Below are 55058 nucleotides of genomic sequence, written 5' to 3'. Positions count from 1 at the left end.
GGTGTGGAGTTCCACCGGGTCGAACACCCCGAACACGAAGCATTCGTCGTCGTGGTGCCGGCGAGTCAGCAAGTGCCGCATATGTACTTCGCCGAAAAGAAAAACGCCACGGTGCTCGCTGCGCCGACTCGTAACGGGAGTCACTCAGAGTGGTTGAGTGAGCCTGAGATTTCGAACCTGTACAGGCTGCGGTTTCAACGGGAAGAAGCCTCGTCCCGTGAAGTAGACGAGGTGTATAGCAAGGTGGCCGCGAAGCGGTCTAGTGACGGCTTTTGGGGTGTCGGTGTTGCGGTGCCGACGTACCCGGCAAGAAAGGACGACGTTACTGAGCGTGACGCGATTATGGCAAGGTTTGCCGCTTATGACGACCCGCTGCGCCTGGAATACAACGGGGCGGTGTCTCCGGCGACTGCCTCGAATTACCGCAGGGGTTTGAAGTGTTGGACGTTTTCGGGAAAGCAGTACGACACGCAAGAATTGCTCGCGTATGTCGAGCTGCACGAAAACGGGGTTGTCACCGTCCTGTCGCGGCTGGACAGGGAGACGTTCTCGACGGGGGACCAGATAGTGCCCACGCATGCGTTTGCGTGCTTGGTGGGTGACCTCTTGGCACTCATTCGCCACTACGGAGGTGTCACCGGCAACACCGACTACACCGTGCGTTGCAACGTCGAGTGGGACCAAGACAAGCCGCTGGTGTTGTGGCAGCCGAAAGATCCGAGGTACTTCTCTGAAGACCCACTGCCGTTAGAGTCCTTTAGCCCGGTGGAGGCGGAGGTAAGTGTTACCGCGAACGCTCCGCTCATTGACACCGCGAGGTCGCTGGTGCGGGACTGCTTGAACCAGGCAGGAGTTGAGCAGCTTCCGGTGTGGAGAAAGCAGTAAAGCTTAAACGCCTGTCCGTGTCAGACTACTAGAACTGCGGGTTCTTCTTCCGCTGGTAGGCGGCAGTGTCCACCGTTTCGAGCACCGAGCCGTCTGCCGTCACGACGCGCAATTCGGTGACCATTTCGCGCAGGTAGACGGACTGCTTATTCGTCCAACCGAGTTCCGTGGCGTAGAAGTCGCCGAGCGAGTCGGAGTAGCCCTCGTTCAGCGAGTTCCAGGCGCTCAAGTCAACGAACTTCTCCGGCTCGATTGTCACCGTCAGCACCCCGTCGCTGTAGGCGACGTCGGTGACGACCTTGGCGCGGACAACGCCTGCTTCGGCACGCTCGTTCAGCCAGTCCCGAATAATGGTGCCGGGGGCGGGGAAAGACATTGTGTGCTCCTTGGCTGTGGTGTTTTGGAGAGGGGACAACACCGAGGGTAGCGACGGGCTCGACGCGGGTACGGAAGTATCGACTACATGTTCTAATCGCTGGCGGTCACCGACAGGGTCGGTCTGTCGAAACCCGCCACGGTGACCCTTCGCTCACCGTGGCGGGTTTCTCTCTGCATTTCTACACGGGGTAGACCGTACGAATTGTCCTACTCAACTGCGCCGGCACACCCTCGTCCCGGAACGACTGGGTAATGCGACGAGCCTCCTCAAAGTCGTTGCAACGAGCCAGGAAGTCTATGGCTTCTGCGGTCCAGACTTCCCAGGTGTCCTGGCAGAACATTGCGTCCAGGAGCTCGCGGGGCGCGTCCTCTTTCGGCGCGTCGCCTGCCTCCAGCTCTTTCGGGTCGAACTGGTCGGCGGCCACGAGGTTGTCCCGTTCGTAGTACGTCAGGTGGCGCGGGTTTGCGTCGGCCTCCAGCGTGATCATGCCGTTGTCCTGGTCGGAGTATTTGACCAGCGTGGTCAGAAACTTCATTGCCTGGAACACGTCGAGGTGAACGTGCTCACCGTCAGCTCCGACAACGCGGACGCTGTCGGCGTGACGGCGGAGGAACCGGTTCATTGTGACCAGCTCGTCCCGGTTGAAGAACACGTCAAGCGAGAGCAACACCTCCTTGTTTGTGCGTGGGGTCGTGGTTTTCTTTTCTTCGGTGCAGCGGTGTGGTGGCGCTGCGTTCGAGTTGTGGTGGGTCATAGAAAGTAGCCTGCCTTACCTCGAAAAGCCGTCCACTAACCCAGGGGCAGGCAGTTAGGTGCAGGTTAGGACGTCTCTTTCAACCGCGGGTCGCTCTCGGACTCAATGCGGTCCCAGCGCACGAGGTACGCCGCGGCCTGTTCACCGCGGGCAAGACGCTCGCCGACCTCCTTGAGAGCTAGCTCTGCCGACCAGTGGGCGGACAGAAGCCGAAAGTCCCCGTCTCGCGCCTCGACTCGGACCGCGGAGTATGGGTACGGGTCGGAAAGAGAGCGCATTTTCTTGGCGTAGAACGTGTCCGGCGCGGCCTCCTGCGGCCACGTCGAGCCAGGCACACCACCGTCACTGTCGTGTCGTTGTTCAGTCATGGACGGGCATTGTGTCGTCGAACGAGGCGAACCGCTACAGCGGGGGTTCGCACCTTGACCCAATTCGGGACTCCGCTGCCACGATTGACGCGCCCCTCCAGGCCAACGCCCCACTTCCAGCCCCTGGCGGCCTCCCGCACCGAGCCCCGCCACGACTCCCGAAACGACTGCCGCCCCCGGAACCCAGCCTTGCGACAGCCGCGTCTCACCACTGGCTCTCGTCCTCTGGCAACCGCTGCTCGAACGCTGCAATCAGCCCACGGTTCTCGTGCTCGTCAAAGGGGACGGCCATGGGCAAGTCGGTTTCGCCCAAAGCGCTGGTCTTGGTCAGTCGTTCCCTGCACCAGTTGAGCCACTCTTCGGCCTCTGGAACGCCTTCGAGCGCGTCGAGGTACTCCTCAATTTCCCGCCGCTCTTTCCAGACCTCAACGCGCCTGAGAAGTACCTTGTGACGCTCACCTTCCCGGTGGTGGACACGGGCGAGCTCCGTTGCCTTGTCGAGTCGGCGCTGCCGGCGCTCAGCCTCAAGTCGATCTCGCTCTTCCACCACTGCGTACCACTGCTCTCTGCGGTGGACGTCAGCAAAGAAGTCTCCGAGCACCGAATTTAGCCGCGTCGGCTTCGCAGGGGTGTCGTTACGCCTGGTGAAACCGACAGTGAGAGACACCAGGCCTGTGCCTTCTTTGACGTAGTACTTCGGCATTTCTTTGCCCTTGTTGTACGACCAGCGCAGCGAGTCCTCGTAGGCTTTGACCTCCTTCTTCGTCGGCGGCCGCTCGACGTTGTTTTCGCGCTCGCTGGCCCACACTTCATATGAGCGGTGGTCGGTGTCGAGCGTGACTTTCTCCAGCACCTTCTTGCCCTTGTAGTCCTCGGTGTCGTGTGCCGTCACGCTCCACCCGCGGGCTTGTGCCTCGGCAACAACGACATGCAGGAGCAACTTCGCACGCTGCTTCGTCTCTGCGCTGTACCACTTAGAGGTTCGCAGAAGCCGGTTGATAGCCGGGTGGAATTTGCGAACCTCAACTTCTCCCCGCAGGACAGGTCCTGGGTCTGGTGACACCCACTCGTCCGTGTCGAGCAACGCAGCGGTCACCGTCACGGGAGAGTCGAAGTGCCACGAGTCGGAGCGCCATTCGAGCATGAACTCTTTGCCGTCTGGGACAAGGTCTTTCCGCGGTCCTTTGACCCACTTTTCGACGGGGTCCCAGTCGGCTCGTGCCACGTCGCGGTTTTCTACGCGCCTGACAACCCACCCACGCTGAGAGGCGACCAAGTCTTCGAGCAAGTCGGTCACCCGCGCGTCCAGTGCTACTTCGCTCGCAGGTGGTGGCTCTGGTGGAGCATAAATCGGCGAGGCGACCACCGCCCCGGGTGCCGTACCGCGTTTTCGTTTCGGTCTCCGGAGCGGTTCTTTCCCTGCCAGCACCCGCTTGCCGCGCTCGGTGGCTGTTGCTTGCCAGGTCTTGCCGTGGCCTTTGACCTTGACGAGCTCATGGCCTTCAAGTGTGCGGGCGGTGGTTTTGTACGTCGAAGGCACCTCAGGGTCGGTGGGACACCCGTCAACGACCCATTGCAGGACGGTGCGTTGGCGCGGGGTGAGTTCTTTCGCGGCTGGCATGGGGTTATTGTCGCCGGTCGGAACGGGTTGCGCAGCGGTTAGCGGGGCGGGTGTCGTTTCGGGGGGACCACCCCTCAAGACTCGTTTTCGGCGTTTGCGTTTCCCTCAAACTCAAAGGCCATGCGAAGAATCATCTGGGTAAACTCGATGGCTTTCAACGCGGTAGATTGCCTCACCGATTTCAGCTCGTGAGTGGCTGCATTGCCCCAGAGTCGAATGCTGTCAGCCCAACTGTCCTTGATGCGCTTAGTGAGAATTCCCTCATTCACCAAAAAATTCACGCACTCTTCGAACTTTGGTGCCCAGCCCCTGTCGTTTTTCTCTGGTAGACCGCAACGAACAGCAGCAGCGAAGACTATCTTGCGGCACATAAGCACCGCGCTGGTGTAGGCGCCAACAGAGTATGTGAGGTTCGCTTCCTCCCACATCTCTGCAACGTCGCCAGGTAGGTTGTCGATAGGTTGCTGTTGTGTCCGCGGCGGGTAGATCTCCTCGCCACCACCCTCCCGAAAAATGCTGATTGAAGCTCCGCAGCAATCTTGGCAGACCATCCAGCGGTACCCGGTTTCAACGAAGTCGCGCCTGTCGGTGGCCCAGGCGATGTTGACCGTTTTTCCTGCTCCGCACACCGGGCAGGTGATAGCACCCGACTGTGCGCTATCGTCAGCAAACTCAAATCGTTGGTGTCCTTGGTTAACGTCCAGTTCAAGCAGGGCAAAATTTCTGTAGCCGAGCATCATCCTCCTTCGAAACGGGAATCGACACGTTAAGCGTAGCGAGCACCCCGACGCGCCTCGTTTTCTTTCGAACACCCCGTCGACTCTGCCAGGCTAAAAAGCGACACTCGACTCGTTTTCCGAGACGGTTCGATACGCTTATTCCAGCAAAAGAGAGGGTGCTGTTGCAAAGTTGGGCGGAGAGCCGAGACGACCCAGTTTCTCATTTCCTGATGGCCGCTGCGTGTGGGCGTTCTCAGGCCGTCTCGAAGACCCGGTTGACGATCACCGCGTCCGGATTGGGGTGCCCATAAGCAAACATCGTGCCCTGGCCTTTCCGTAATGAATGCATCGCTTCCATCCCTTTCAACGTCCGGTAGGCAGACGTCCGATTTTTGAACGTCCCCTTCGGTCCCAGGATTCGTTTCAACCGGCCATGATCTCCCTCGAGAACGTTGTTCAGGTATTTCACCTGCCGGTGCTCCACCGTCTGAGGGCAGATTCCCTCCGCCTTCAGCTCGAATATTGCCTTGGCCAGAGCTGGTGCCTTGTCGGTGTTGATGACCCGCGGGGACCCGGCTGTCGTATTCGATCGCAGGGTCTTGGCCAGGAAACGCTTGGCCGCCGCGACATTGCGCTTCGGAGAGAGATAAAAGTCCAGGGTCTGCCCACCGACGGTAATAGCCCGGTAGAGATAGCACCACGTGCCGCCGACCCGAATATAGGTCTCATCCACCCGCCAGGACCGGGCCTGCCAGTCGGGTACCTGCCGGTACCACCGAGTGTGCTTATCCAGCTCAGGGGCGTATTTCTGCACCCAGCGGTAGATCGTGGTGTGATCGACTGGCACACCCCGCTCGGTCATCATCTCTTCGAGATCGCGGTAGCTCACGCCGTAGCGGCAGTACCACCGCACCGCCCACAGGATGATGTCACGGGGGAAATGCCGACCGGAGAAGATGCCCATGGCCGTGATTATTTCACGTCAATCTTCCTACTGCCCCAACTTTGCAACAGCACCCTCTTGGGGGGCGTTGATCGTCATCTCCGCGAACAACGGCGACCCGTTCGTCCCCTCAGCGGCCGCACGTGGGGTACCCATCGACTCGCCCGTGATCGGGTTGATCCAGTCCACCCAGCCCTCGTACTCATCCGCTGTCAGGGAACGGGCGGCGGTGACCTCGCCGCTGGCATCGAGCACCGTGTATTCGGCCACGGCGTCGTCCGCGCCGAGGTAGTACTTATCGGCGCGGGAGCGGTCGGCCTCGACATAGCGGCGCGCGGCAGCACCAGAGCCGCGGAACAAGATCACCCCGCCCTTCATTCTGGCCTCCTCATGAGTCGTCTCATGAGGGAGGTGCGCACCACGGCCCCGCCGTGGCATACGTGCATCCAGTAGTTAGGCGTCAGCAGGTGGAAAGGGCGAGACGCAGCAGGTCGGAGACTCGTAAGGCGAGTCTGCGACGCGGGTACTTGCAGTGGGGCGCGCGGCTGTCAGACGGACGGAGTGGAGAAACGCGGCTCGTGGTGGTGCCTGGGCGCTAAGGCTTTGACGTTCCCTTGGATGTGGCGAGCAGCGTCCGTGCAACGGTGACGAGGTGTGCCAGGTCTTCGTATGCGGCCCCGTCTCTGGCCTGGACGGACATGCCCTGAATCAGGGCTCCGATAGTGCGAGCGAGTCCTGTGACATCGGTCGTCTCAGGGAGTTCACCGTCAGCGATGGCGTCGGTCATGCGCTGGCGGAGGCCGGTGAGGGCTTGGTCTCGTTCTGCTCGGCAGATTGCTGCGGCGGCCTCGGCGTCCTGCCCCGTGGCGAGCAGCCCGGTTGACACCAGGCATCCAAGGCCGGGCTCGGTCGTGAACTCGCGGGCGGCTCGGTCGAGGTACTCGATGACAGCGTCGGCGAGGGGGATGTCCGGTCGGATGCCGAAGCCGTACTCCTCCTGGTAGAGCCGCACCGCACGTTTGAAGAGGCGTTCCTTGGAGTCGAACGCCCGGTAGAGCTGCGGTGCTGTCAGCCCGGTCGCCTCCTGTAACGCGGTCATGCTCGCACCCTCGTAGCCCCGTTCCCAGAACACCATGAGGGCACGGTGGAGTGCCTGCTCTGGGTCGAACGTCCGTGGGCGTCCTGCCTTGCGCATGGTTTCCATAGTGACTGCTATGATACCCTAAGCCCGATTACGTAACAATCACTACGGAGGAATCATGACCCGATCCACAGCTCTCATCACCGGCGCATACCGAGGCATCGGCGCTGCCACCGCAGCAGCGCTCGCCCGCGACGGCGCCGCGCAGGTCTCCGCGTTCGGCAGGATCGGCACCCCCAAGGACGTCGCCGACATCATCAGTTTCCTCGCCAGCGATCGCGGGCGCTGGGTCACCGGGCAGACGATCGACGCCACCGGCGGCTCCAGCCTCTGAGCCCGCACGAAATGAACATGACCAGAACCGAAACCTCTGTCCACTCCCATCCTGTACGTCCTGGCCTCGCGCTGGCGGGGTTTGTGCTGCTGGTGTTCTGCACCGCCAGCGCCGAATACCTCGTCGCGGGAGTCCTCCCGCAGCTCGCGGCCGATGTCTCGGTCTCCATCGCAGCAGCGGGCCAGACCGTGACCGCCTACGCGCTCGGTGTTGCCATCGGCGGGCCGATCGTGACCGTGCTGACCGCGAAGCTGCCGCGCAAGGGGCTCGCCATCGGGCTCGGGGTGCTGTTCATCGCGGGCACGGTGCTGACCGTTCTCGCGCCATCGTTAGCGTGGATCATCGTCGGCCGCGTGGTCTCCGCGTGCAGCCAGGCCACGCTATTCGCCATCAGTCTCACGACTGCGACCGCCCTGCTCGGAGCGGAGAAACAGGGCCGGGCGATCGCGATCGTCACCTCCGGGCTCACGGTCGCTACCGTGCTGGGCGTGCCCCTCGGGGCATTCCTGGGTGGCGGCACGAACTGGAGGCTCCCGTTCGCGGTGATCGCCGCCGCCGCGATCCTCGGCACCCTGCTGCTCGTATGGACGATGCCTCGCACTCCCGCGCCGACCACCGGCGTGCGCGATGAGATCCGCGCCCTGCTGCGCGGCCCGGTACTCCTGGCCGTGGCGACCACGGTGATCGGTTTCGCCGGAGTCAGCGTGGTCTTCACCTACCTCGTGCCGCTGCTGACCGACGTGACCGGCATCGCAGCAGGAGTGATCCCCGCACTGCTGCTCGCATACGGCATCGGCGGCTTCATCGGGAACCTCATCGCCGGTCGCCTCGCCGACCTCTCGCTCGGCAAGACACTCGTCGGGGTGTTCCTCGCCCTCGTCGTCACACTGGCCGCGTTCCCACTGCTCGCGGGATACCGGGTGCCGATGATCGGACTCGTGCTGATCCTGGGCTTGCTCTCCACCGCGACAATCGCCCCCTTGCAGTCGCTCGTCCTCCGCCACGCGGGAGCCGCGCCAACCCTGTCGCTGGCGGTCAACGTCGGCGCGTACAACCTCGCCATCGCGATCGGCTCCGCCCTCGGCGGCGTCGGTGTCGCCGCAGGGCTCTTGCAATGGGGCGGCTTCGGCGGGGCCGGTTTCGCCATCCTCGGCCTGATCCTCGCGACCGTTGCACTCCGCGCTAAGCCACGACCTGACACGACCCCCACTGATTCCGCGACCGAGGAGACACACGCATGAAGATCGCACCCATCACCAGCTACGGCGGCCCCGAAGTCCTGACCGTCCAGGACGCGCCGATCCCGGAACCCGGCACGGGCGAAGCTCTGGTCGCAGTGATCGCCTCCACGATCAACCCGGTTGACGTGAAGACCCGCACGCCTGGCACACCGCAACAGGCTGGCCGCTTCCCGGCGGTGCTCGGCTGGGAATTGGCGGGCATCGTCATTACCGCGCCCATCGAGTCGGGCTGGTCGCCGGGCGATCGGGTCATTGCCATGCACCCACCCCGGCCGGACGGGTCGGGAAGCTGGCAGCAGTACGTCACGATCCCCGCCCAGTTCCTCGCGCCTGCGCCGGAGTCCGTCGATCTGCCAACGGCGGCGACCTTACCGCTTGCTGCGTTGACCGCCGACCAAGCGCTGCAACGGCTCGACCTCAAAGACGGTGAGCGGCTGCTTATCACAGGTGCCGCAGGCGGTGTCGGTGGCATGGCGGTGCAGCTCGCCGCACGCGCAGGGTTCACGATTGCGGGGCTGGTCTCACGTCCGGAACACGAGGCGGCAGTCCTCGAACTCGGGGCCGCATCCGCGCACTCGAACCCGACGAGCATGAGTGCGTTCGATGCAATCTTCGATACCGCAGGCATCTTCGACCACCCTCACCTGCTGCGCGAGGGAGGCAGGCTCGTCACCATCAGCGACGACACCATCCCCGAAACTCTTGAACAACGTGCAGTGATCGCGGTGCATAACTACGTCCAGCACGACTCGCAACGGCTCCGACAACTCTCTGACCTTGTGGACTCGGGCAAGCTCACACTGCGCGTCGCCGAACAGTACCCGCTTGCTCTGATCGAGCAGGCACATAGAAGCGCCGAGGTAGGCGGTCTACTCGGCAAAGTCGTCCTCACGACGTAGGGCAATACGCATGTGTCGAGCTATTCCAGCTGGTGCGGGTCGAGGTGCTCACAGAGTGTCTACTCCATCCAGGTTGTGCGCAGTGGAGTCAACGGAGCAGCCAGGACTTCCCTACCGCCAGCAACTCGAAGTGTGACTGAGCGCCGGGTGCCCTCGTCCATTTGACGCCCAAGTGCTCGGCCAGCCGTACCGGGGTGTAATCCCCGGCGCACATCAGTCGCCCGTATCGACGCACAACGCGTATCCGCATCAACAGCTCTATGCGCGGCGCAGGGTGAGCGGCGCGTCTGCTGACGGGTCGCCTTTGTAGGGATGCGATGGTGCGCGTTCTGGCGTGGGTTCCGGTGGCGCACCTCCTTCACGGGAGGTGCCACCGTGACCGAACACACCCCACCCACGACAGGCGACGATGCCCCAGCCCCGGATGGCTCGCCGCGCCACGGGTTCGAGACGCCAGAGGGCTTGCGTGCCCTGCTGATCCGGTTGCACGAGGCCAGGCCTGGGGCCTGGCGTGGTGACCGTGAAGCAGCGGAACTGATGCGGTACACGGCAGGGTGCTGTTGCAAAGTTGGGGCAGTAGGAAGATTGACGTGAAATAATCACGGCCATTGGCATCTTCTCCGGTCGGCATTTCCCCCGTGACATCATCCTGTGGGCGGTGCGGTGGTACTGCCGCTACGGCGTGAGCTACCGCGATCTCGAAGAGATGATGACCGAGCGGGGTGTGCCAGTCGATCACACGGTGCTGTTGCAAACTTCAGGTGGAGAGCCGTGACGTCCCAGTCTTCATCCTCTGATGCTCGCTGCGGGTCGGCGTTCTCAGGCAGCCTCGAACACCCGGCTGACGATCACCGCATCCGGGTTCGGTTGCCCGTAGGCAAACATCGCGCCCTGGCCTTTCCGTAATGAGTGCATCGCTTCCATCCCTTTCAACGTCCGGTAGGCGGAAATTCGGTTTTTGAACGCTCCCTTCGGTCCGAGGATCCGTTTCAGTCGCCCATGATCTCCTTCAATGACGTTATTGAGGTATTTCACCTGCCGGTGTTCCACGGTCTGCGGGCAGATTCCCTCTGACTTCAACTCGGCGATTGCCCTGGCCAGGGAGGGTGCTTTATCGGTGTTGATCACCCGCGGGAACCCGGTTATCGTGTTCGACCTCAGGGTCTTGGCCAGGAAACGCTTCGCTGCGGCGACGTTACGCTTTGGGGACAGGTAAAAATCCAGGGTATGCCCGCCCGCGGTGATGGCCCGATAGAGGTAGCACCACTTTCCCCCGACCCGGATATAGGTCTCGTCCACCCGCCAGGACCGGGCCTGCCAATCCGGGACTTGTCGGTACCACCGGGTCTGCTTGTCCAGCTCAGGAGCATATTTCTGGACCCAGCGGTAGATGGTGCTGTGATCGACCGGTACGCCGCGTTCGGTCATCATTTCTTCCAGATCGCGGTAGCTGAGCCCGTAGCTGGGAGGGCCACAACGTCCGAACGTAAGGCATTGGCCACGATGGGCCGTAGAGGCGGGCAGAAGGCCGCACAGCGATGGGAGACCGACCCCGAGGGCGACTACGCCCAACGACAGCGCGCCACGATGAAGAAAACACACCGGCGCAAGAAGATGCAGGGGCAGACCACGCGCGCACGGGTGCAACTGTTCATCGGCGAGGCCTTCGCCGACACCGGGAAGATACCCAAGCGCCGGGAGATTATGCGCGAGACGGGCCTCTCGGAGGCCACGATGAAGCGCCACGTTCGCTCACTCCGGGAGGACGGCCTCATGCCGGACTAGGGGGGTCACGCCGTAAGCAATATACAGTTCCCCTGGAATTGCAAGAAACCCGTGCGGTATCGGCCCAAAACTCACTCTACCAAACGCCTTGCGTACCCCATGTTCGATTGAAGCCGTCTCCGAGACGTTCAGTGCGCCGAAGCCGCTATTTTTGTTGAGTTCCCCGGAGTCGGCCAAAATCGCCAGTTACCCCCGGAATAGGTCAATCAAATACCCCCGGACGGGGTCATCCGAGCGTGCAAACATGCACACACGTCCGCCACTCCTGTCGACGTCGTTCCGGCCACCCGCGTCGACACATCGAATCGGAACGACTTGCGCCTGCCAGGGGGTGTACTTTTGCGAGTGTGCGAGCGTTTTAGCTATGCGAAACAACGAAACTTTCACCAGCACACACCCGCACGGCTTACGGGTAGTCGTACCCGCCCTTGGACTTCAGGCCTCGCCTCGACGGAGCCTTCTGGTACGGCCACATTGGCATGTGGACCGCGGCCTCGACGGCGGCGACAGTGTCGGCAGACGGCCACACGTCACCTGTGACCCAGCGCGAGAGCACCGAGGGGTGCAACCCGCACCTGCGGGCGAAGTCCGACCGGTTTTTCGCCCAGCCTTCGGCAACGTAGTACTCGACCGTTTTCACGAGGTTGTCCCGCAATGCCCAGGCTTTGCGGTAGACCTCTGGCACCGTCTCGACGTCCACGTCGGGCCACGTCTCGTATGCGCGCCTGGGTGGTGGGAACTGGGCCATACCTGCCACGCTACCGCGTGGGTAGTGCGAACCGAAGCGCAAACAAGCAATGGGGGTACTGGCTTCGGTGTCACGCCCATTTCCGCCGCGCACCCCGTCTCGTTCACCCGTTACGAGTTCCGCTTCGTGACCCGAGGCGGTGCAGCATGACGCTCACCAACCAGCAGCGCGAAGAAGTTGTGCGCCGTATTGAAAACTACGCCCCTCAAGGCACCGACGACGGCGCTTGGGAACACATTGCTCATTTCGTCCGTGAGACTGCGAAGAAGGCTACTGTCGAGTCGGCAACCGGGTCAAAGGCATTCGTTGCGGACGCGAAGTCGAGCGTTGACGTGCGTGGTGTACTGCGTGTGCTGACCCGAGCCTCCGCGAGGGCGTTCAACTCCGGGCGTGTGCTCGCCGTTGACACGGTGCTTAGTGAAGCGAACGTGAACGCAGTGCTTGCGGGTTTGGAGTCGAGGAACTCGGTCACTCGCGACGGCTACCTCTACCGGCTCCTGCGCGAGGCAATCAACGGCCAGGAGTTGTCGTTGTACCACCGACGGGACATCGAAAAGCCGCCGGCACAGCCGTACGAGCCGAACGACTGGCAGCGCCTGCACCACTGGGTCGTTTCACAGTCCACCACGCTTCGTCGCGAGCGTGCGGCGGTCATTGTCGGTCTTGGCCTGGGTGCCGGCATTGGCCCAGAAGTCGCTCTCGTGAAAGCTCGTGACGTGACGCTCGACGCGAACGGCGTGGTGTGGGTTGCTGTGCCGCATCGTGTCGCTGAGGGCGCGGCGCCCGCCATTCCTGTGGCGGCGGCACTGGCTCGAAGTGTGTGGGAAGTGGTGCAAGAGCGTGAGCCCGACGAGTTGCTGCTCGGTGGCGCAGAGAGCGACGTTCGAGAAATTACGAAACGGTTGAACCTAAACCGTTCGTTCAGGGTCGAACTCGACAGGTTGCGTGCGACGTGGGTGCGCTCGGTGGTGCGCCACTTACCGCGCGAGACTGCGGCGGCCGCGGTGGGCACTGACCTCATCAACTTTCGTCGCCTTGAGAAAACCGCGCGTCTTGACCCGGCCACACCCGACACGCTTGCCGACAGGCTCGACGTGTTGGCAGACCCGCTTCGTGACTGGCCGGCGCTGCGGTTGTCTGAGGCCGCACCTGTGGCTGACGTGGAGGAAGGCACCGGTTCCGCCCCGGTCTCCGACGCAGTGGTCGTGACGCTTCCCGGCACGGCCAGCAACAACACGGACGAGGCCGAACCGGAGCGTGAAACCGAGACACCAGAGCCACAGACCGCCGTCGCCGACCTCGACGCGCACCGCCCAAAGCAGGCACCCCGCTCAATTTCGAGCAAACTGCCTGCCCCCGAAGAGGGTCGTCTTACTGACTTTGCCCGCGGACCGAACCCCGGTACGGAACGTCGTGGATGGTAGACATGTTGACCTGCGAAATTGCGGTGTTTGTCCAGGCAGAACATTCGGGAACACGCCGTATTCGTGTGCATGTTTGCACGCTGTGGACCTTGACGTCGTGTGCAAATTTGCACACACTGGGGCTAACTCTTTCCACCATAGGAGTAGCCCACGCCACCACCACCTTGTGTGTGGGCGGACAAGGACAAACGAATATGACCACCACAACCACCCGCAAGGACGTCCACCAGGTCATTGCGGCCTACACCCCGAAAGTTGTCGAACCCCACGAATGGGACGTTGTCGCACCGTTTGTGCGCGAGCACGTCGCTGCTGTCGCCAGTGCTGACTGGTCGGCTGACCAGTGCCGAAACGCCCTTCGACTCGTGACCCGTCTCGCAGTGCATGTGTTCAACGCTGGGCGAGACGTCAGCGTTGCAGCCGTGTTCAGCGAGGGTGCTATCAATGCATTTTGCCACCAGGAGCTCGACACCGCGGCAACGCACGTCCGTGGCACGTCACGGGCGACGCTGCGCCGCATTGCCAAGCAGGTCAACCCGAACTTCGACGGACCGCGTCAGCGTCCCGAGTACGGCAACGAGTCGAAGGCCGCACCGTACACCGAAGCAGAAGTGCTTGGCGTAAAGACCTGGGCTGACGCTGAGCACACCGAGTCTCGCCGCCAGCAGGCGAACCTGCTGCTCGCACTCACACTTGGCGCAGGGCTTCGCTCCGGCGAGGTCGCAAACCTCACGGCCGGCGACGTGGAGACCGACGCAGAAGGCACCGTCGTCTACCCGTGGGGCTACCGAGGGGCGGACAAACGGTTCGTGCCTGTCGAGCGCGAGTGGACAGGTGTTGTCGCCCAGGCCGTCGAGAATGCAGCAAGCACGACGGAGTGGCTGTTTCGACCACTTCGGACGACCGCCGACTCGGGCACCGTTGCGACGTTTACGAAACGCTCTCCGCACCGGGGCACGGTGCTCGACATGGCACGGGCACGGACAACCTGGCTTGTCAACCAGATCAAAAAGGGCGTGCCGGAGACCGCCGTCATCGAGGCCGCGGGGCTTTCCGACTTGCAGCACTACCGGCAGTTCTTGGTCGAACCGACACACGTTTCGGCGCGCGAGGCGAGAAGCCTGCTGTCCGGGACGTTGCACGAGACGCCGAAGCGAGGGCTGACGCTTATTCACGGCAGCGCGTAGGCGCTTTCCACACAAACTTTTAACCCCATAAAACACCTGGTCGTGACCCAGGGTGAGTTTTCTATTGCCAAAAACAGACCACTTGAAAAGGAGGTGGCAACAATGTCGAAGGGACTTCGCACACGCAAATACGCACCCGCGAAGAAAGGCCACCGCCACAACATTCGCCTGGTGGAGGAGCGCCGCGTGTCCTACGCCAATTTGCAGTTGGCCCAGCGCATTGTTGACACCTCCGGCGCGGTTGGTCTCGTGGACTCCTGGCGCGTCGCTGACGGGCTGAAAACCGACAAGGGCGGCCGCCCGCCTGAGGTGGACACCCGCGCGGCGCTGACGCTGTGGACCTACCAGGCAGTCACGCAGTCGCCACAGCTCATTGCCCACATGGCAAAGGCCGTCGCCTTCGGCTTAGAGGGCAAGGGCTGGGAACTTCTGGGGCTCACCCCATTCGACTGGGACGAAGCCGACCCGAAGGCGCATTTCGACACCTACATGACCTGGTACAAGCGCATTGCTGCCTGCCTCGACCGCGTTCGCGCGACCATTGAGCCCTTCCCGGAAGTGAGCAAGAAGAAGCGCTACACCGTCGAGGAGTGGGTGCCCTTCATTGCGTACTACGACGAAGAGAAGGGCAAGAAGGAAGTCCTCGCCCGCGTCGAGGAGCGAAAGGCCCGTGGCGTCGAGCTCACCAACCGCCTTGTGTGGGCGACTGTGGAACTCATGGACCCCGAGGCCTTCGCCAAGTGGAACGGCGACATTGCCGTTGACGGCACCATTATTCCGGTGTCGAAAAACGGCAACCCAAGCAAGAAGGATATGCTCGCCGGTAAGGCGAATAAGCACCGTCTTGTCGCTTCGACTCCGACGCTCGGCTGGCACGCCAAGGAAGGCGACCACGACGGCGAGAACACGAAGAAGACCGCGACGCACACTTGGGGTCTTGAGGCCACCGTCGTCGCCATGTGCGGTGAGGGTTTTGCCGAACCGGGTGGCGCGCCTGGACTCATTCTTGGCGTGACTGGCGGGGTGCCGGCTGTAGCGCCCTCGCAGCGCGTCTTCGAGTCGCTGAAGAACTTGACCGACCGCCCGGAACTCCCGCGCCGACACTTCATTGCTGACCGTCTCTACTCTCCGGGCCAGAACCCGGTGAAGTTTCAAATGCCTATGCGCAAACTGGGCTACGGGTTCGTCGCTGACATGCGCCGTGACACCCGTGGTGTGCAGACTACTACGACGTCTGGTGCGCCCATTGTGGACGGTACTGCGTACTGTCCTGCAATTCTCAACATGCCGCGCCTGCTCGACCCGTATACCGCTTGGGAAAAGGGCCAACTGACCGACCAGCAGTTCTCAAACCTGCTTCAGGCTCGCAAGCGTCTCGCGCTCGCCCGTTATGGCGCGAAGCCGAACAAGAAGGGCGACGTGCGCCTGGGCTGTCCTGCCCGCGCAGAGGGCGCGGAAATTACCTGTCCGCTGGTCCCGCCTGCCGAGGAAGGCAAGAAGAAGGCCGGCTTCCAAAAAGACGAGCTGACCGACTCCGAGGTGCCCTCGAAGGCCGCATGCCCCAAGGTGTGTCAACAGCGCACCGTGACGCTGAAGAACACCGCCGAGGACGGTGCGAAGTTCCTTCAACACGGTCCGGCTTTTATGACCGCCGAGTGGCGTAAAGAGTACGGCCGCCGCAACACCATTGAGTCGCGCAACGCCATGCTCAAGAACGGCTCCTACCAGGGCGCCGGCGACGTGACGACCCGTCTTATGCGTGGCTGGGCAGCGCAAATGCTGTGCATGGCCATGGCCGCGGTAGGCGTAAACCTCGCCATGCTCGACGCTGCTGCCTGGTCGCGTCCACACACGGGCCAGAAGCCGACTCCGCCACCGCCGCGGGGCGGCCGCCAGCCTGACGCTAACGACATTGAGCAGTGGAAGTTGGGCGACAACGCGCCACCGAAGGCGGCATAAGCCAAAAGGCCACCGGCTAAGACCTTGAATTTCAAGGCCTTCACGCTGAGTGGCCTACAGGTCGTGGAACGACACCGACTTTCTAAGCAAAAACCGGCCGGCAAAGCCCTTTGAGGCTGAAAAACCGGCCGGTTTTCGCGTTGTCGGAGATAGTTTCTTCAAAAGTTACCCAATTTCGAAAACTGGGTTTAACCTGGAAGGAGTTTCCTGAATTGAACGGAAAAGTTAACCGAAACCCCCCAGAAAAGTTGCGCCCCAGAGAAGAATCGAACTTCCGACACCGGCTTTAGGAGAGCCGTGCTCTATCCACTGAGCTACTGAGGCAACGAGAAGCTACGTTACCGCACCGACTTCTCGCCACGAAAGAAGCGGCCCGGATTGCCTTTGACCGGCCGCGAAAAACTACAGTCTCGCCAGTACCTGGTCGAGTGTCTCGTTGGCGGCTTGGATGGACTCTTCAGAGTCGTCTTTCAAAGCGATGGAAATGAAGGCTCCGTTCTTAACAGCAGCCAAGCTGTACAGCGGGAACTCCATTCCGTCATCGAAGACTGAATGCTGGAGCGTCGCAGCGCCCTTCTCGGCATCGGCGTTGAATGGGAGCTCTTTCTGTGTGATTTCTTGAGTTACTCCGTGCGCCTCGTAGGTGTACGAGCTGCACTTATCCTTATCCACCCCGTCATCGAAGATTCGGTAGTCGGCAATATCCGATGCCTCAGCTATGAGTGTGAAGCTGTCGATATCAAGGTCCGCCATCGTGAAGTTATCGACGTTCATGCTTGCTCGCTCTTGGCGCTAATGCCGTCTGCCTGGCGCTCCTGCTGCTGGGCAGTCTCGTCGCTTGAACTGCAACCAGCAACAGACATGAGCAGTGCGGCGGCTCCGAGAGCTTTCAGCGTGCGAGATGGGGACAGGCTCCTAGGCATCATGCGCCCAATGGTAGGTGCAGGGAACCGCATTGGCCGAGGATCTCACCCTGAAATCCGCATTAGGGCACAATCTTGTTTTCTAATTAGGCATGCCTTAGCCTTTTAAGGGTTACCCGAAACTAAGCATAGGCTTACTTATATCGAAAGGTGGATCGTGAAGTTTCCACGCACACTCGCAGCGCTGCTGTTTTCGTTCATCGCAGTGCTCGGTCTCGCCGGCTGCGCCTCCGATTCCAGCGGCAGTGACGCCGCAGGTTCCAACGGGGACGAGAAAAACGGCGAGGCAGTTCTGACCGTCACCGACGCGGCGGGCCGCACGGTCGATTTCGACAAGCAGCCGGAGCGCATCCTGCTGGCTGAAGGCCGCGGCATCTTCGCCACCTCTATCTTGCAGGACAATCCGTTTGAGAAGGTCGTGGCATACGGCGACGACTTTGAAAAGGCGGCGCCGGCCATGCGCGACAAGATCCTGGAGAAGTTCCCGGAGGCCAAGGAGCTGCCGCAGATCGGTTCCCTGCAGAAGGGCGATGTGACCGTGGAGAACCTCCTGGCACAGAAGCCGGATGTCGTTGTCATGACGCTGGACCAGAAGACGGTCGCCGAGCAGAACGGCTTCCTCACCGACATGGACGCGGTCGGCCTGAAGTACGTCTTCACCGACTTCCGCCAGGATCCGCTGAATAACACCGAGGTGTCCATGAAGCTCTTCGGCGATCTCTTCGGCAAGTCCGACCGCGCGGCAAGCTACAACAAGTTCTGGTCCGAGAAAGTCAGCGATATCACCGAGCGCGTCGACACAACGACGGAGAAGCCCAAGACCGTTGTGTGGATGGCAGCCGGCTTCAAGGACTGCTGCGCCATCGCGGGCGACGCCAACCTGGGCAAGCTCGTCGATGCGGCGGGAGGCCACAATGTCGGCCCGGAGATTCTGGGCACCGATGAAACGGAGATCACCCCGGAGAAGCTCGTCGAGGTCAACCCGGACAAGCTCGTCGTTTCCGGCGGCGAGTGGGCGCCCGACCCGCAGAAGACCGACGCGTTCAGCCATGTCGAGCTGGGCTACCAGGCCGACGAGGCAGCGGCACGCGAGTCCTTCGGCGGCCCGCTCCACGGCCCGGGTATGGAACAACTGACGGCCCCTAAGGAGGGCGATTTCTTCGCCGTCTACCATCAGTTCTACGACAGCCCGTACAACGTGTTCGCTCTCGAGGCATTCGCCAAGTGGCTCCACCCGGAGGAATTCGGGGACCTGGACCCGGCGAAGGACTTCGAGGACTTCCACGCCGAGTGGATGCCGATCGATTACAGCGGCACCTTCTTCCTCGACGGATACGAAGCCAAATAAGCGATAAGAAAAGAGCTCAATGACCACACGCGTAGCGCCCGACACCGAGCAAGAGAAGGATTCGCCGGACCGTGGGATTGAAAGTTACCGTCGCCGCGGCCGTCGTAAAGCAATCGCAATTGCTCTCCTGATCCTCGGTGCGATCGCGAGCTTCCTCGTCGCGGTTGTCGTTGGGCCCATCGATCTTTCGCTTAGCGACGTCTTCCGCGCCGTCTTTGACCCCGATTCCGTCGACCAGCAGACTGAGACCGTCGTGCGCACTCTCCGCCTCCCGGCGGCGGTGATGGCGGTGCTCGTCGGCGCGTCGTTGGGGCTGTCCGGCGCGCAAATGCAGACGATCCTGGACAACCCGTTGGCGGAGCCGTTCACCCTCGGCATCTCAGCCGCGGCTGCTCTCGGCGCGGCGGTGTCCATCGTGATGGGCTGGACGCTCATCCTGAACGCGCAGCTCAACCTCGCGCTCACCGCGGCGCTCTCCGCTCTCTTCGCGGTGCTGATCATCGCGGGCGCGGCGATCTGGCGCGGTGCGAACGCGGAATCGATGATTCTGCTCGGCATCGCCCTGTCCTTCTTCTTCCAGGCGGTGCTCTCCCTGCTGCAATACGTGGCTTCCAATGAGGCGCTCCAGCAGATCGTGTTCTGGACGATGGGCTCGATGCAGCGCGCGTCGTGGACGGCGAATATCGTGATCGCCGTCGTGCTCGCTCTGGCGATCCCCTTCTGTGTGGTCAACTCGTGGCGGCTCACCGCGCTGCGGCTTGGCGACGACCGTGCGGCGGCGCTCGGCATCAACGTGCAGCGCCTGCGCGTGACCACCCTGATCGTCGCTTCGCTGCTGGCGTCCGCGTCTGTGGCGTTCACCGGCATCATCGGTTTCATCGGCCTGGTCGGCCCGCACATCGCACGCATGATCGTCGGCGAAGACCAGAAATTCTTCCTCCCCGGCGCGACCGCTGCCGGCGCCATGCTCATGAGCCTCGCGTACGCAGTGTCGCTCTCGATCATTCCCGGCGTGGCCATTCCACTGGGAATCATTACCTCGCTCGTCGGCGTACCGTTCTTCGTGTTCCTGATCTTCACCCGCTCGCGTGGAAGGAGTGCTTAAGCCCCCATGGCCATCAGCGCAACAAATCTCACCGTGCGGTACGGCCGGACGACGATCATCGACGACATGACGTTCGGCCCGCTCGACGACGGCAAGATCACCGGCCTCATCGGCCCGAACGGCGCCGGCAAATCGACGCTCGTGAAAACGCTCGCCGGCATCAACAAGCCGTCCGAGGGCAGCGCGGACATCGTCGTTGACGGCCGCACGTTGAGCGCCAAGGAGCGCGTCCAAGCCGTCGGCTACGTGCCGCAGGACATGCTCTCGCGCGCAACACTCACCGCTTTCGAGTCCGTCATGGTCTCCGCGCGACGCCGCGGCGAAGGCACCAACAACGCACTGGAGAACACGGCGGCGGTCATGCACCGCCTGGGTATCACGAAGCTGTCCGACCGCATGATTTCCGACATGTCCGGCGGCCAGCGCCAGCTCGTCGCCGTCGCGCAGATGCTCGTGCGCTCACCGCGCATCATGCTTCTCGACGAGCCCACCTCCGCCCTCGACCTGCGCCACCAGGTGGAACTGCTGCAGATCATCCAGGACGAGGTCCGCGGCGACGACCGCCAGGCGCTCGTGGCGCTCCACGACCTGAACCTGGCGGCCCGCTTCTGCGACGAGCTACTGGTGATCAAGGACGGGCACGCCATCGCCAAGGGCACCCCGGCAGAAGTGCTCACCCCCGAGCTTCTCGAGCGCGTTTACGGCATTTCCGCCCGCATCATCAACGACGCCGGCGTGCCGATCGTCTGCCCAGTACTGCGTCTCCCCCGCCACGAAACACCGACCGACGCCGGCCCGATGGGCCCCATCGCGGTGAATGTGGAAGACGCGGATCCCGACGTTATCGACGCCATCACCTCGGCGCGTGCCTAGACTGTCTGCATGACTGGATACCTGGCCCCCACCAAGAAAGCTCGGGTCGCGGACCTGAGGCAGAAGAAGCTCGACGGCGAGAAGTGGGCGATGCTCACCGCCTACGACTACTCCACCGCCCGCGTCTTCGCGGAAGCCGGCATCGAATGCATGCTCGTCGGCGACTCCGCCGCCAATGTCGTCTACGGCTACGAGACCACCAACCAAGTCTCGGTCAACGAGATGACCTACCTAGCCGCAGCCGTCGTGCGCGGCGCCGGTAACGCGCTCGTTGTGGCCGACCTCCCCTTCGGCAGCTATGAAGCTTCCGACGAGCAAGCCGTGCGCACCGCCACCGAGATGATCCGCCGCAGCGGCGCCCACATGGTCAAACTCGAGGGCGGTGTCCGCATCGCGCCGCGCATCAAGGCGCTCAAGGACGCCGGTCTCGCAGTGTGCGCCCATGTGGGCTTCACCCCTCAGTCCGTGGACAATTTGAGCGGCTTCAAGGTCCAGGGCCGCGATGACAGCGCCGACCAGCTCTGGGCCGACACCAACGCGGTCGTCGAAGCGGGCGCGGACATGGTCGTTTTCGAGATGGTCCCGGCTGAGCTGGCCGAGGAGATCACCGCCAATTGCCCCGTTCCCACCATCGGCATCGGCGCTGGCCCGGACACGGATGCGCAAGTGCTGGTCTGGCACGATTTGGCCGATTTCCCAGCACGCGGCCACCGCGCGCGTTTCGTGCGCCAGTTCGGTGCGGTCGGCGAGGCGCTCGGCGCAGCCGCGGCAGATTACAAGCGCGCCGTCCACGAGGGCGAATTCCCCGCGGACGAACACACCTTTTAGCGCCTAGACCTCTGAATTTCAGCGTTGTCGATGAGGCGGGTCTGCCCCACCTTGGCGGCGACGAGCAGGCGTGCGGGGCCGGTGTAACCATCGGGCAGTTCTTCCAGTTCCGGCGTGGCCACGGCGAGGTAGTCGAGGTCGACGTCGTCGGCGGACTCGAGAACCGCCAGGGCCCCGTCATAGCTGCCCGCCGCCAGGGCGCGCGACAACGTCAGCGCAGTGCGGTGCTCGTCCTCGCTCAGGTAGCGGTTGCGCGACGACAATGCCAGTCCGCTGTCCTCGCGGATGATTGGGCAGCCGTGCACGCGCACCGGCAGGTGCAGGTCTTCGACCATCTGGCGGATGAGAGCCAGCTGCTGGTAGTCCTTCTCACCGAAGAACGCGTCGCTGGCACCGGTGAGACAGAACAGTTTGGCCACCACAGTGAGCACACCAGCGAAATGCGTCGGGCGGGTTGTTCCTTCCAGCACCGATCCGAGCGGCCCCGGGTGGATCGTGGTGCGGGGACCGTGGGGGTACATCGTCGATACGCTCGGCGCGAAAACCGCGTCAACGCCTTCCGCCTCGAGCTTCGCGATGTCCTCCTCGAGCGTGCGCGGGTACGCGTCCAGGTCCTCCCCCGGCGCGAACTGCAGGGGGTTGACGAAGATGCTCACCACCACGGGGTTGCCCAGCTTCTGAGCCTCCCGGACGAGCGAGATATGGCCGCTGTGCAGCGCACCCATGGTGGGTACGAGGGAGACCCCGGGGGCGTCGATAAGCGCTTGCTCAAGCTCCTGCGGAGTCCTAGTCAGAGTTGTCATGCGGCTCAGCGTATCGGTTGAGTGCGTCGAGGTGGCCTTCGAGGGCCTTTTCCCCTGCCTTGGTGAGTGTCACCCACACGGTGTCCTTCGCACGGGTTGACCCGTATTCGCGGAACCTGGAGACGTAGCCGTGCTCCTCTAAGACACTGAGCTGCTTGGACAAAGTCGCGTCCGACAGATCAGTGATATCCCGCAGCCGCGAGAACTTCATTTCGCGGCGCGTCGTGCCCTCCGTCGCACCTCCAGCGCGCAGTGCCGCGCAGATCTTCAGCCGGTTGAGGGGATGAATAACTGGGTCGATCAATGGTATTTCCTCCACGTCAGGCCGTAACCCGCAATCATCGCTGCGGCGGCAATGATTCCCACGACGATGCCGACCGCCGTGTTTCCGTCCGGGTAATGGTCGGCATAGACCTGCATCCCGATATACGCGATCGTGTAGAGCACGATGAACGTGAAGAAGCGCTTCCAGCTCCATGTGTTCTCTTCCGACTGCACGTCCTGCTTCATTGCTGTGCGGACAGTCCGCTTGCTGCCAAAATCAAGCACGATCATGAGAACTAGCGAAACGAGAAAGACAAGCAGTCCCCACACGTATCCGGCCACCATGATGCCGACACCGAGACCGAAGGTCAGCCCCGCGGCAGTCACCATGCCCCACGGGATCGGCACCTGCGCGGCGCGCGCCTCAATATCGCGGACGGCCGCGAGCGATTTATTCACCTCTGTCACATTCATTGCATCTCCCTTGTTTTCCACATAAGAAAGCATGACACTTTCCAGACTAGAAAACAAGTGGAAAATTGAGGCTTCGACGTTTGCGCTGGCTACTTGTTATTCATGTTGCTAATGTTTTGATTGTGACTACTAACGATTTCTCCCGCCGCCGCTTCCTGAGCCGAGCATCCGCCCTCGCCCTGCTCGGCGCCGCCGGAGTCTCCCGCCTCCCGTCCGCCGACGCCCAGGGCCGCCGCCCTGTAGGAACGGTGGTGGACTACGCCGCTGGTGTTCCGTCGGGACGCTCTGTGCGTGCGGCCGGCCATTTGGGCGCGGTGCGCTACGTGTCCCAGCGCCGCCCCGGCGCCGACTGGATGCTGGGCAAGCCGGTCTCATTGAAGGAGACCCGCGACTTCGCCGCCAACGGGCTGTGGACCGCCTCGGTCTACCAGTTCGGTCGTGCAGAGACCGCTGACTGGCTCGGCGGCGCGGGCGCTGCAGCCACCCACGCTCCGCAGGCCATCAACCTGCACCGTGCGGCGGGCGGCCCGAACAACAAGCCCATCTACGTCGCCATTGATGACAATCCCTCCCGCGCTCAGTACGAGAACCAGATCCGCCCGTACCTGCGTGCGTTCCAGGCAGCACTTGCCACGGCGGGCCTGCGCACCGGTGTCTACGGCAACTACAACACCATTGAGTGGTGCATCAAAGATGGCATCGGCACCTACTACTGGCAGCACGACTGGGGCTCCGGCGGAAAGCTCCACCCGCGGGCGACCATTCACCAGAAAGCCAAGTGGCAAACGCATATCGACGGCCACCTCTGCGACATCAACAACGTCTACGCCGCCGACTGGGGCCAATGGCAACCGGTCGCAGCGAACAACAACCGCGCACCAGCTCCGGCTCCTGCGAAGCCTGCCCCCGTACCTCAGCCAGCACAGGGCATTCCGGGCATCCCGGATAACTCGTCCCTGCCAGACTTCTCCTCCGATCCGACTCCGCAGGGCATGTCCTCGGAGGCGCAGCGTTTCGCGCAGAACGTCAAACCGCAGGATATTGAGAACGCGGTGAACTTCGCCAAGCAGTTCATCAACTAGGCCGCGGCGGGCGACGCCGCAGGACCGCCAAGATATAGATGACATCGGCACCTTCTTCCAGCGTCAAAACCCCAGGTCGTTTTCGCGTGACGTGGCAAGGATGCAATCTAAATCTGGCCCGGATCCGGCAACGCGGAGAGGCTGCCCCACGACGGGGCAGCCTCTCTTCTTTTCGCTAGTGAACGCGTGCCGGCGAACGCTCTAGTGGTCGACCGGGGCCTCCACACCAACACCGGTCAGCGAGCGGACTTCCATCTCAGCCTGGAGTTCATCCAGGTTGTCCGGCTTGCCCACGAAGGTGCCGATGATGCCGGCCAGGAAGGCCGCCGGGATGGAGACAATGCCCGGGCTGGTCAGCGGGAACCATGCCCAGTCTGCGTTAGCGAACATTGCGGTCTCTGCCCCGGATACTGCCGGGGAGAAGAAGATGAGCACCAGCGCGACGACCAGACCGGTGTACATGGAGGCAACAGCACCGGTGGTGTTGAAGCGCTTCCAGTACAGGGAGAACAGAATGGTCGGCAGGTTCGCCGAAGCGGCGATCGCGAATGCTAGGGAGACCAGGAAGGCCACGTTCTGCTTCATGGCCAGGATGCCCAGGACGATGGCGACGATACCGATGACGACCACGGTGATGCGGGAGACGCGGACCTGCTCTTCTTCGGAGGCTTGGCCGTCGCGAAGCACGGCGTCGTAAATGTCGTGCGCGACAGACGCAGATGCCGTAATGGCCAGGCCGGCGACGACCGCGAGCACTGTCGCGAACGCGACGGCGGAGACGACCGCCATGAAGATGGAGCCACCGAGCTCGAAGGCCAGCAGCGGCGCCGCGGAGTTCGCCTTACCGGGCGCAGCGTTGATGTTGTCCGGGCCGACGAGGGCACCGGCGGCGTAACCGAGGACGAGGGTCATTAGGTAGAACGAGCCAATGAGGACGATGGCCCAGGTCACGGACTTACGTGCTTCGGTGGCCGTCGGGACGGTATAGAAGCGCATGAGCACGTGCGGCAGGCCAGCGGTACCCAGGACCAGCGAGAGACCCAGAGAGATGAAGTCGAGCTGGCTGGTCACGGAACCGCCATATTTCAGACCCGGTGCGAGAATCTCTGATGCTTCGTAGCCTTGTTCCTTGATGTACTCGGAACCGGCGTGCATGTCGATGGCGCGGTCGAACAGCGCGTTCATGCCGCCCTTGACGGCAACGAAGCAGAGGATCGTCATGATGGCCACGGCGCCGACCAGAAGGACGGCCTTGATCATCTGCACGTAGGTGGTGCCCTTCATACCGCCGATGAGGACGTAGGCGATCATGATGACGCCGACGATGGCGACGCAGATGGCCTGCGCACTGAAGCTGTGCAGGTTCAGCAGCACCGAGACCAGCGAGCCGGCACCGGCCATCTGGGCGATGAGGTAGAACAGCGACACGAACAGGGTGCCGAAGGCAGCTGCCACACGAACCGGCTTCTGACGCAGGCGGAAGGACAGCACGTCAGCCATGGTGAAGCGGCCGACGTTGCGCAGCGGCTCGGCAACCAGCAGCAGGGCGACCAACCATGCGACGAAGAAGCCGATGGAGTACAAGAAGCCGTCGTAACCGCTCAAAGCAATCGCGCCGACAATGCCGAGGAAGGACGCGGCAGAGAGGTAGTCGCCGGCGATGGCCAGACCGTTTTGAGTACCGGAGAACTGTGCGCCGCCGGTGTAGAAGTCGGATGCCTCGGAAGTGGTCTTGCCGGCCTTTGTCACGATCCCCATGGTGATCACGATGAACAGACCGAAGACGACAATGTTGAGGATCGGGTTGCCCGCGCCCTCTGGAGCAGCGTCCTGGGCGAGGTGAAAAACGTCGGGGTTCATGGGTTAGCCCTCCATCTCTTCACGGATCGCCGCTGCCTGCGGCTCGATGTTCTTGTTCGCGTAGACGACGTATGCCCAGGTGATGGCAAACGTGGTCACGAACTGTGCAATACCCAGCCACAGGCCCACGTTCAGGCCAAGGAAGGGCTGTGCCATGACGTCCGGCCAGAACGTCGCGAACACGACGTAGAAGATGTACCAGACAAAGAAGGCGATAGAGACCGGGAAGGTGAACGTGCGGTAGGTGCCCCGGAGCTTCTGGAACTGCTCGCTTTGCTGCATGTTCACGAAGTCCTGCGGGGTGGGCTCCCTGCGCTGCGACACCGCTGTCGAACCATTGGCCATGGCCGTGTCCTTTCATCAGTTGAGGTGATTACAACCTGCAACGAATGTAACTTAAAGCACACAAAACCGTGGGCGAATTGAACGATCTAACCGTCCATGCATCCCCGGTTACCCCCGCAAAACATGTTTACGTGCGAAAACTATTGTGGAGCTTCCACCCCCACAACGATAGGTAGTTACTGCAAGTACTTTCAGCCAGGGAAAACACGCGGATCGTTGGACTGGCGCGCCCCGACGACACCATCTAAAGAACGCACATCGTCACTGTCGAGCTCGAGGTGCACCGCCCCGAGGTTTTCCTCCAAGCGCTGCGGATCCGAGGTTTTTGGAATCACCGACACGCCGTGCGCCATGAGGTGCGCGAGCGCGACCTGCGCGGCTGTTGCCCCGCTGTCCGCATGCTTATCGACGACTCGCCGCACCACTTCCCCACCAAGCACCTCTCCCCTACCCAACGGTGCCCATGCCTCCGTAATAATGCCGTGGCGATCGTGGAAGGCACGCAGATCAGGCTGGGTGAATCCGGTGTGCATCTCCACCTGGTTGACGGCGGGGGCGACACCGGTGGCGTCGATCAGCTCGGCCAGCACTTCTTCGTAGAAGTTCGCCACCCCGACCGAACGGATCGTGCCAGCTTCACGGGCGCTGAGCAGCTGTTCGTACGCGGTAATGAACGTTTCGTTCTGCGGCCACGGCCAGTGCACCAGGAACAGGTCGAAGTAGTCGAGACCGCTCCGCGTCAGCGACTCCTCTAGAGCTTCACCGGCTCGGTGCTGGTCATCGTTCCATACCTTGGAGGTGACAAAGAGTTCTTCGCGGGTGACATCACCGGCCGCAATGGCTTCACGGAGCGTCTGGCCGAGGATGTCCTCGTTGCCGTACATCGATGCTGTGTCGAAGTGGCGGTACCCCAGCTCGATGGCGCGGCGGATGATGGGTGCCGCGTCCGGCCCGGTCAGTTTATAGGTGCCGAGGCCGATGAGGGGGAGAGATGAACCGTCGTTAAGCGTGGCGAAGGGGGCTACGGAATGTTCCATAGCCCCCTATTGTGCACGCTCACCGGGGTGAGCGTTGGGTATTAATTCGCCTCGAGGAGATCGATGACGAAGATGAGTGTGCGGCCCGACAGCGGGTGTCCGCCGCCGGCAGGCCCGTAGGCCTTCTCCGGCGGGATGGTCAGTTCGCGGCGGCCGCCAACCTTCATGCCCGGGATACCTTCTTGCCATCCCTCGATCAGGCCGGTCAGCGGGAACTCAGCGGCTTCGCCGCGGTCCCAAGACGAGTCGAACTCCTCTCCTGTCTCGTAGTCAACGCCCAAGTAGTGGACCTTGACCATGCCGCCTGCTTGAGCTTCCTCGCCCTCGCCGGAGACCAGGTCCTCAATGACCAGGTCGACCGGTGCCGGCTCGGCAGGGATGTCGATGGTGGGCTTCTCCATGGAAAAATCGCTCCTTAGCGCTGGTCGCGCGGTACGAACTCGCGCTGGGTCTCACCGGTGTAGATCTGGCGCGGGCGGTTGATCTTCGTGTTCATCGCCAACTGCTCACGGTAGTGGGCAATCCAGCCCGGCAGGCGGCCGATGGCGAACAGGACGGTGAAGAAGTCCGTCGGGAAGCCCATGGCGCGGTAAATCAGGCCGGTGTAGAAGTCGACGTTCGGGTACAGCTTGCGCTCGACGAAGTAGTCATCCTTCAGGGCGATCTCTTCGAGCTCCATAGCCAGGTCCAGCAGGTGGTCGCCGCCGAGGTGGTTGAGCACCTCGTGTGCGGATTCCTTGACGATGGCTGCGCGCGGGTCGTAGTTCTTGTACACGCGGTGGCCGAAGCCCATGAGGCGGACGCCTTTTTCCTTGTTCTTCACGCGGTTCATGAATTCGGTTGCGTCGCCGCCGTTGTTCTTCTCGATGTCCTCGAGCATCTCCAGGACAGCCTGGTTAGCGCCGCCGTGCAGCGGGCCAGCCAGGGCGTTGATGCCGCCGGCGATAGACACGAACATGTTGGCCTGCGCAGAACCGATCATGCGGACCGTGGAGGTGGAGCAGTTCTGCTCGTGGTCGGCGTGGAGGATGAGCAGCTTGTCCAGTGCGTCGACGACGACCGGGTCAACCTCATATGGCTCGGTCGGGTAACCGAACATCATGCGCAGGAAGTTCTCGCGCGGGTTCAGGGCGTTGTTCGGGTACATGTACGGCTTACCCTGGGATGCGCGGTAGGCGTATGCAGCCAGCATCGGCACCTTCGCCATCAGGCGGACCGTGGCCTTGTTCAGCTGCTCTTCGTTCAGCGGGTCGAGCTGGTCCTGGTAGTAAGCGGAGAGAATGTTCACCGAAGACGCCAGCACAGCCATCGGGTGAGCGTTGCGCGGGAAGACGTTGAACGCGGCCTTGAAGTCCTCGTCGAGCAGCGTATGGTGGCGGATGTCGTCGCTGAATGCGTCGAGCTCGTCCTGCGTCGGCAGCTCACCGTTGATCAGCAGGTAAGACACCTCGTTGAAGGTGGCGTTATTGGCCAGGTCAGCGATGTCGTAGCCGCGGTAACGCAGAATGCCGGCATCACCGTCGATGTAGGTGATCTTGGACTCGGTCGAGCCGGTGGAGACGTAGCCCGGATCGAAGGTCACTAGTCCCGTTTCGCCCAGGAGGTTGCCTAGGACGAAGCCGTCGTTGCCCTCGGTTGCGGGCATGAGGTCCATCTCATACTCGCCCCCGGGGTAGTGAAGCACTGCCTTGTTGTTGTCAGTAGCCACGTGTCGAACCTTTCAAAAGAGTCGTTGGGCGGTGTGCCCCCGCGCTGGCCTGCAGGTTCTCCCCGACAGACGGTGCACATCGGATCACACCGAAATTGACATGAGCTAACTCTATCAGCAGATGTGACCATGCAGACACCGTTTCGGTTCGATAGAGCGCACCACAGTATTGTTGTGAGTGCAGTTTCCAGTTTGAATCTTAAAAGGGGCACCCATGACCGATTACCCAACACTTCCCGCGGACCTTGTGCCGGAGGACGGCCGTTTCGGATGCGGCCCTTCGAAGGTGCGCCGAACTCAGCTCGATGCGATTGCGGACGGCGCCCACATCATTGGCACCTCCCACCGCCAGCCGGGCGTGAAGGACGTGGTTGGTGAGGTGCGCGAGGGACTGTCCCAGCTGTTTTCCCTGCCGGAGGGCTACGAGATCGTGCTGTCGCTCGGTGGCGCGACCGCCTTTTGGGATGCAGCTACTTTCGGTCTGATCGAGAACAAGTCCGCTCACCTGAGCTACGGCGAGTTCTCCTCGAAGTTCGCCAAGGCCTCCAAGCAGGCTCCGTGGCTGGAGGAGCCGGCGGTCATTGAGGCCGAGCCAGGCAGCGCTCCGGACCCGTCCGCGCTGGACGGCATCGACGCAGATGTTGTTGCGTGGGCGCACAATGAGACGTCGACAGGCGCCATGGTGCCCGTCACCCGCCCCAACACTGACGCGCTGGTGCTTATCGACGCCACGTCCGGCTCCGGCGGCCTCCCCGTCGACATGACCAACGCTGACGCCTACTACTTCTCCCCCCAGAAGTGCTTCGCGTCCGACGGTGGCCTGTGGTTCGCCGCAATGAGTCCCGCAGCACTTGAGCGCATCGCGAAGATCAAGGAGTCCGGCCGCTTCATCCCGGCCTTCCTGGACCTGCAGACAGCCGTGGACAATTCGCGGAAGAACCAGACGTACAACACCCCGGCTGTGGCCACGCTGTTGATGATGGCCGACCAGGTCAAGTGGATGAATGACAACGGCGGCTTGGACGGCATGGTGGAGCGCACCAAGGCCAACTCCCAGGCCCTGTACTCCTGGGCTGAGAATCACGCGCACGCCACACCGTTCGTCACCGAAACCGAGAAGCGCTCCTACGTCGTGGGCACGATCGACTTTGATGACTCTATCGATGCTGCCGAGCTGGCCAAGGCTCTGCGCGCCAACGGTGTCATCGACACGGAGCCATACCGCAAGCTGGGCCGCAACCAGCTGCGCATCGGCATGTTCCCGGCTGTGGACACCGCCGACGTGGAGAAGCTGACCAGCGCCATCGACTTCTTGCTCGAGCAGGGCGTCGGCGTCAAGTAGTCTCTTTGGGAGCGCCGTCGGGCGACTGTGCAACGCTCCGACGGCGCTTAGTACCACAATTTTCACTCGCGTGTCAGTTAAGCTGGTGTCTCGATTGACATCGGTGTAAGGAGACCTGATGCGCGAGCTTTTCGTTGTCGCTGAAGAATCGACTGAGACCCTGTGGGTGTTGAGCACCCACGAGGGGGAACGGTTCTGCATTCCGCGCGAGGAACTGGTCCCGCTAGCTATCCCCTCCCAACCAGTGACCGAAGGCTTCGACAGCGGTTTCGACGACGACAGCGAGAACTATGAGGTAGTCGAGGCAGAGCTTGTCGACGAACCCGCCGACTCCCCCGAACCCGAATTCACCCGCCCCACCTTCACGGTGTACTCCGCCGATTCCATCGTGGAGCCAGCGGATGCGCAGCCAGCGGATCCGGTCAAGCAGGCCGGATCTGTCGAACCTGCTCAACCGGCCGAGCCGGCGGAACCAGAAGAGTCACAACGCACCCCCGCCGAGCCTGATCCACTCTCTACTCCCCTGTCGCTACGGCCGAAAGATATTCAAGCGCGCATTCGGGCAGGCGCTACAACGGAGGAACTCGCTGAGGAAATGGGCGTGGCAGTCAGCCGCGTGGAACCCTACGCGCACCCGGTTTTGCTTGAGAGGGCCCAGGTCGCCGAGGCTGCCCGCCAGTCCCACCCGGTTCGTGAGGACGGCCCGGCGTCGGAGACTCTTTTCGAGGTGCTCGCGCTCACCTTCGCCTCCCGTGGCCACGCTTTGGCCGAAGCTCACTGGGATGCAGTCCGCGAAGCTGGCGAACCGTGGGTCGTGCGTGTGGCGTGGCAGGCTGGCCTCCAAGAGCACCAGGCCGAATGGTACTTCCGTCGCTCCATGGCCAGCGGCGCGACGACGGAACCGCGTGACGCAGTCGCCGCCGACCTGATCGACCCATCCTTTGCGCAGCCAGTCCGTTCCCTTTCCTCTGTGGGCCACCCGGTGTACAACGCCCCGGCCGACCTCACAGAGCCGACGGTGGATCCACGCGGCTACCGCGACCACAGAGACTACGACGACTACGCCCACCAGGCCGACCTCGGCCCCGAGACGGTCCCACAACCGCACGGCGAGTACAACGTCTACAACGAGTACGACGAGCACAACGCGCAGCCCCCAGGGGCTGACCACCCGAACAGCCGCACCCAGCCCAACCTTTTCAGTGAGGGCGAGGTCCTCCAGCAACCAGACCCGCGGGACAAGCCGCAGAAGCGCCGCCGCAAGGCTGTGACCCCGCACTGGGAAGATGTGTTGTTGGGCGTGCGGACAAACACGAAGCGCCCGAAGTAGGTCACGGCAGATGAGTTACCCTGCGGCGGTCACTATTTGGTATGTCAACGCGGCTGATCCGGCGGCTGTATTGAACTCGGAGCCGAAGGCAGACCGCGGTTTCGGCCGTAAGCTTCTGGCACAGCTCAACCCGGCGTGGCCGATCACCCCGATCGGCCAGTTCCCCTTGAACCGCTCGTCAAAGGCCTCGCGGGACGAGTTCTACATTGCGGGCTACCCCGGCGTGGCCGTCCTGCAAACATTCCTTCCACACTGTGCGAAGCTTTCGGAGATCCCGGCGCACCTACGCCGGGCAGTCCCCGCCGCTGACGTATTCGTCATCGCCGAAGGCGTAGGTGCAGACGGCGCAGGTTACGCCGGTTACGCTCACTTCAGCGGCGACACCCTCAAGCGCTCCCTGTGTGGAACGCGCCGGGAGCTCGTCGAAGACAGTGGAATCCCCGAGTGGTTCGAGGCTGACTTCTGGGCGGGCAAAACGACCGAGCAACTCGGAGGCATTACCTTGCCGTTCGAACCGGCCGACCTCGCGGCGACCGCGCAGCGCGAGTTGCTGGGCGTGGATATCTCCCCGAGTGGCCCGGATGTCAACGTTGTCGCCTATGCAGTCGACGGCCGCCCGGAGCCGAAAATTGAGCCCCGCTCCCCCGGGCCGAAGAACGTCAATCAGGTGGCCGCCAAGTTCGCCGAGCCCGCCAATGCCTACGACGACTATGAGGAGCCAGAGGAAGACGGCGGCACTGAGTTCGCAGAGTTCGCCGATGCCTCCGCAGCCGCCGCCCGCCGCGTGTCCCGCGGCCTGACCCGCCGGTTCCGCAACCTCAAGGAGACGCTGCAGGAGAAGCTGCGCCACTCCGACCGGGGTTAGCCAGCCAGCTACCGCAAGGACCGCTGCCGTTCGTAGAACGCAATCGCGGCGGACGTGGCCACGTTCAGTGAATCAGTGCCCGCCGCCATCGGAATGCGCGCACGGACATCGGTCGCGCGCATTGCGTGCTCCGTCAGCCCAGGTCCCTCGCCACCGACGAGGAGGGCGACTTTCTTATAGGGGTGGCCGGTGTCGTCGACAAGCGCTTCGGCGAGATGCACCGCGCGCGAGTCGGGGGTCAGCGACACCAAGCGGAAACCTTGCTCCCGCAGCTGGTCCAGCGAGCGCTGCCATGTCGTCGACGTGCCATCTAAATGCGCGAACGGCAGGCGCAGCACATGCCCCATCGACACGCGCACGCTGCGGCGATACAGCGGATCAGCCGTGCCTGCGCCGAGCAGCACACCGTCGACATCCATGCCCGCGGCGTTGCGGAAGATCGCGCCAATGTTCTCGTGGTCCCCGACGCCTTCCAGCACGATCAGCGTGCGCGCGTTCAGCATCTCGCTTATCGACGTCTCCTCCGCCCTGTCCGCCACCGCAATCAAACCCCGATGCATGTCGTACCCGGCGACCTCGGCGAGGAGTTCGCGGGTGACAACGTAAACGGGTGCGTCGATAGGCGCAAGACCCTGCTCCGCGCGATCGGCGAAGAACGTGTCGAGCTTTTTCTCAAAGCCCACAACGCAGCGCAGCGGAAAGCGGGAATCAATGACCCTGCCGGCCACAAGCGGCCCCTCACCGAACACGTAACGCTTGGAGTTATCGGTGTTTTTGAGGTCGCGGACGTCGTCTAGACGCGGGTCGGCAGGGTCGGTGATGCGTTCCATTTAAGCGAGCGCCGCCAAAATGGGATCAACCGTGAAGAAGACCACGAACAGGGCCGAGATCAGCCACATGATCCAGTGAATCTCGCGCGCCTTGCCGGCGAAGAGCGACATGAGGGTGAAGGCGATGAAGCCGACACCGATGCCGTTAGCAATGGAGTACGTGAACGGCATGACCACGATGGTCAGGAAGGACGGCAGCGCGATGTGGAACTTGTCCCAGTCGATTTCGGTGATCTGCATCATCATCAGCGCTCCGACAATGACCAGCACCGGAGCGGCGGCTTCAATGGGCACCATCTCGTAGAGCGGGGTGAAGAACATCGCGGCCAAAAACAGCAGGCCGGTGACGATGTTGGCCAGGCCGGTGCGTGCGCCGTCCGCGATGCCTGCCGACGAATCGACGTAGACCGTCGCCGACGATGCGGAGCCGAGACCACCCGCGATAGCACCGCAGCCCTCAACAACGAGGGCCTTCTTCATGTTCGGCAATTCACCGCGCTCGTCGTTGAGGCCTGCCTGCCGGCCGAGCGCCGTCATGGTGCCCATCGCGTCGAAGAAGTTCGCTAGCACCAGGGTGAACACCAGCAGCGTCGCGGTGATGCCGCCGACGCGGGCGAACGCGCCGATGAGGTCAATATTGCCCACGATGGACAGGTCCGGCACGCCGCCGAGGGACTCCGGCAGGGACGGAACAGCAAGGGACCAACCGGACGGGTCCTCTGCAGAGGAACCTGCACCGACAACCGCCTCGACGATCAGAGCGATGATGGTGTTGAGGACGATACCGATGAACAGGCCGCCCGGAATCTTGCGCGTCACCATGAAGCCGCAGATGAACAGGCCGAGGATGAACACGACCGTCGGCCACGTGGCGATCGAACCGCCGTTGCCCAGCTGCACCGGCACGGTGGTCATCGCAGCGTCCGGGATGCGGCGGACGAAGCCGGCGTCCACGAAACCGATCATGGCGATGAACAGGCCGATGCCCACGCCGATTGCCGCCTTCATCGATGCCGGGATCGCGCGGAAGACTGCAGTACGGAATCCGGATACGGCCAGGATCACGATGACGATACCGTCGATGACCACCAGGCCCATCGCTTCCGCCCAGGTCAGTCCCTCCGTACCGACCAAGGTCACCGCGACCAGCGTGTTCAGGCCGAGACCGGCCGCGATACCGAACGGGTAGTTCGCCACGACACCGAAGAGGATGCACATGACGCCGGCGACCAGGGCGGTCGCCGCCGCGACCTGCGGCACGCCAAGGATGGTGCCGTTGACGTCCTCACCGGTGCCGATGATCAGCGGGTTGAGCAGCACGATGTAGGCCATCGCGAAGAAGGTGACCACACCGCCACGAATCTCTGTGCCCACACTCGAGCCGCGCTCGGAGATGTGGAAGAACCGGTCCAGGCCGGACTGCGGTTCGCTGCGGGTGGTATTCGTGCCGGTAGTGTCGGCAGTCTCAGTGGCGGCTGCGTCAGCTGTGACCTTGGTCGATCCAGAGGTGGATCCAGCCGATGCGGGTTGATCGCTCACGGGCGCGTCCCCTTTTCATGACAAGCAAACGGAAAATGACGCGATAAGCGTCCCACTACACGGGCATTTTTCCAAAACGGGTGCGCCCTTTCGGCGGCTAGAAGACGGGGCTTTCGTCGTCGTAAAGCTCCCCGGCACCCTCGAGCTCGTGGGAGGCCACCTTGGTTTCGGAGTGGGCGCCGCACCCGTAGACGGCGGCGACAACGTGGCCGTCAGCGGAGTATTCGTTGGAGCAGATACCGAAGTTCTTGCCCAGGGGCTCGGCGGCCGGAATGTAAAAAGCGCAGGTCCGGCACTGTAGAGCGGCTTGGCTGGCGTGGGCCGAATTGGGGCCGTAGTCGCCGCGGCGCCACCTCTCCTTGGCGGCGCGCAGCCCGGCGGTGGTCAGATACTGGTTGGTTTCGCGGCCGGGGAAGGTGACGGCATCGGGGGCGAAGGAGTCGTCGGTGAGGCGCTCGTCGTCAGGCGCGGGCTCCATGAGGTCACCCGGGCGCAGGTCGCCGGGGCGGACGCGTTCGCTGTAGGGCACCCAGTCGGGAGCCTGCAAGGCATCGCCGGTGGGGGCGGGCACGAGGGCGACCTCGTTCACTGTCACATAGTCAGCACCATCAGCGCAGGCAACGACCGCATTCCATTCCCAGCCAGGGTAGCCCGGCACGGACGCTTCGAAGCGGTGCGTCGCCACGTTGCCGCTCATGCCGTGGACGCCGATGTGGTCACCGATGTCCCCCTGGTCGAGCTCTTCGAGAGCCCGCCGCGCAGTATCCACGGCGGAGGCGCTCAGCAGCGGTCCGGTTTGTTGACGTCGCGAGTTTCTTCGTGGCACATGTCCATTATTGCGCACCGTGTTGCAAGATAGACCGTATGGTCCACTCCCCGAATCGAGTCCGGCTCCCCCAGATCGCTATGTCTGCGGTGACAGCAGTGAGCATTATCGGTCTCACCGCGTGCGCCCCGTCGAGCTCGGAGGGCTCTAGCGAGCAGCAGGATTCGAGCCAGGTCGAGCAGCTGACAGTTGATGTCCTCGAACGCTACGACTTCGACGAGAGCAGTTTCACCCAAGGTCTAGAGGTCGCTCCTGACGGCACGCTCTACGTGGCTACCGGCCAGGAGGGCGAGTCGCGCATCTACCGCTCCACGATCGAGGGCGAGGAACTAGCAAGCCAGGATTTGGACCGGGAGTTCTTCGGTGAGGGCATTACGCAGGTTGACGATCATCTGTGGCAACTCACCTGGCAAAACGAGGTTGCCATCAAGCGCGATGCGGACACGCTCGATGAGATCGACCGGGTGAACTACGACGGCGATGGCTGGGGCATCTGCCACCGCGACGACGGCGGGGAGGTCATCTTCAGCGACGGCAGTGACCAGCTGCGCCGCATCGACCCTGACACCTTTGCCGAACGTGAACGCTTCACTGTCACTATGGACGAGCAGCCCATCGAGGGACTCAACGAGCTCGAGTGCGTCGGCGACGACATCTACGCCAATATCTTCATGACTACGGACATCGTGCGCATCAATGCGGACACGGGTGCTGTCGAAGCGCTTATCGACGCCTCTCCTCTGCAAAACAACGCCACCCCCGATCCCAATCACGTCCTCAACGGGATCGCCTACCTCCCCAACACGTCTGGCGCCGGCCAGGAGTTTCTCCTGTCCGGCAAACGCTGGCCCGACCTGTACCGCGTGAAGTTCGTCCCGCAGTAGACCGTAGAGTTAAAGGCATGGGCAGCACGAAATCTCGCACAACACGCACTGCACGTAACCAGCGGTCCGTCGTCATGCTGGCGGTCATTGCCGTGGTCATCGTCGCTATTGTGGCCGGGCTGTACTTTTACATGGATTGGCAGAACAACCGTCCCGGCACCCCACCACAGGAGATCGAAGTCACGGCCAGCGCCGGCGAATCCGGTGACGAGGTGTCGACGATGCCCTTCTCCATTTGTGAGTTCGGTCAGGAGTGCCCGGAGGGCGATGTCGCGCTGCTCCCCGTCGAGCCCGGCACCGAAAACGTCCGCGTCAGCGTGCCGAACGACGTGGCCCAACTGCAGTGGTCCCTGCTGAGCATTTACGACGACCCCGCCGCTAACACTGAGCGCACCTTCACCCCCGGTGAGGCAGACGAGGTCGATGTCCCCGTCGTCTCCGAGGATGCGAATCTCGTGGTGATCGAAATTTCCGCCCTCATGGTCGGCGCCGATGCGCAAGGTGAAGAAACCCCGGTCATGGTCACCTGGGCCTTCTCCACCGAAGCGTCATAAGCCTCATAGCGGGGCTGGCTAGGCGTCGAGCTCCTTGGCCACCGCGCGCAGGATCTCGGCGATCTGGCGGGCTTCCTTGCGCTCCGGGTAGCGGCCAGCGTCCAGGGCGGGTTGAACTTGGGTTTCCAGCATCGACATGACATCCGCAAGCATGCTGGCAAGTTCCTCGGGCTTGCGGCGGTTGACGGCGCGGCGGCGGGGAGCGTCGAGAAGCTTCACGCGCAGTGCTTGCGGCCCACGGCGACCGGCTGCGAAATCGAACTCAATGCGCTGACCGGGGTGCAGGTCCTCAACGCCGTCGGGCAGCACGTTCTTGCCCACGTAGACATCCTCGTCCCCCGGGTTGGAGACGAAGCCGAAGCCCTTCTCCGCGTCGAACCACTTCACTTTTCCTACTGGCATTAGTCATTCACCACCGTTAATCACTAGGGCTATCCATCTTAGTTACTGGCTTAGAACAACCCACCGGCAGGGCAAAACATTCCCTGCGCGACAAACCCACTTTCGTGCCGTCCACACGTCAAGTAACTGACACCTCATCAGCCACACGCGAACTGGGCCTTTGCGGAGCCGACTCCGACGGCACGAAAATGCGCGTTTGCTTATGCTTTACGACGAACCCGCCACCCCGGCCAACACGCCAACTCAGCTTGATGTTAGATAGGTCACATTTACTATGTTCCCGCAGGCAGCGCCGGCAAAACGTGCGCAAGTTGAGTCACATCAGTCACACTGACAACAACTTGCTTCCGGAACGTGACTGAATCGTTATAAACCGCTAGAGTTACGCTCATGCCCACAGACGGGCGTGCAATTCAAGCTACGAGCCACGTTCAATTTTGTCCGGCTCGATGCCCGATATAACTCAACAGGACAGAAGCGGGGGACCCACCCGCGCAGGAATATTTTCCGGCGCAACGCGGACCCTCATATTCGAGACCGCTAGGGGTGAAGCCGCGCACCGCGGCCAGGCGCTTGAACCCCCTCAGCCTGAACCCGACAGCTCACCCCGCAGACGTAGAACAAGAGAGGAAAACACACCCCTATGGGACGTCACCGCAAGCAGAACTCCAAGGCCGTGTCCGCTAAGGCACTGGCTGGCGCTACCGCAGCCATCGCCACCACCGCACTTGTCGCGCCGACCGCGTCCGCAGCTCCGGACTCCGACTGGGACCGCCTGGCTCAGTGCGAGGCTGGCGGCAACTGGCACATCAACACCGGTAACGGCTACTACGGCGGTCTGCAGTTCTCCGCTTCCACCTGGCGCGCATACGGCGGCGGCGAGTTCGCACCGAACGCACACCAGGCAACCCGCGAGCAGCAGATTGTTGTCGCGGAGCGCACCCTCGCAAGCCAGGGCTGGGGCGCATGGCCGGCATGCTCCCGCAAGCTGGGCCTGAACTCCGCCCCGACCCCGCGCACCGCACCGGCAGCGAAGCCGGCTCCGGCACCGAAGCCAGCCGCAGCTCCGCAGCCGAAGAAGAACAACGAGCTCGAGGTGGACAAGCTCTACAAGTCCCTCACCCGCGAGCTGAACAACCGCGGCCTGAATGTCCCGCCGCAGGTTGAGGCAACATACAAGGCCAACCGCAACGACTACAACGCGTTCTACCAGGCCAACAAGGACCTGATCGACGCTCTCCTGTCCGGCGACGCACAGGCTTTCATCGCTGCCGTCAACGCTAGGCTGCCGCGTTAAGGCCGCTAGCTAAACAGCAAGCACAAAGGGCTTGATTCCGACGAGATCGGAATCAAGCCCTTTTCGTTTCTGCGACGGCGCTTAGCCTAGGAAGCGCCATCCTTAACGACTGTGATCTGCCAGCCAGCATTCTGGTTCTGCACAAAGTCCTTCACGGAATGGCCGTTGTCGGCTGCCCACTGGGGAATGGATTCTGTAGCCTGCGTGCAATCGAAATCGATCACCAATGCCTCACCGCTGTCCAGCTCAGCGATCGCATCCTTCGCTTCGATGAGCGGGAATGGGCACACAGCGCCGAGAGTGTCCAGTTTGTAGCGACCGCCGCCAAGTGGGCGGGCCTTACGGGCCTGTTGCGGCTTCGTCTGCACTGCCAATGCGCCGTTAGCGACCGGGAAGCTGAAAGCCGGGGTGGCCTCTTGACTGTCGTGAACAGCATCGTGACTGGAACGGACAGACTCATCGGTGGTGTACAGGTCTCCAGCGTCCTCGGGGGACACTCCCGCCTTGCTGGGCTTTAGCCAGATCTTCGCACCGATATAGACACCAGCCGCAATGAAGATGAGTGCGACCCAGCCCTGGTAGCTAAACAGGGACGTTTGAACCATGCCGTTGCCCACGGTGCAGCCGCCGGCCAGAGAGGCACCGACACCCATGCCGATTCCCCCGACGATGGCGCGCACGCTCGTGACTGCGTCCGGAACCCGAACTCGGAATTCGCCGGAGGCCTTCGCCGCAATGAACGCTCCGACGAAAAGGCCGAGCACCAGCAGGGTGCCCCAGTTAACATACTCCGCTTCGCCAGTGACAAGGTAGGAGGTCACATGGGAAGTGGGGGTGGTGATCCCCAGGCCGTCATTACGCCCAGTCGCGGCTGACAGCGGCCACGCGACAACACCGAGTACGCCAATGATGGCTCCAGCAACGTACGGGTGCAACGCCTTGCGGTACCACGGTGCGTCGAGGGTCACCTTCGGGGCGGCGGCATCCTGCTCAAGGTAAAAGTGAGCGGCATACGCGGTGGCCAGCGCCAGTGGGATGGCAAACCACCAAGCGGACACACCGAACGTTTCTGGCAGAGTGGTCCAGCCGGTATCCCATTGCTTCATCCAGTCGTTGAATCCCGACAACGCGCCGTTCTTCATTGCGGCAGCGGACAGACCGTAGAACACCAACGCGAACCAGGAGCCAACGAGCCCCTCAGCCGAGCGGTACCACGTACCCGACGCACACCCGCCTGCAAGAACAATGGATAGGCCGAAGATGAGGCCGCCCACGATCACGGCGAGCGGGGCGAAGGTGCGGTACTCCGGCGCGATGACGCCCAAGGATGTCAGAGCCGCCAAGCCGACCGCATGCACAGCGATGACGATGAAAAGGGCGACTAGACCACGCCCCTTCTTCTGTAGGAACACGTCGCGCATCATGCCCGTCACGCAGAATCTACCCCTCTGCATAACAGCGCCGAGCGCAACTCCCACCGCTAATCCGGACACAAGCATGAAAACCTCCCGATAAAAGGGAACTAGTGCTGACCTGTGAAAGAATAGCCGTTCTGCACCAATCTGTCTAGAATTCTACCCATTCAACTAGACCAAGCGGTATAGTCACACGTGCGAAAAAGATCCGCACCATGCGTTTTTGCACGGTGCGGATCTACGTCGGCAGCGACTACTGCGCGATGTTGATGCGCGTCGTCGGGTGAACGTACCCGGTCTCCTCCCACGGGCGGGGCAGGATCAGGTCGTCGCCGTAGGGACTGGATGCGCCTGTGAGCTTGGAGGAAATCTCCGTCACCGGGTGACCGTTGCCCGGGGTGTGGGCGGGCCAAGCCGGGTTGATCTGGGTGATGTTGTCAACGTCTTTAGCCATGGACATCATTCTTTCACGCCGGAAGGGAAAACGCACGTAAAATCACCCCCGCAATGACTTCCTTCACCCGTTCGCTCACCGAACTCGACGACGGCGCGCTACGCCGGCTCATCTCCGCCCGCCCGGACGCGTTCTTCCCCGCGCCACCGCAGATCGCTTCGCTGGCAACTCGCCTTGCGCTTCCAGGGTCGATTGCACGAGCTTTACGACGCTTGACCGCCCCCGACCTGGCACTCCTGGAACGCCTCGCCGATGCCGGGGCAGAATTCGACCCGTACGATGCCACTGCTGAGGCGGGAGAAGGAGCACTCGATAATCTCCGCGCGCATGCGCTGGTCTTCGGTAAGGACGATGAGCTCCGCATTGCACCGGGGGTGTTGAGCGCAGTGCCCGCCGGCTGGCGCGTGACCGATCTTGTGCCGGACGACTTCGACGACCTGATGGCGGAAATCTCCGGACCAGAGCGCAAGGTGCTGGAAAGGCTCGCCACCAACGGCGGCGTGGGAACCACCAAGGCCGCCGCCCCAGACGCGGATCCGACGACGCCGATCGGCACTCTCATCGCCAAGGGCCTCCTCGTTCGCGTCGATTCAAGCACCGTCCGGCTCCCCCGACCTGTCCGCGATGTGCTGCGCGGCCACCCGCCACGGACCTTCCCCATGACGGAACCGTCTGCCCCGGGCATCGACCAGGACAGCGTCGACACCGCCGCCGCGACGCAGGGGCTCGACGCCGTGCGCCAATTGCGCCAGTTGATCACGCTACTACTCGCTGAGCCCGTCCCACTGAACAAAGACGGCTCCGTCGGCGTGCGCGTCCGAACGAACGTAGGCAAAGAACTCGGCTTCGACCCAGCGTTATTGATCACCATCGGTGAATCTGCCGGTCTGATCGGCCGCGGAAATGTGGACGACACCGATGTACTCGCTGCTACGAAGGACGCTCTGACGTGGCTGGACGCCACACTGCCCGACCAGTGGGCGATCCTGCTCACCGGATGGGCTGCTTCCCCGTGGCGGACGGACAAGGAAGAAAAGCTCCTCTCGCCGGAGATGCACTCCCCCGACGCCCGCGGCGCACGCCTGACCATCCTGCACCACCACGGCGATCCTCAGCGACTCTTCTACTTTGCTCCCCTGGCAGCCTCCCAGTTTCCGCCGTCATTCATCGACACCACCGTCGAAGAAGCCCGTTTCGTCGGCGCCTTGGATGCAACGCCTGCCGCATCGACACCGTTGAAAGCACTCTTAGAAAACGCGGACATCGCCGCCGCCCCCCGCGCGCTCGTACCGGCCCCGGTGGACATGCTTATCGCACAGGCGGACATGACGGTGCTCGCCCCCGGCCCGCTGGAACTGGAGATGGTTGCATTCCTGGAGAACATCGCGCAGCTCGAGTCGCCTGGCGTAGCCAGCGTCTGGCGCATCACCGACGCATCCGTCCGCCGCGGCCTGGACAGTGGGCTGACCGCCGACGAGATTCATTCCTGGCTGAACGACCATGTCATGGGCGAGGTCCCCCAGGGCATCACATTCCTCATCGACGACACCGCTCGGACCCACGGCTCCATCCGCGCGGGAGCCGCAATGAGCTATCTCCGCAGCGCGGACCCTGCACTGATCACGACGGCATCAGTGAAGCTCAGTGGAATCATCCGCCCGCTCGCGCCCACCGTCGCGGTCTCGCAGCTTCCGCTGCCGAAGCTCATGCACGCCCTGCGCAAGGCCGGTCTCCAGCCCACCGCGGAGGACGAAACCGGAGCACAGCTGAACATGGCGCCGGAGCCGGCGCTCGTTCCGGCCACCCCGTCGCGCCTACCGCGCCCGGCCACCGTCACCGACGAGCAGGCTGAGCAGATCATTGCGCGCCTGCGTTCCAAGGGCACCAGTGCAGTGCCCGCGCCAGCGCCCGCCGGCGACACCATCGAGGTGCTCCGCGCGGCGGCGCGCGGCAAGCGCAAGGTCACGCTCGGCTACGTGGACAAGAACGGCCGAGGGCAGACACTTACTGTCCTACCGCTGTCCGTGTCTGCCGGGCAGGTCGACGTGCACGTTGCCGCCACTGACAGGGTGGTGCGCATCGCGTTGCCGCGCATCACCAAGGTCGTGATGGCCTAGCGGCTCACCCGCTCGAGCACCTCCAGCACGTGCTCGTAGTCCTTGCCTGTGGCGGCAGTCAGGCCCAGCTCGCAGGTGCGGTTGGAGGACGCGTGGCATTGGGAGTCGAATCCGGCGACTTCCTCCGCCTCACGCTTCGTGGCAGCCTGGGTCAACTCCGGGTGGAGCATGCCGCGGTCGCCGGCGTAGCCGCAGCAGTTCCACTCCGGCGGCACGTTGACCGTCTCGGCGGCGGCAGCGGCGACCTGGGAGAGGTCGTCGATAAGCGAAAGGTGCGCCGCCGAACATGTTGGGTGCAGCGTGATCGAATCGATCTTGTCAGTGACGTCGAGCTTGTCCACCACCTTGTCGCCCACGAATGCGACGGCATCGATCACAGTGATGCCGATGGTCTCCGCCATGTCCTGGAAGCCGTGTGTGCAACTGGTGGCGTCGACGATGACAGGTAGGCGGCCGCCATCGGTGGCGGCGATGAGCTCATCGTTGACGCGGCTCTGCATGATGTCGTGTCCGGCGGCCATGCCTTTCGACGCCCACGGAGTGCCGCAGCACATGCCGTCGATGCCTTCCGGCACGACGAGCGACAGCCCGGCGCGCTCGACCAGTTTGGCGAATGCGGCGGAGGCACCGATGCCCTCGCCTTGCGGGCCGAACATGGAGTTCACGCAGGCGGGGACGAACACGCCTACGGGTTCGGCGTTCGGGTCCCCGATGTGCGTGCCGAACGCCTTGGCGCGGGATGCGCCCCCCTTTGTCAGCTCCGGACGGTACGACGGCACGGTGTCCTCACCCACGAGTGCGCGGGCAACGCCAGTGATCTTCTCCACGAGGGAAGACGGCAGGTAGTACGCGCCGGTAAGCGCGGTGGACGCGAGCTTATTACCCGGGCCCCATGCCTTCGCAGCGGCGGCCCAGCCGGCGGATTCGACGGCACCGGCCTGGCCGCGGCGTAGCGACTTAATGAATTTTCCGGTGTCGATGCCCACCGGGCAGGCGGTCACGCACATCGAGTCGACGGCGCAGGTATCGATGCCCTCGTACTGGTACTCGGCGTCAATGTGCTTGACCAGCTCAGTATCGCCTTCCTGAATCGCCTTGGCGCGGGCGCGGCGGACCACGATGCGCTGGCGCGGCGTCATGGTGAGATCGCGCGACGGGCAGACCGGCTCGCAGTAGCCGCACTCCACGCACGAGTCGATTTCGTCTTCGACCTGTGGGTTGAGCTTGAAGTTCTTCATGTGCTCGCGGTCATCATCGGTGATGATCACCCCCGGGTTCATCACCCCGCGCGGGTCGACGGCGCGCTTGAGCTCCACCATGACCTCGTAGAGTTCGTCGCCGTACTGGCGGCGCACGTACGGTGCCATAACGCGGCCGGTGCCGTGCTCAGCCTTGAGGTTTCCTCCCGCGCCGAGCACGAGATCCACCATCGCCTCGTTGAACCCGTCGTAGCGGCCCAAGTTCTCATCGCCCTCGAACCGGTCGGTGATGAGGAAGTGGATATTGCCGTCCTTGGCATGGCCAAAGATGACAGCGTCGTCGTAGGAGTATTCGTCAAACAGCCCCTGCAGCCCGCCGCAGGTGTCGGCCAGATCCTCGACCGGCACGGCAATGTCCTCCAGCAGCGCCGTCGTGCCGGACGGGCGCGCCTCCGCGACCTGGGCGTAGAGGCCCTTGCGGAAAGCCCACGCCTTCGCAGCTTGTTTCGGGTCGGTGGAGAATTCCGCAGGCGTGGCCAGATCCAGCTCGCCCAAGAGCTTCGTGCCGGCGCGCTCGTACTCGCGCAGCTGCTCTTCCTCGTTCGCGTGGTACTCGATGAGCAGCGCGGCGTGCTGGTCCAGCTCGAAGCCGGTGATCTGCTCCGGCACCGAGTCAAATCCGCGGCCGACCGCGATGGAGCGCGAATCCATCAGCTCGAGCGTCGCGGCCTTGGAATCGAACAGCGCGGGCAACGAGCGCGTCGCCGCATCGATCGTCGGGTACACCGCGATCGTGGTGGTTTTCAGCTTGGGCACCTCGACCGTGCGCAGCACCGCCTCAGCGATGAACGCCAGGGTGCCCTCCGAGGCGACCAGCAGGTGCGTGAAGATCTCCAGCGGAGACTCGTAGTCCAGGAACGCGTTGAGCGAGTAGCCCATCGTGTTCTTCAGCGCGAAGTGCTGCTCGATCTTCTTCACGGATTCAGCATTGCCGCGAACGCGACGCTTCAATTGCTCGAGCTTTTCCGCGAGCTCCGGTTCCTCCCGTGCAAACTGCGCCTCCGCATCCGCATGCGCGGTGTCGATGACGGTGCCGGACGGCAGCACGAACGTCAAGGATTCGAGCGTGTTGTAGGTGTTGTACTGCGTGCCGCACGCCATACCGGAGGAGTTATTGGAAATCACGCCGCCGAGCGTGGCCGCACCTTCGGAAGCAGGATCGGGACCGAGTTTCCGGCCGTAGGGCGCGAGGTGCGCGTTGACCTGCCGCACCGTCGAGCCGGGTTGGACGCGCACACGTTTACCGGCATCGAGGACCTCGACGCCGCGGAAGTGCTTGCGGACGTCGACAAGCATGCCCCCGCCCCCAGCCTGCCCGGACAGCGAGGTACCGCCCGCACGCAGCACGACTGGCGTGCCGGACGATGCCGATGCCCGGAAGGCCGCGGCGACATCGTTCGCGTTGCGCGCTTCCGCGACCACCTGCGGGGTGTACAGGAAGTGCGATGCATCGTGCGCGTACTTGATCCGATCGATCTGGCGGGTGGAAATCGTCTGATCGGAGCCTAATTCGCGGGCCAGATGCGCAGCAGGGGATGTGATTGTTGCAGTCATAGTTTCATGCTATCCCCATCGGGTTCACCAAACTTTTTTCCTCCAATTCGTTGACAGATTGTTGGGTTTATACAACACTTGATTGTGTGGCAGCACGAAAAGAACCGAAGAGTCCGATTTTCAATCGGGTTCGCGTACTGAGGACTGAGCGCGACATGTCGCGCAACCAACTCGCGGAACTCATCGACGTGAACCCGCAGACCATCGGCGCTTTGGAGCGCGGCGACCACTCCCCCAGCCTCGACCTCGCATTCCGAATCTGTGAGGTCTTTGAGCTCCCGGTCGAAGCGGTTTTTTCGCGCAATGAATTCGCCCCTATGTCGAAGGAGCTATACCAGCGATGACTTCCATATCAAGACAGAACCGAGCATCACTTCCCGGCTCGAAAAGAGTACGCAACCAGAAAGCGACGCGTGCTCTCATCGCGGTTTACTTCGCTGGCCTGATCGTTGCGGCGCTACTGTTCGGCATCTCACTGATCGCAGAACTGGATTCGTGGCCGTTCTCGCTGTCGTACATCGTTGCCATGCTCCTCTCCATGGCCGCGTGGACCTATATCCGCGGGGCTAACGACAGCAAGGACCGGTTACCAGATTCGCAGCTCGATGAATACGAGCGCGACATCTTCGCTACATGGCGTCAACGCGCGTTCAAGGCGTATTCCGCGCTCACTTTCGTGGGCGGGGCTGGGTTTCTCCTGTATGCGAACTTCATCGCTGACTCTGCTAATAGTGCCGCTTACGAAACGGCCGGCCTGTACATGGTGTTCACCTACCTGTTCGTGGCCACCCTGCCGATGATCGGTTTCGCTGCCACCATCAACCGCGATCACCCTGAAGACCAGCCAGTGGAGGAATAATGACCACGTTAGAGATAAAGGACTTGCACAAAAGCTATGGCGACGTCACCGCGCTCGACGGCATGACTTTCGGTGTCGGTGACGGCGAGATTTACGGTTTCGTCGGCTCCAACGGTGCCGGCAAGTCCACCACAATGCGCATCGCGCTCGGCGTGCTCGAGGCCGATTCCGGTGAAGTCCTCCTCGACGGCACCCCGCTTGACGACGCCACGCGGCGCCGCATTGGCTACATGCCCGAAGAGCGCGGCCTGTACGGCAAGGAGAAAGTCCTCGACCAGCTGGTCTTTTTGGCTCAGCTCCACGGTGTCGACCGAGCCGCCGCGAAAAAGCGCGGCGAGGACCTGCTAGGCGAGCTCGGCCTGGGCGAGCGTGTGAACGACAAGCTTGACGATCTCTCGCTGGGCAACCAGCAGCGCGTCCAGCTCGCCGCAAGCTTGATCCACGACCCGGACATCCTCATCCTCGACGAGCCGTTCTCCGGCCTCGACCCCGTCGCTGTGGACGTCATGAGCACCATGCTCACCGACCGCGCCCGCAATGGTGTCCCCGTCGTTTTCTCATCCCACCAGCTCGACCTCGTCCAGCGCCTGTGCGACCGCGTCGGCATCGTCACCCGCGGCCGCATGGTCGCCGAAGGCACAGTCGACGAGCTGCGCACCCACGGCCCGATCCGCTACAAGGTCGGCACCACGGCCCGCGGATGGTTCCCGGAGGGCACGACGCTTATCGACGACGCCGCGAACCACGTCATCCTCGAGACCTCTTCCACCGGCGACGACCAGCGCATCCTGCACGCTGCCCTTGCCGCCGGCGATGTCCATGAATTCACCCGTGTCGTCCCCGACCTGACCGACCTGTTCAAGGAGGTTGTGAAGTAATGACCACGAGCACCTATTCCCCGCTCCACACCGTCCTCACCACCGCTAAGCGCGAGATCCAGATTCTGTTCAGCAAGAAATCCGTGATCATCACCCTGGTCATCATGCTCGTGGCCATTCTCGCAGCCGTCGGTTTCGCGTCCTGGCAGAAGGATAAGGACCCAGAGGACAAAGCCACGCCGGTGGCGGTAGTCAACGTCGATAAGCAGACGCTCGAGGGGTCCGGCCTTGAGGCCCGCGATGTTGCCGACCGCGCGGAAGCCGAGAACCTCGTGCGTGACGGTGATGTCGATGCCGCGCTCGTCGCTGAAAACGACACTTGGCAGGTCATCTCCGACGGTCTTCCCGACACTTCCGTGATGACCACCGTGGATGCCCTCGCCGAGTCCTATTCACAAGCCGCCGCGCTGGAACAGCTGGGCATTTCACCCACCGACTTCCAGTCCGCCTCCCCAGAGATCAACGTCGAAGCAGTAAACATTGCCAATATCGACGAAGGCAAAGACGATGCTGCTTCCGAACAGGACTTCGCACGCCTGCTCACCGCATTCATCTTGCTCATGCTCATCGTGTTCATGGTGATCACCTTCGCCGCGCAGGTGGGCAGCCGCGTGACGGAGGAGAAGTCCTCCCGCGTCGTCGAGCTCGTCCTCGCTGCCGTCCGTCCGCTGGACTTCCTGGCCGGGAAGATCCTGGGCAACCTCGTCTTCGGCTTCATCTCCACCGCGATCTTGCTCGGCGGTGGTTTCGCCGCGCTGCAGTTCACAGGTCTGCTGGAAGATATCAGCATCGAATGGTCCATCCTGCCCATCATGCTCGTCTCCTACCTGCTGGCCATGCTCTTCTTCGCCGGCCTCTACGCCGCTGCCGGCGCGATGGTCCAGCGCACTGAAGACCTCCAGTCCACACAGATGCCCGTCCTGCTGCTGATCATTGTCAGCGCCTACATTCCGGCATTCGGCTGGATGGCCACAGACGCCACCTGGATGCAGGTGGCCAGCTGGATCCCGCCGGTATCCATCTTCGCCGCACCACTGTCGTACGCGGCCGGCGACTTCACCGCACTTCAGCTCACGGGCTCCCTCGCCCTGGCTGCCGTAGCGACCGTGGTCGTCGTCTGGATCGCCGCGCGCATTTACCGCCGCACCATCCTCAACAACGGCCAAACCACCAAGTGGTCGGAGGCACTGCGGGGCTAGCTTCCTATCTGGATCTGTTCCGTGCGCCTTAGAGGTGCCGGGACGGGTCCATTTTTTGATGGAGCACGCGAATCACAATCACGCCTCGATCATCGAGACGATAGATGATCATGTGACTGCCTGCGGCCCGTTGACGGTACCCAGAAATCCCCGGCACTAGCTTCCCCGAAGTCGGTTGATCGGCAATCCAGGCAAATTGCCTTTCCAAGGTTCGCAAATAGCGCTCCGCCTGTGCTGGCCCCCATTGAGTTTCGGAATAGGACCAGATTCCCCGCAGGTCCTCAACGGCTTCTTCCTTAAGCCGGTATGTCATTGCCACGCTTCATTTTTTCTATGAACTTATTGAAATCAAAGTCCTCTGCGAGACCAGACTCCTCCCCCTTCTGGATCTCACGACGCAGGACCTCTAGCCGCTGCTCGTAGTCCTCAATCATGCGGAGGCCAGCGCGGATCACTTCACTGGACGTTGCATAGCGTCCACTTGCCACCATCTGAGCGATGAATTCCTCATAGTGCGGCCCAAGGGTTACGGACGTGTTCTTAGCCATGCACCAATAGTACCAATTTTAGGTATCCGCTCCGTGTCTACCGCCGGGGACCCCTAACCCTGCCAGCACTACGCTAGTACCAGGCAGGCATAATGTCCCGTATGCCTTTAGGTGACGGCCCGCTCATCGTTCAGTCCGACAAGACTGTCCTCCTCGACGTCGCGCATCCGGAAGCTGCGCAGGCGCGTGCGGCGATTGCGCCGTACGCGGAGCTGGAGCGCGCACCGGAGCACGTGCACACTTACCGCATTACGCCGTTGGCGCTGTGGAACGCCCGCGCCGCTGGGTTCGACGCAGAACAGGCCGTGGACGTCCTCGAGCGCTTCTCTCGCTTCCCGGTTCCGCAGGCATTGCTTATCGACGTCGCCGAGACCATGGCCCGTTACGGCCGCATCCGCTTGATCAAGCATCCGGCCCACGGCCTCATCCTCGAAGCCGATGAGGAAACGATCCTCACCGAGATCCAGCGCAATAAGAAGATCAAACCCATGCTGGGCGCTCCGATCGACGCTACGACGGCTCCCGTTCACCCCTCCGAACGCGGCCGGATCAAGCAGGAGTTGACCAAGCTCGGCTGGCCTGTGGACGACCGCGCCGGCTACGTCGACGGCGAATCCCACCCAATCGAGCTCAACCACGACGGCTGGGAGCTGCGCGACTACCAGCAGTACGCCACGGAATCGTTCTGGGAGGGCGGCTCCGGCGTCGTGGTCCTACCGTGCGGAGCGGGCAAAACGATCGTCGGTGCCGCTTCTATGGCGCAGGCGCAGACAACCACGTTAATCCTAGTCACCAACACGGTCGCTGGACGGCAGTGGCGCGATGAACTGTTGCGCCGCACCACGCTCACGCCAGAGGAGATCGGCGAGTATTCCGGCGAGCGCAAGGAGATCCGCCCTGTCACCATTGCCACATACCAGGTGGTCACACGCAAAACACAGGGCGAGTACAAGGCTTTGGAGCTGTTCGACTCTCGCGACTGGGGCCTGATCATCTACGACGAGGTCCACCTCCTCCCCGCCCCTGTCTTCCGCATGGCGGCGGATCTCCAGTCGCGCCGCAGGCTCGGCCTGACCGCCACGCTCGTGCGTGAGGACGGCCGCGAGGACGACGTGTTCTCCCTCATCGGCCCGAAGCGGTACGACGCCCCGTGGAAAGAGCTCGAGATGGCCGGCTACATTGCCACCGCCGAATGCGTCGAGGTCCGCACGGCACTCAGCTCCGAGGAAAAGATGGTGTACGCCACCGCCGAGACCCGCGAAAGGTACCGGGTGGCGGCGTGTAGTGAGGGGAAGCTGGGTGTCGTCGATAAGCTTCTTGCGCAACACGATGGCGAGCAGATCCTCATTATTGGGGCGTTCATCGAACAGCTCGAAGAGATCGCCGCACGCACAGGCGCACCGCTTATCGACGGCAAAACATCGACCACCCAACGCGAATCCTTCTTCGACGCGTTCCGGAGTGGCGAGCTGCGCACGCTGGTGGTCTCGAAGGTGGCGAACTTCTCCATCGATTTGCCGGAAGCAGCCGTGGGCATTCAAGTCTCCGGCACCTTCGGATCGCGCCAAGAAGAGGCGCAGCGGCTGGGGCGGCTGCTCCGGCCGAAAGAAGACGGCAAAGAGGCGCTGTTCTACACCATCGTCGCGCGCGACACTCTCGATGCCGAGTACGCCGCGCGCCGCCAGCGATTCCTCGCGGAACAGGGCTACGCCTACCGGCTTGTCGACGCCGCCGACCTCTGACCAGCACACATCGCGCGACCGTTTATCCTTGAAGAATGCACTTCCACTTCGACGTCGACGAGGCCTTTGCCAAGCAGCACAACGAAATGCTCCGGGACACCCGCAAGGCAGTCATCTCCGGTGTTTCACTGTTTGTCATCTGTCTTATCGCGGGCCTGCTCGTCTGGTTCTTGGTGGATCCGGCTTCGCCGTGGCGGTGGGTGGGCGGGGTGGGCTTGGTGCTGTTCGGGGTGATGATGCTCATTGTGGCCTTTCTGGTTCCCCGTTCTGTCGGCTCGGCCCAGGACCTGTATGACCGCTATCCGCTCGTACCGGCGGTCATAGTGGAGGTCAACCCCCGCGATAGTGTCATTATGGCGCTCGTGAATGTCAACGTCGACGAGAACCGGCCGCCGACGTACGCGGCTGCGCTGCGGACCGTGACTTCGATCCCCGGGATGGATACCCCCAAAAAGGGCATGAAACTGCCGGCCGTGGCTGTCGGCGGGCGGCGCACTTCCCGCGATACGGAGCACTTTCAAGAGGTCACGCCGATGCCGATCGCGTGGGCGACACCGGATGCGGAGGTCGTGGATAAGGCGCGCGAAGCAATCCCACAAGAACAGTGGCAGAAGCTGGAAAAGGCGCGGAAACGTTACGACGAGGCCAAGGAAACCCCATATAACCTGCTTACTCTCTGACTTCCCCGCGATAGCGCTACCCCGTCTTTCAGGAAAGCTCTAAAGTCCTGCAAGATTGTTCATTTTGAATTTAGGCTCGGGAAACCTCGGGTTAGGGCGGCATGCCCACAGTGGATAGTGACCACTCTGACAACAACATGCCGAAGGTTTTCACGTGTTCACCAAATCCAAGTAATTCAAAACCATTGCGATCGTTTCCGGTTCCGCACTGTTCATCACCGCGTGCACCGCGGAGAATGAGAACGGCGAGAACGTAGCTGAAGAAACCGCTACCGCCACCGAAACCGATGTCGAGGAAGTTGACCCGGTCTACGGTGAAAAGAACGGTCTTGACCTGATTGAACTCCAGGACGACAAGCCCGAGGTTGCAGACGTCGAGGTTGATAATGAGCCTGACCGTATTGCCATGAACCTCATGGAGGACACCTCCACTGAGATGGGCTTCAACTGGTACACCAAGGATGACCTCGATGACTCCATGCTGCTCGTCTCCGAGCAGGAGGACATGTCCGACGCCAAGGAGTTCCCCGCTGAGACCACCGAGGTGACCAACCGTTACGCCGAGCGCGATAAGGACGGCTACTACATCTACTCCGCCGTGACCTTCGACGACGAGGGCGACATGCTCGTTGACGATGAAGGTAACCCCGAGGAGGTCGAGGGCTACTTCACCGACGAGCAGATCGACCGCGAAAACACGAAGTGGACTGCTGACGGTTCGAAGCTTGCGCACCTTTCGCTTGTCGACGTCAAGGAGCACTCCAACAAGGCGACCGCCACCGGCCTTGAGCCCAACAAGACCTACTACTTCCAGGTCGGTTCCGAGTCTGAGGGGTACTCCGAGACCGGTACGTTCACCACCTCGAACCCGGATGAGGAGAGCTTCCAATTCATCCACTACACCGACACTCAGAACGCCTACTGGAACGAGCATGTGAACAACGAGGCGGCGTACGGCGCCAACACCTTGGAGAAGGCCATGGAGGTCGCTCCGGACGCCAACTTCGCGCTCCACACCGGTGACTTCGTTGAGACCGCGGCCGTCGAGGATGAGTGGGTCGATAACCTCAACGCTTCCCACGACGCCAACATTAAGCTGCCGCACGCCTACACGCCGGGTAACCACGATGAGTACAACCTGCGTTGGGAAGAGGGCGTTCACGAGACCGCCTTCAACGAGCACACCAACGTGCCCGTCAGCAATGACAAGATCGATGGCGGCTCCTACTACTCCTTCGACTACTCCGGCGCACACTTCGTGGTGATGAACACCAACGACAACAAGGAGTCTGACGACAACCCGGACGAGGGTGCAGTCGGCCGCGAGCAGATGGAGTGGGCGAAGGAGGACATCCGTAAGGCCCGCGAGAACGGTGCGAACTGGATCATCCTGGCCTACCACAAGCCGGTCTACTCCGCGTCCTACCACTCCCTGCAGGACGAGGACGTCCAGGTCACCCGTGAGGAGTTCGTCCAGATGGCTGACGAGCTTGACGTCGACCTGGTTCTCCAGGGCCACGACCACAACCTGACCCGCACGAAGTCCCTGACGTATAGCCCGGACAACTTCTCCTACGGCGAAGTCGAGGACACCGAAAAGCGTGAGATCGACGGCGTTGAGCACCACGTCAACCCGGACGGTGTCACCTACGTCATCCCGAACACCTCGGGCACCAAGACCTACGACGCGATCTACCAGAAGGGCGCTGACCACGTTCACAAGGTCCGCGAGAAGCTCGACTGGATGACCGAGGAGGACGTCGACACCTGGAACGATCTCTTCGATGTCGCTGAGCAGCCGGAGAAGACTCCGAAGTTCGACCACAAGCACGACAACTACCGCCAGTCGACGATCCAGAGCTTCGCCGTCTACACCGTCACCGAGAAGGAATTCAAGATCGACTTCTACCAGGTCGAGGGTGACCTGCACAACGGTGAGGACCGCGAGGTCAAGCTGTACAACTCCTACGGCATCACTAAGGAGTAAATGCTCGCAGGTGGCTGATCACCCAGCCGCGTGAGACAAGAAAAGCCGGGCATAAGCCCGGCTTTTCGCATTGCTATCTGCTCACGCTTCTAGATGAACTGGCGAATGAGCGCAATGACCGCGACAACAACGATGACACCCTTGAGGAAGCGGTTGGAGACCCGCTTAGCAATGCGGGCGCCGACCAGTCCGCCAATGACACCGCCGGCCGCGAGGATGAGAACACCGAGCCATAGAACCTCAGCTCCAAAGAAGAGGTAGGCGATGAGGTACACCAGTGCCGCGACGGTGTTGACGATCATGGACAGGAAATTCTTCACCGGGTTGACGTCCTTGAACGACCTACCAGTGCCCACGCCCATGACAGCCAAGTAGATGATGCCCTGAGCCGCGGTGAAGAACCCGCCGTAGACGGATGCTAGACCCATCGCTCCGACGAGGCCAGGCTTCTTGTACGCCTCCCCCACAGGCTCGTCGCTTTCCGCCTGCACCTCGGCATTACGGGTCTCCGAATCCTTGCCCACACGCGCAAGCGTGTCGACGATCCGCTGCTGGAACACCACCAACAGCAATGCCACAACGATGAGGATCGGAATAACGAAGTCGAGCGCACGGGTCGGTGTGAACAATAACAGCAACGAGCCCGACGCCGCACCAATAATGGTCATGATGATCAGTGGACGCAGCCACGGCATCTCACGCTTCGTCTCGTGGCGGAAGCCCCACGCTGAACCAAAAGACGCGAACATTAGGCCGATCGTGTTGGTGCGTACCGCCACACCGGGTGGCACGCCCATGGCGAGAAGCACCGGGAGCGTGAGCAGCGAACCCGAACCCACAGCGGAGTTGATAATGCCCGCCATGATGCCCATGAAGAACAGCAGAATCGAGGGTAGAACGTCCACGGAAACCTCCCAGCAGGCAAACTATCAAGCCCTTGCATCGTACGTCACCAGGGAAGATGCGGCGAAATTGAGCGGCGTGATTGCGTTGGGAGGGGTTCATCCCGTATGCGGCGTTATGGCGTCTTTGGGCGTGCGAAAAGCACCCTGGGCACGGTGGGTGTCCAGGGTGCTTGTGTATTGAGTTGTTTTTGTTGTTGTTGGTCGGCGGTAACTTACTCTCCCACACCCTCCCGGGTGCAGTACCATCAGCGCGGGTGGGCTTAGCTTCCGGGTTCGGAATGGGACCGGGCGTTTCCCCACCGCTATCAACCACCGACACACCCAATAGGGCTGTGTCATGGTGACCACCACACTTGTGTGTGTGGTGTGGTCGGTTGTTTAGTTATCTGTATCTGTGGCATGTGTGTGGTGTGTCAGATACTGCATAGTGGACGCGAACAGTGTGCAATTGTTTGTGTTGTTTGTTTGTGCACGGTGTTTTTGTTTTGTTGTTGGTGTATTAGTACCAGTCACCTTCGCACATTACGGTGCTTCCAGATCTGGCCTATCAACCCC

Annotated in this window: 56 protein-coding genes, 1 tRNA gene, 1 rRNA gene, 2 pseudogenes and 1 riboswitch (1 of these 61 running past the window's edge); of the genes and pseudogenes, 28 read left to right on the top strand and 32 right to left on the bottom strand. The window is 62.4% G+C overall.

What is annotated here, in order from left to right; translation table 11 throughout:
• Positions 1 to 885, top strand: the 3' portion of a protein-coding gene (locus KBX07_RS09995) for a helix-turn-helix domain-containing protein (protein ID WP_256023988.1). 336 nt of this gene lie to the left of the window's left edge; 885 of the gene's 1221 nt are visible here — the last part of the coding sequence; the start codon falls outside the window, past its left edge; it ends in the stop codon at positions 883 to 885.
• A 28-nt stretch (positions 886 to 913) separates the two neighbouring features.
• On the opposite strand, the gene KBX07_RS09990 is transcribed toward KBX07_RS09995, so the two are convergent.
• The 8 genes from KBX07_RS09990 to KBX07_RS09955 form a co-directional block, all read right to left on the bottom strand.
• Positions 914 to 1261, bottom strand: a complete 348-nt coding sequence (locus KBX07_RS09990; protein ID WP_255999046.1) for a proline racemase — start codon at positions 1259 to 1261, stop codon at positions 914 to 916.
• Positions 1262 to 1442: 181 nt separating this feature from the next.
• Positions 1443 to 2018 carry a hypothetical protein gene (locus tag KBX07_RS09985; protein ID WP_255999045.1) on the bottom strand — a complete coding sequence of 192 codons (576 nt, stop codon included), beginning with the start codon at positions 2016 to 2018 and terminating at the stop codon, positions 1443 to 1445.
• 65 nt (positions 2019 to 2083) lie between these two features.
• On the bottom strand, positions 2084 to 2386 hold the full coding sequence (locus KBX07_RS09980) for a hypothetical protein (RefSeq protein ID WP_255999044.1): 303 nt from the start codon (positions 2384 to 2386) through the stop codon (positions 2084 to 2086).
• 205 nt (positions 2387 to 2591) lie between these two features.
• Positions 2592 to 4007, bottom strand: coding sequence for a hypothetical protein (locus KBX07_RS09975; protein ID WP_255999051.1), 1416 nt, complete (start codon positions 4005 to 4007; stop codon positions 2592 to 2594).
• 74 nt (positions 4008 to 4081) lie between these two features.
• Positions 4082 to 4747, bottom strand: coding sequence for a DUF4145 domain-containing protein (locus KBX07_RS09970; RefSeq protein WP_256023987.1), 666 nt, complete (start codon positions 4745 to 4747; stop codon positions 4082 to 4084).
• Between the two features lie 232 nt (positions 4748 to 4979).
• Positions 4980 to 5690, bottom strand: coding sequence for an IS6 family transposase (locus KBX07_RS09965; RefSeq protein WP_255996981.1), 711 nt, complete (start codon positions 5688 to 5690; stop codon positions 4980 to 4982).
• Positions 5691 to 5717: 27 nt separating this feature from the next.
• Positions 5718 to 6047 (bottom strand): hypothetical protein, encoded by a 330-nt coding sequence (locus tag KBX07_RS09960; RefSeq protein ID WP_255996982.1) that lies wholly within the window; start codon positions 6045 to 6047, stop codon positions 5718 to 5720.
• A 217-nt stretch (positions 6048 to 6264) separates the two neighbouring features.
• Positions 6265 to 6864, bottom strand: coding sequence for a TetR/AcrR family transcriptional regulator (locus KBX07_RS09955; protein WP_095659492.1), 600 nt, complete (start codon positions 6862 to 6864; stop codon positions 6265 to 6267).
• A gap of 64 nt (positions 6865 to 6928) precedes the next feature.
• On the opposite strand from KBX07_RS09955, the gene KBX07_RS09950 reads away from it, so the two are divergent.
• The 4 genes and pseudogenes from KBX07_RS09950 to KBX07_RS09935 form a co-directional block, all read left to right on the top strand.
• Positions 6929 to 7144 (top strand): SDR family oxidoreductase, encoded by a 216-nt coding sequence (locus tag KBX07_RS09950; protein WP_255996983.1) that lies wholly within the window; start codon positions 6929 to 6931, stop codon positions 7142 to 7144.
• Positions 7145 to 7161: 17 nt separating this feature from the next.
• Positions 7162 to 8385: an MFS transporter gene (locus KBX07_RS09945; RefSeq protein WP_255996984.1), complete on the top strand. Its 1224-nt coding sequence runs from the start codon at positions 7162 to 7164 to the stop codon at positions 8383 to 8385.
• Positions 8382 to 9284 carry an NADP-dependent oxidoreductase gene (locus KBX07_RS09940; protein ID WP_255996985.1) on the top strand — a complete coding sequence of 301 codons (903 nt, stop codon included), beginning with the start codon at positions 8382 to 8384 and terminating at the stop codon, positions 9282 to 9284. Before KBX07_RS09945 ends, KBX07_RS09940 begins: the two co-directional genes overlap by 4 nt.
• 607 nt (positions 9285 to 9891) lie before the next feature.
• A pseudogene (locus KBX07_RS09935) lies at positions 9892 to 10032 on the top strand (IS6 family transposase); the annotation flags it as partial.
• Positions 10033 to 10103: 71 nt separating this feature from the next.
• Here the strand turns inward: KBX07_RS09935 and KBX07_RS09930 are convergent.
• Positions 10104 to 10745: pseudogene (locus tag KBX07_RS09930) on the bottom strand (IS6-like element ISCef5 family transposase); the annotation flags it as partial.
• Positions 10746 to 10787: 42 nt separating this feature from the next.
• Here KBX07_RS09930 and KBX07_RS09925 point away from each other — a divergent pair.
• The gene (locus KBX07_RS09925; RefSeq protein ID WP_256023990.1) at positions 10788 to 11069 is read left to right on the top strand and encodes a transcriptional regulator; all 282 of its coding nucleotides are present in this window, start codon (positions 10788 to 10790) and stop codon (positions 11067 to 11069) included.
• Positions 11070 to 11475: 406 nt separating this feature from the next.
• On the opposite strand, the gene KBX07_RS09920 is transcribed toward KBX07_RS09925, so the two are convergent.
• Positions 11476 to 11817, bottom strand: a complete 342-nt coding sequence (locus KBX07_RS09920) for a helix-turn-helix transcriptional regulator (RefSeq protein WP_255996986.1) — start codon at positions 11815 to 11817, stop codon at positions 11476 to 11478.
• A gap of 146 nt (positions 11818 to 11963) precedes the next feature.
• On the opposite strand from KBX07_RS09920, the gene KBX07_RS09915 reads away from it, so the two are divergent.
• The 3 genes from KBX07_RS09915 to KBX07_RS09905 all read left to right on the top strand — a co-directional run bounded on the left by KBX07_RS09915 (position 11964) and on the right by KBX07_RS09905 (position 16387).
• Positions 11964 to 13241, top strand: coding sequence for a hypothetical protein (locus KBX07_RS09915; RefSeq protein WP_255996987.1), 1278 nt, complete (start codon positions 11964 to 11966; stop codon positions 13239 to 13241).
• A 194-nt stretch (positions 13242 to 13435) separates the two neighbouring features.
• Entirely contained in the window at positions 13436 to 14428 is a 993-nt protein-coding gene (locus tag KBX07_RS09910; protein WP_255996988.1) for a site-specific integrase, read from the top strand.
• 102 nt (positions 14429 to 14530) lie between these two features.
• Positions 14531 to 16387: a hypothetical protein gene (locus KBX07_RS09905; RefSeq protein WP_256023986.1), complete on the top strand. Its 1857-nt coding sequence runs from the start codon at positions 14531 to 14533 to the stop codon at positions 16385 to 16387.
• Between the two features lie 251 nt (positions 16388 to 16638).
• Here the strand turns inward: KBX07_RS09905 and KBX07_RS09900 are convergent.
• The 3 genes from KBX07_RS09900 to KBX07_RS09890 all read right to left on the bottom strand — a co-directional run bounded on the left by KBX07_RS09900 (position 16639) and on the right by KBX07_RS09890 (position 17313).
• Positions 16639 to 16711: transfer RNA gene (locus tag KBX07_RS09900), tRNA-Arg, on the bottom strand.
• Positions 16712 to 16789: 78 nt separating this feature from the next.
• A complete protein-coding gene (locus KBX07_RS09895) occupies positions 16790 to 17161 on the bottom strand; it encodes a hypothetical protein (protein WP_005291412.1) in 372 nt (123 codons plus the stop codon).
• Entirely contained in the window at positions 17158 to 17313 is a 156-nt protein-coding gene (locus KBX07_RS09890) for a hypothetical protein (protein ID WP_005291414.1), read from the bottom strand. Before KBX07_RS09890 ends, KBX07_RS09895 begins: the two co-directional genes overlap by 4 nt.
• A gap of 154 nt (positions 17314 to 17467) precedes the next feature.
• Here KBX07_RS09890 and KBX07_RS09885 point away from each other — a divergent pair, with 154 nt between their 5' ends.
• From KBX07_RS09885 to panB, 4 genes are read left to right on the top strand one after another with little or no spacing between them, the layout of a single operon-like run.
• A complete protein-coding gene (locus KBX07_RS09885) occupies positions 17468 to 18658 on the top strand; it encodes an ABC transporter substrate-binding protein (protein WP_005291416.1) in 1191 nt (396 codons plus the stop codon).
• A gap of 19 nt (positions 18659 to 18677) precedes the next feature.
• Positions 18678 to 19763 carry an iron ABC transporter permease gene (locus tag KBX07_RS09880; protein WP_005291418.1) on the top strand — a complete coding sequence of 362 codons (1086 nt, stop codon included), beginning with the start codon at positions 18678 to 18680 and terminating at the stop codon, positions 19761 to 19763.
• Between the two features lie 6 nt (positions 19764 to 19769).
• On the top strand, positions 19770 to 20636 hold the full coding sequence (locus KBX07_RS09875) for an ABC transporter ATP-binding protein (RefSeq protein ID WP_005291420.1): 867 nt from the start codon (positions 19770 to 19772) through the stop codon (positions 20634 to 20636).
• 9 nt (positions 20637 to 20645) lie between these two features.
• Positions 20646 to 21464 (top strand): 3-methyl-2-oxobutanoate hydroxymethyltransferase, encoded by an 819-nt coding sequence (gene panB, locus KBX07_RS09870; RefSeq protein ID WP_256023985.1) that lies wholly within the window; start codon positions 20646 to 20648, stop codon positions 21462 to 21464.
• On the opposite strand, the gene panC is transcribed toward panB, so the two are convergent.
• The 3 genes from panC to KBX07_RS09855 are packed head-to-tail and all read right to left on the bottom strand — an operon-like array spanning position 21461 to position 23005.
• Positions 21461 to 22267: a pantoate--beta-alanine ligase gene (gene panC, locus KBX07_RS09865; RefSeq protein WP_256023984.1), complete on the bottom strand. Its 807-nt coding sequence runs from the start codon at positions 22265 to 22267 to the stop codon at positions 21461 to 21463. The two genes, panB and panC, sit on opposite strands and share 4 nt — an antisense overlap.
• Positions 22251 to 22571 (bottom strand): transcriptional regulator, encoded by a 321-nt coding sequence (locus tag KBX07_RS09860; RefSeq protein WP_005291429.1) that lies wholly within the window; start codon positions 22569 to 22571, stop codon positions 22251 to 22253. The genes panC and KBX07_RS09860 overlap by 17 nt, the downstream gene beginning before the upstream one ends.
• Positions 22568 to 23005, bottom strand: a complete 438-nt coding sequence (locus KBX07_RS09855; protein ID WP_040423812.1) for a hypothetical protein — start codon at positions 23003 to 23005, stop codon at positions 22568 to 22570. The genes KBX07_RS09860 and KBX07_RS09855 overlap by 4 nt, the downstream gene beginning before the upstream one ends.
• A 116-nt stretch (positions 23006 to 23121) precedes the next feature.
• Between KBX07_RS09855 and KBX07_RS09850 the strand changes: the two genes are divergently transcribed.
• Positions 23122 to 24087 (top strand): DUF1906 domain-containing protein, encoded by a 966-nt coding sequence (locus KBX07_RS09850; protein WP_005291433.1) that lies wholly within the window; start codon positions 23122 to 23124, stop codon positions 24085 to 24087.
• A 201-nt stretch (positions 24088 to 24288) separates the two neighbouring features.
• Here the strand turns inward: KBX07_RS09850 and KBX07_RS09845 are convergent, their stop codons facing one another.
• The 5 genes from KBX07_RS09845 to KBX07_RS09825 form a co-directional block, all read right to left on the bottom strand.
• On the bottom strand, positions 24289 to 25947 hold the full coding sequence (locus KBX07_RS09845; protein ID WP_005291434.1) for a cation acetate symporter: 1659 nt from the start codon (positions 25945 to 25947) through the stop codon (positions 24289 to 24291).
• Positions 25948 to 25950: 3 nt separating this feature from the next.
• On the bottom strand, positions 25951 to 26292 hold the full coding sequence (locus KBX07_RS09840; protein WP_005291437.1) for a DUF485 domain-containing protein: 342 nt from the start codon (positions 26290 to 26292) through the stop codon (positions 25951 to 25953).
• Between the two features lie 191 nt (positions 26293 to 26483).
• Positions 26484 to 27329 carry an aldo/keto reductase gene (locus KBX07_RS09835; RefSeq protein WP_005291439.1) on the bottom strand — a complete coding sequence of 282 codons (846 nt, stop codon included), beginning with the start codon at positions 27327 to 27329 and terminating at the stop codon, positions 26484 to 26486.
• Positions 27330 to 27370: 41 nt separating this feature from the next.
• Positions 27371 to 27730: an FKBP-type peptidyl-prolyl cis-trans isomerase gene (locus KBX07_RS09830; RefSeq protein WP_005291441.1), complete on the bottom strand. Its 360-nt coding sequence runs from the start codon at positions 27728 to 27730 to the stop codon at positions 27371 to 27373.
• Between the two features lie 14 nt (positions 27731 to 27744).
• On the bottom strand, positions 27745 to 29037 hold the full coding sequence (locus tag KBX07_RS09825; protein WP_005291444.1) for a citrate synthase: 1293 nt from the start codon (positions 29035 to 29037) through the stop codon (positions 27745 to 27747).
• A 214-nt stretch (positions 29038 to 29251) separates the two neighbouring features.
• Here KBX07_RS09825 and serC point away from each other — a divergent pair, with 214 nt between their 5' ends.
• From serC to KBX07_RS09810, 3 genes are all read left to right on the top strand, one after another.
• Positions 29252 to 30379, top strand: a complete 1128-nt coding sequence (gene serC, locus KBX07_RS09820; protein ID WP_005291447.1) for a phosphoserine transaminase — start codon at positions 29252 to 29254, stop codon at positions 30377 to 30379.
• Between the two features lie 118 nt (positions 30380 to 30497).
• Complete coding sequence (sepH, locus tag KBX07_RS09815; RefSeq protein WP_005291449.1) at positions 30498 to 31709, top strand: septation protein SepH; 1212 nt, start codon at positions 30498 to 30500, stop codon at positions 31707 to 31709.
• Between the two features lie 10 nt (positions 31710 to 31719).
• Positions 31720 to 32574, top strand: coding sequence for a hypothetical protein (locus tag KBX07_RS09810; protein WP_005291451.1), 855 nt, complete (start codon positions 31720 to 31722; stop codon positions 32572 to 32574).
• An 8-nt stretch (positions 32575 to 32582) separates the two neighbouring features.
• On the opposite strand, the gene KBX07_RS09805 is transcribed toward KBX07_RS09810, so the two are convergent.
• The 3 genes from KBX07_RS09805 to KBX07_RS09795 all read right to left on the bottom strand — a co-directional run bounded on the left by KBX07_RS09805 (position 32583) and on the right by KBX07_RS09795 (position 35769).
• Entirely contained in the window at positions 32583 to 33404 is an 822-nt protein-coding gene (locus tag KBX07_RS09805) for an RNA methyltransferase (RefSeq protein WP_005291453.1), read from the bottom strand.
• On the bottom strand, positions 33405 to 34817 hold the full coding sequence (locus KBX07_RS09800; RefSeq protein WP_040424636.1) for an NCS2 family permease: 1413 nt from the start codon (positions 34815 to 34817) through the stop codon (positions 33405 to 33407).
• Positions 34818 to 35040: 223 nt separating this feature from the next.
• Positions 35041 to 35769 (bottom strand): DUF3027 domain-containing protein, encoded by a 729-nt coding sequence (locus KBX07_RS09795; RefSeq protein WP_040423813.1) that lies wholly within the window; start codon positions 35767 to 35769, stop codon positions 35041 to 35043.
• 38 nt (positions 35770 to 35807) lie between these two features.
• Between KBX07_RS09795 and KBX07_RS09790 the strand changes: the two genes are divergently transcribed.
• On the top strand, positions 35808 to 36653 hold the full coding sequence (locus KBX07_RS09790; protein WP_005291459.1) for a glutaminyl-peptide cyclotransferase: 846 nt from the start codon (positions 35808 to 35810) through the stop codon (positions 36651 to 36653).
• Positions 36654 to 36670: 17 nt separating this feature from the next.
• Positions 36671 to 37207, top strand: coding sequence for a DUF2771 domain-containing protein (locus tag KBX07_RS09785; protein ID WP_005291461.1), 537 nt, complete (start codon positions 36671 to 36673; stop codon positions 37205 to 37207).
• Between the two features lie 18 nt (positions 37208 to 37225).
• Here KBX07_RS09785 and KBX07_RS09780 read toward each other — a convergent pair whose 3' ends face one another.
• Positions 37226 to 37609, bottom strand: a complete 384-nt coding sequence (locus KBX07_RS09780; RefSeq protein ID WP_005291463.1) for a cold-shock protein — start codon at positions 37607 to 37609, stop codon at positions 37226 to 37228.
• 434 nt (positions 37610 to 38043) lie between these two features.
• Positions 38044 to 38243: riboswitch (cyclic di-AMP (ydaO/yuaA leader) on the top strand.
• Between the two features lie 9 nt (positions 38244 to 38252).
• Between KBX07_RS09780 and KBX07_RS09775 the strand changes: the two genes are divergently transcribed.
• The gene (locus KBX07_RS09775) at positions 38253 to 38906 is read left to right on the top strand and encodes a resuscitation-promoting factor Rpf1 domain-containing protein (protein WP_256023982.1); all 654 of its coding nucleotides are present in this window, start codon (positions 38253 to 38255) and stop codon (positions 38904 to 38906) included.
• A gap of 86 nt (positions 38907 to 38992) precedes the next feature.
• Here KBX07_RS09775 and KBX07_RS09770 read toward each other — a convergent pair whose 3' ends face one another.
• Together KBX07_RS09770 and KBX07_RS09765 are read right to left on the bottom strand one after the other, a co-directional pair.
• Complete coding sequence (locus KBX07_RS09770) at positions 38993 to 40405, bottom strand: YeeE/YedE thiosulfate transporter family protein (protein WP_256023981.1); 1413 nt, start codon at positions 40403 to 40405, stop codon at positions 38993 to 38995.
• 169 nt (positions 40406 to 40574) lie between these two features.
• Complete coding sequence (locus tag KBX07_RS09765; protein ID WP_255995776.1) at positions 40575 to 40775, bottom strand: hypothetical protein; 201 nt, start codon at positions 40773 to 40775, stop codon at positions 40575 to 40577.
• A 53-nt stretch (positions 40776 to 40828) separates the two neighbouring features.
• Here KBX07_RS09765 and KBX07_RS09760 point away from each other — a divergent pair, with 53 nt between their 5' ends.
• Entirely contained in the window at positions 40829 to 42892 is a 2064-nt protein-coding gene (locus KBX07_RS09760; RefSeq protein WP_256023979.1) for a helicase-associated domain-containing protein, read from the top strand.
• Here the strand turns inward: KBX07_RS09760 and KBX07_RS09755 are convergent.
• Positions 42889 to 45705 (bottom strand): FAD-binding and (Fe-S)-binding domain-containing protein, encoded by a 2817-nt coding sequence (locus tag KBX07_RS09755; RefSeq protein ID WP_256023977.1) that lies wholly within the window; start codon positions 45703 to 45705, stop codon positions 42889 to 42891. The genes KBX07_RS09760 and KBX07_RS09755 overlap by 4 nt on opposite strands.
• Positions 45706 to 45791: 86 nt before the next feature.
• Between KBX07_RS09755 and KBX07_RS09750 the strand changes: the two genes are divergently transcribed.
• The 4 genes from KBX07_RS09750 to KBX07_RS09735 are packed head-to-tail and all read left to right on the top strand — an operon-like array spanning position 45792 to position 48641.
• Positions 45792 to 46049 (top strand): helix-turn-helix transcriptional regulator, encoded by a 258-nt coding sequence (locus KBX07_RS09750; protein ID WP_255995779.1) that lies wholly within the window; start codon positions 45792 to 45794, stop codon positions 46047 to 46049.
• The gene (locus KBX07_RS09745; RefSeq protein ID WP_255995780.1) at positions 46046 to 46564 is read left to right on the top strand and encodes a hypothetical protein; all 519 of its coding nucleotides are present in this window, start codon (positions 46046 to 46048) and stop codon (positions 46562 to 46564) included. Before KBX07_RS09750 ends, KBX07_RS09745 begins: the two co-directional genes overlap by 4 nt.
• Positions 46564 to 47442: an ABC transporter ATP-binding protein gene (locus KBX07_RS09740; RefSeq protein ID WP_255995781.1), complete on the top strand. Its 879-nt coding sequence runs from the start codon at positions 46564 to 46566 to the stop codon at positions 47440 to 47442. Before KBX07_RS09745 ends, KBX07_RS09740 begins: the two co-directional genes overlap by 1 nt.
• Complete coding sequence (locus tag KBX07_RS09735; RefSeq protein WP_256023976.1) at positions 47442 to 48641, top strand: ABC transporter permease; 1200 nt, start codon at positions 47442 to 47444, stop codon at positions 48639 to 48641. Before KBX07_RS09740 ends, KBX07_RS09735 begins: the two co-directional genes overlap by 1 nt.
• 28 nt (positions 48642 to 48669) lie before the next feature.
• Here the strand turns inward: KBX07_RS09735 and KBX07_RS09730 are convergent, their stop codons facing one another.
• Both KBX07_RS09730 and KBX07_RS09725 read right to left on the bottom strand, forming a co-directional pair.
• Positions 48670 to 48954, bottom strand: coding sequence for a type II toxin-antitoxin system RelE/ParE family toxin (locus KBX07_RS09730; RefSeq protein WP_255995794.1), 285 nt, complete (start codon positions 48952 to 48954; stop codon positions 48670 to 48672).
• Entirely contained in the window at positions 48938 to 49189 is a 252-nt protein-coding gene (locus KBX07_RS09725; RefSeq protein WP_005291485.1) for a type II toxin-antitoxin system ParD family antitoxin, read from the bottom strand. The genes KBX07_RS09730 and KBX07_RS09725 overlap by 17 nt, the downstream gene beginning before the upstream one ends.
• A 101-nt stretch (positions 49190 to 49290) precedes the next feature.
• Here KBX07_RS09725 and KBX07_RS09720 point away from each other — a divergent pair, with 101 nt between their 5' ends.
• The 3 genes from KBX07_RS09720 to KBX07_RS09710 all read left to right on the top strand — a co-directional run bounded on the left by KBX07_RS09720 (position 49291) and on the right by KBX07_RS09710 (position 53598).
• On the top strand, positions 49291 to 50931 hold the full coding sequence (locus KBX07_RS09720) for a DNA repair helicase XPB (protein ID WP_256023974.1): 1641 nt from the start codon (positions 49291 to 49293) through the stop codon (positions 50929 to 50931).
• A 35-nt stretch (positions 50932 to 50966) separates the two neighbouring features.
• Positions 50967 to 51611 carry a DUF3239 domain-containing protein gene (locus KBX07_RS09715; protein ID WP_256023972.1) on the top strand — a complete coding sequence of 215 codons (645 nt, stop codon included), beginning with the start codon at positions 50967 to 50969 and terminating at the stop codon, positions 51609 to 51611.
• A gap of 406 nt (positions 51612 to 52017) precedes the next feature.
• Positions 52018 to 53598, top strand: coding sequence for a metallophosphoesterase (locus KBX07_RS09710; protein ID WP_370687286.1), 1581 nt, complete (start codon positions 52018 to 52020; stop codon positions 53596 to 53598).
• A gap of 89 nt (positions 53599 to 53687) precedes the next feature.
• On the opposite strand, the gene KBX07_RS09705 is transcribed toward KBX07_RS09710, so the two are convergent.
• Positions 53688 to 54503 carry a sulfite exporter TauE/SafE family protein gene (locus KBX07_RS09705; RefSeq protein WP_255995788.1) on the bottom strand — a complete coding sequence of 272 codons (816 nt, stop codon included), beginning with the start codon at positions 54501 to 54503 and terminating at the stop codon, positions 53688 to 53690.
• Positions 54504 to 54702: 199 nt separating this feature from the next.
• Positions 54703 to 54820: ribosomal RNA gene (gene rrf / locus KBX07_RS09700) — 5S ribosomal RNA — on the bottom strand.
• Positions 54821 to 55058: the final 238 nt, after the last annotated feature.

The organism is Corynebacterium sp. CCUG 70398 (genome assembly GCF_024454055.1).
GTDB classification, from domain to species: Bacteria; Actinomycetota; Actinomycetes; order Mycobacteriales; family Mycobacteriaceae; genus Corynebacterium; species Corynebacterium genitalium.
Note: the sequence above shows the minus strand (reverse complement) of the source record. Positions and strands in the feature narration are given on the sequence as shown.

What these genes read in the sequence shown, in the direction of transcription:
- KBX07_RS09990 (WP_255999046.1), bottom strand. Translation starts at nt 1,261, where the DNA reads ATGTCTTTCCCCGCCCCCGGCACCATTATTCGGGACTGGCTGAACGAG.
- KBX07_RS09985 (WP_255999045.1), bottom strand. Translation starts at nt 2,018, where the DNA reads ATGACCCACCACAACTCGAACGCAGCGCCACCACACCGCTGCACCGAA.
- KBX07_RS09980 (WP_255999044.1), bottom strand. Translation starts at nt 2,386, where the DNA reads ATGACTGAACAACGACACGACAGTGACGGTGGTGTGCCTGGCTCGACG.
- KBX07_RS09975 (WP_255999051.1), bottom strand. Translation starts at nt 4,007, where the DNA reads ATGCCAGCCGCGAAAGAACTCACCCCGCGCCAACGCACCGTCCTGCAA.
- KBX07_RS09970 (WP_256023987.1), bottom strand. Translation starts at nt 4,747, where the DNA reads ATGATGCTCGGCTACAGAAATTTTGCCCTGCTTGAACTGGACGTTAAC.
- KBX07_RS09965 (WP_255996981.1), bottom strand. Translation starts at nt 5,690, where the DNA reads ATGGGCATCTTCTCCGGTCGGCATTTCCCCCGTGACATCATCCTGTGG.
- KBX07_RS09960 (WP_255996982.1), bottom strand. Translation starts at nt 6,047, where the DNA reads ATGAAGGGCGGGGTGATCTTGTTCCGCGGCTCTGGTGCTGCCGCGCGC.
- KBX07_RS09955 (WP_095659492.1), bottom strand. Translation starts at nt 6,864, where the DNA reads ATGCGCAAGGCAGGACGCCCACGGACGTTCGACCCAGAGCAGGCACTC.
- KBX07_RS09950 (WP_255996983.1), top strand. Translation starts at nt 6,929, where the DNA reads ATGACCCGATCCACAGCTCTCATCACCGGCGCATACCGAGGCATCGGC.
- KBX07_RS09945 (WP_255996984.1), top strand. Translation starts at nt 7,162, where the DNA reads ATGACCAGAACCGAAACCTCTGTCCACTCCCATCCTGTACGTCCTGGC.
- KBX07_RS09940 (WP_255996985.1), top strand. Translation starts at nt 8,382, where the DNA reads ATGAAGATCGCACCCATCACCAGCTACGGCGGCCCCGAAGTCCTGACC.
- KBX07_RS09925 (WP_256023990.1), top strand. Translation starts at nt 10,788, where the DNA reads ATGGGCCGTAGAGGCGGGCAGAAGGCCGCACAGCGATGGGAGACCGAC.
- KBX07_RS09920 (WP_255996986.1), bottom strand. Translation starts at nt 11,817, where the DNA reads ATGGCCCAGTTCCCACCACCCAGGCGCGCATACGAGACGTGGCCCGAC.
- KBX07_RS09915 (WP_255996987.1), top strand. Translation starts at nt 11,964, where the DNA reads ATGACGCTCACCAACCAGCAGCGCGAAGAAGTTGTGCGCCGTATTGAA.
- KBX07_RS09910 (WP_255996988.1), top strand. Translation starts at nt 13,436, where the DNA reads ATGACCACCACAACCACCCGCAAGGACGTCCACCAGGTCATTGCGGCC.
- KBX07_RS09905 (WP_256023986.1), top strand. Translation starts at nt 14,531, where the DNA reads ATGTCGAAGGGACTTCGCACACGCAAATACGCACCCGCGAAGAAAGGC.
- KBX07_RS09895 (WP_005291412.1), bottom strand. Translation starts at nt 17,161, where the DNA reads ATGAACGTCGATAACTTCACGATGGCGGACCTTGATATCGACAGCTTC.
- KBX07_RS09890 (WP_005291414.1), bottom strand. Translation starts at nt 17,313, where the DNA reads ATGATGCCTAGGAGCCTGTCCCCATCTCGCACGCTGAAAGCTCTCGGA.
- KBX07_RS09880 (WP_005291418.1), top strand. Translation starts at nt 18,678, where the DNA reads ATGACCACACGCGTAGCGCCCGACACCGAGCAAGAGAAGGATTCGCCG.
- KBX07_RS09875 (WP_005291420.1), top strand. Translation starts at nt 19,770, where the DNA reads ATGGCCATCAGCGCAACAAATCTCACCGTGCGGTACGGCCGGACGACG.
- panB (WP_256023985.1), top strand. Translation starts at nt 20,646, where the DNA reads ATGACTGGATACCTGGCCCCCACCAAGAAAGCTCGGGTCGCGGACCTG.
- panC (WP_256023984.1), bottom strand. Translation starts at nt 22,267, where the DNA reads ATGACAACTCTGACTAGGACTCCGCAGGAGCTTGAGCAAGCGCTTATC.
- KBX07_RS09855 (WP_040423812.1), bottom strand. Translation starts at nt 23,005, where the DNA reads ATGAATGTGACAGAGGTGAATAAATCGCTCGCGGCCGTCCGCGATATT.
- KBX07_RS09845 (WP_005291434.1), bottom strand. Translation starts at nt 25,947, where the DNA reads ATGAACCCCGACGTTTTTCACCTCGCCCAGGACGCTGCTCCAGAGGGC.
- KBX07_RS09840 (WP_005291437.1), bottom strand. Translation starts at nt 26,292, where the DNA reads ATGGCCAATGGTTCGACAGCGGTGTCGCAGCGCAGGGAGCCCACCCCG.
- KBX07_RS09835 (WP_005291439.1), bottom strand. Translation starts at nt 27,329, where the DNA reads ATGGAACATTCCGTAGCCCCCTTCGCCACGCTTAACGACGGTTCATCT.
- KBX07_RS09830 (WP_005291441.1), bottom strand. Translation starts at nt 27,730, where the DNA reads ATGGAGAAGCCCACCATCGACATCCCTGCCGAGCCGGCACCGGTCGAC.
- serC (WP_005291447.1), top strand. Translation starts at nt 29,252, where the DNA reads ATGACCGATTACCCAACACTTCCCGCGGACCTTGTGCCGGAGGACGGC.
- sepH (WP_005291449.1), top strand. Translation starts at nt 30,498, where the DNA reads ATGCGCGAGCTTTTCGTTGTCGCTGAAGAATCGACTGAGACCCTGTGG.
- KBX07_RS09810 (WP_005291451.1), top strand. Translation starts at nt 31,720, where the DNA reads ATGAGTTACCCTGCGGCGGTCACTATTTGGTATGTCAACGCGGCTGAT.
- KBX07_RS09805 (WP_005291453.1), bottom strand. Translation starts at nt 33,404, where the DNA reads ATGGAACGCATCACCGACCCTGCCGACCCGCGTCTAGACGACGTCCGC.
- KBX07_RS09790 (WP_005291459.1), top strand. Translation starts at nt 35,808, where the DNA reads ATGGTCCACTCCCCGAATCGAGTCCGGCTCCCCCAGATCGCTATGTCT.
- KBX07_RS09785 (WP_005291461.1), top strand. Translation starts at nt 36,671, where the DNA reads ATGGGCAGCACGAAATCTCGCACAACACGCACTGCACGTAACCAGCGG.
- KBX07_RS09780 (WP_005291463.1), bottom strand. Translation starts at nt 37,609, where the DNA reads ATGCCAGTAGGAAAAGTGAAGTGGTTCGACGCGGAGAAGGGCTTCGGC.
- KBX07_RS09775 (WP_256023982.1), top strand. Translation starts at nt 38,253, where the DNA reads ATGGGACGTCACCGCAAGCAGAACTCCAAGGCCGTGTCCGCTAAGGCA.
- KBX07_RS09770 (WP_256023981.1), bottom strand. Translation starts at nt 40,405, where the DNA reads ATGCTTGTGTCCGGATTAGCGGTGGGAGTTGCGCTCGGCGCTGTTATG.
- KBX07_RS09765 (WP_255995776.1), bottom strand. Translation starts at nt 40,775, where the DNA reads ATGGCTAAAGACGTTGACAACATCACCCAGATCAACCCGGCTTGGCCC.
- KBX07_RS09760 (WP_256023979.1), top strand. Translation starts at nt 40,829, where the DNA reads ATGACTTCCTTCACCCGTTCGCTCACCGAACTCGACGACGGCGCGCTA.
- KBX07_RS09755 (WP_256023977.1), bottom strand. Translation starts at nt 45,705, where the DNA reads ATGACTGCAACAATCACATCCCCTGCTGCGCATCTGGCCCGCGAATTA.
- KBX07_RS09745 (WP_255995780.1), top strand. Translation starts at nt 46,046, where the DNA reads ATGACTTCCATATCAAGACAGAACCGAGCATCACTTCCCGGCTCGAAA.
- KBX07_RS09740 (WP_255995781.1), top strand. Translation starts at nt 46,564, where the DNA reads ATGACCACGTTAGAGATAAAGGACTTGCACAAAAGCTATGGCGACGTC.
- KBX07_RS09735 (WP_256023976.1), top strand. Translation starts at nt 47,442, where the DNA reads ATGACCACGAGCACCTATTCCCCGCTCCACACCGTCCTCACCACCGCT.
- KBX07_RS09730 (WP_255995794.1), bottom strand. Translation starts at nt 48,954, where the DNA reads ATGACATACCGGCTTAAGGAAGAAGCCGTTGAGGACCTGCGGGGAATC.
- KBX07_RS09725 (WP_005291485.1), bottom strand. Translation starts at nt 49,189, where the DNA reads ATGGCTAAGAACACGTCCGTAACCCTTGGGCCGCACTATGAGGAATTC.
- KBX07_RS09720 (WP_256023974.1), top strand. Translation starts at nt 49,291, where the DNA reads ATGCCTTTAGGTGACGGCCCGCTCATCGTTCAGTCCGACAAGACTGTC.
- KBX07_RS09715 (WP_256023972.1), top strand. Translation starts at nt 50,967, where the DNA reads ATGCACTTCCACTTCGACGTCGACGAGGCCTTTGCCAAGCAGCACAAC.
- KBX07_RS09710 (WP_370687286.1), top strand. Translation starts at nt 52,018, where the DNA reads ATGAACCTCATGGAGGACACCTCCACTGAGATGGGCTTCAACTGGTAC.